The organism is Streptomyces sp. ST2-7A (assembly GCF_021390475.1).
In the GTDB taxonomy this organism is placed as follows: Bacteria; Actinomycetota; Actinomycetes; order Streptomycetales; family Streptomycetaceae; genus Streptomyces.
The window spans coordinates 1-57,671 of sequence record NZ_JAJUWS010000007.1 but is presented as its reverse complement, the minus strand read 5'-3'; the positions used below and the strand labels follow the sequence as shown (position 1 = coordinate 57,671).

Annotated in this window: 42 protein-coding genes (1 of these 42 running past the window's edge); 17 read left to right on the top strand and 25 right to left on the bottom strand. The window is 72.5% G+C overall.

What is annotated here, in order from left to right; translation table 11 throughout:
• From cas5 to LZF96_RS06310, 8 genes are all read right to left on the bottom strand, one after another.
• Positions 1–375: the start of a CRISPR-associated protein Cas5 gene (cas5, locus tag LZF96_RS06345; RefSeq protein ID WP_233866768.1), read on the bottom strand. It extends 375 nt beyond the left edge of the window; 375 of the gene's 750 nt are visible here — the first part of the coding sequence; the start codon lies at positions 373–375; its stop codon lies off the left edge, out of view.
• On the bottom strand, positions 372–1,397 hold the full coding sequence (gene cas7i, locus LZF96_RS06340; protein WP_233866765.1) for a type I-B CRISPR-associated protein Cas7/Cst2/DevR: 1,026 nt from the start codon (positions 1,395–1,397) through the stop codon (positions 372–374). The genes cas5 and cas7i overlap by 4 nt, the downstream gene beginning before the upstream one ends.
• The gene (locus LZF96_RS06335) at positions 1,394–2,884 is read right to left on the bottom strand and encodes a hypothetical protein (protein WP_233866762.1); all 1,491 of its coding nucleotides are present in this window, start codon (positions 2,882–2,884) and stop codon (positions 1,394–1,396) included. The genes cas7i and LZF96_RS06335 overlap by 4 nt, the downstream gene beginning before the upstream one ends.
• Positions 2,881–3,600, bottom strand: a complete 720-nt coding sequence (gene cas6, locus LZF96_RS06330) for a CRISPR-associated endoribonuclease Cas6 (protein WP_233867103.1) — start codon at positions 3,598–3,600, stop codon at positions 2,881–2,883. The genes LZF96_RS06335 and cas6 overlap by 4 nt, the downstream gene beginning before the upstream one ends.
• Positions 3,601–4,614: 1,014 nt before the next feature.
• Complete coding sequence (locus LZF96_RS06325; protein WP_374203119.1) at positions 4,615–6,897, bottom strand: glycosyl hydrolase; 2,283 nt, start codon at positions 6,895–6,897, stop codon at positions 4,615–4,617.
• A gap of 382 nt (positions 6,898–7,279) precedes the next feature.
• On the bottom strand, positions 7,280–8,818 hold the full coding sequence (locus tag LZF96_RS06320) for a S1 RNA-binding domain-containing protein (RefSeq protein ID WP_233866759.1): 1,539 nt from the start codon (positions 8,816–8,818) through the stop codon (positions 7,280–7,282).
• 31 nt (positions 8,819–8,849) lie between these two features.
• Complete coding sequence (locus LZF96_RS06315; RefSeq protein ID WP_233866756.1) at positions 8,850–9,239, bottom strand: hypothetical protein; 390 nt, start codon at positions 9,237–9,239, stop codon at positions 8,850–8,852.
• A 247-nt stretch (positions 9,240–9,486) separates the two neighbouring features.
• Entirely contained in the window at positions 9,487–10,191 is a 705-nt protein-coding gene (locus tag LZF96_RS06310; protein ID WP_308294160.1) for a response regulator transcription factor, read from the bottom strand.
• Positions 10,192–10,902: 711 nt separating this feature from the next.
• Between LZF96_RS06310 and LZF96_RS06305 the strand changes: the two genes are divergently transcribed.
• The 9 genes from LZF96_RS06305 (at position 10,903) to LZF96_RS06265 (ending at position 20,949) form a co-directional block, all read left to right on the top strand.
• Positions 10,903–11,955, top strand: coding sequence for a lysylphosphatidylglycerol synthase domain-containing protein (locus tag LZF96_RS06305; RefSeq protein ID WP_233866740.1), 1,053 nt, complete (start codon positions 10,903–10,905; stop codon positions 11,953–11,955).
• Positions 11,952–13,379 (top strand): aspartate aminotransferase family protein, encoded by a 1,428-nt coding sequence (locus tag LZF96_RS06300; protein WP_233866738.1) that lies wholly within the window; start codon positions 11,952–11,954, stop codon positions 13,377–13,379. The genes LZF96_RS06305 and LZF96_RS06300 overlap by 4 nt, the downstream gene beginning before the upstream one ends.
• Positions 13,373–14,416, top strand: coding sequence for an NAD(P)-dependent oxidoreductase (locus tag LZF96_RS06295; RefSeq protein WP_233866736.1), 1,044 nt, complete (start codon positions 13,373–13,375; stop codon positions 14,414–14,416). The genes LZF96_RS06300 and LZF96_RS06295 overlap by 7 nt, the downstream gene beginning before the upstream one ends.
• A gap of 14 nt (positions 14,417–14,430) precedes the next feature.
• On the top strand, positions 14,431–15,420 hold the full coding sequence (locus LZF96_RS06290; protein ID WP_233866733.1) for a UbiA prenyltransferase family protein: 990 nt from the start codon (positions 14,431–14,433) through the stop codon (positions 15,418–15,420).
• A 23-nt stretch (positions 15,421–15,443) separates the two neighbouring features.
• A complete protein-coding gene (locus tag LZF96_RS06285; protein ID WP_233866730.1) occupies positions 15,444–16,520 on the top strand; it encodes a glycosyltransferase family 2 protein in 1,077 nt (358 codons plus the stop codon).
• The gene (locus LZF96_RS06280; protein ID WP_233866728.1) at positions 16,517–17,701 is read left to right on the top strand and encodes an endonuclease/exonuclease/phosphatase family protein; all 1,185 of its coding nucleotides are present in this window, start codon (positions 16,517–16,519) and stop codon (positions 17,699–17,701) included. The genes LZF96_RS06285 and LZF96_RS06280 overlap by 4 nt, the downstream gene beginning before the upstream one ends.
• Before the next feature lie 217 nt (positions 17,702–17,918).
• A complete protein-coding gene (locus LZF96_RS06275) occupies positions 17,919–18,872 on the top strand; it encodes an aldo/keto reductase (protein ID WP_233866722.1) in 954 nt (317 codons plus the stop codon).
• 123 nt (positions 18,873–18,995) lie between these two features.
• Entirely contained in the window at positions 18,996–20,102 is a 1,107-nt protein-coding gene (locus LZF96_RS06270; RefSeq protein WP_233866706.1) for a glycosyltransferase family 2 protein, read from the top strand.
• Between the two features lie 136 nt (positions 20,103–20,238).
• The gene (locus LZF96_RS06265) at positions 20,239–20,949 is read left to right on the top strand and encodes a polysaccharide deacetylase family protein (RefSeq protein WP_233866703.1); all 711 of its coding nucleotides are present in this window, start codon (positions 20,239–20,241) and stop codon (positions 20,947–20,949) included.
• Between the two features lie 369 nt (positions 20,950–21,318).
• Here LZF96_RS06265 and LZF96_RS06260 read toward each other — a convergent pair whose 3' ends face one another.
• Both LZF96_RS06260 and LZF96_RS06255 read right to left on the bottom strand, forming a co-directional pair.
• Entirely contained in the window at positions 21,319–22,287 is a 969-nt protein-coding gene (locus tag LZF96_RS06260) for a pirin family protein (RefSeq protein WP_233867092.1), read from the bottom strand.
• A 501-nt stretch (positions 22,288–22,788) separates the two neighbouring features.
• Positions 22,789–23,385 (bottom strand): SseB family protein, encoded by a 597-nt coding sequence (locus LZF96_RS06255; protein ID WP_233866700.1) that lies wholly within the window; start codon positions 23,383–23,385, stop codon positions 22,789–22,791.
• Positions 23,386–23,546: 161 nt separating this feature from the next.
• Between LZF96_RS06255 and LZF96_RS06250 the strand changes: the two genes are divergently transcribed.
• The 3 genes from LZF96_RS06250 to LZF96_RS06240 all read left to right on the top strand — a co-directional run bounded on the left by LZF96_RS06250 (position 23,547) and on the right by LZF96_RS06240 (position 28,365).
• Positions 23,547–25,373 (top strand): acyl-CoA dehydrogenase, encoded by a 1,827-nt coding sequence (locus LZF96_RS06250; RefSeq protein WP_233866698.1) that lies wholly within the window; start codon positions 23,547–23,549, stop codon positions 25,371–25,373.
• A 412-nt stretch (positions 25,374–25,785) separates the two neighbouring features.
• On the top strand, positions 25,786–27,159 hold the full coding sequence (locus tag LZF96_RS06245) for a M18 family aminopeptidase (RefSeq protein WP_233866695.1): 1,374 nt from the start codon (positions 25,786–25,788) through the stop codon (positions 27,157–27,159).
• A gap of 381 nt (positions 27,160–27,540) precedes the next feature.
• On the top strand, positions 27,541–28,365 hold the full coding sequence (locus LZF96_RS06240; RefSeq protein ID WP_233866692.1) for a maleylpyruvate isomerase family mycothiol-dependent enzyme: 825 nt from the start codon (positions 27,541–27,543) through the stop codon (positions 28,363–28,365).
• 124 nt (positions 28,366–28,489) lie between these two features.
• Here LZF96_RS06240 and LZF96_RS06235 read toward each other — a convergent pair whose 3' ends face one another.
• Complete coding sequence (locus LZF96_RS06235; protein WP_233866689.1) at positions 28,490–30,250, bottom strand: protein kinase; 1,761 nt, start codon at positions 30,248–30,250, stop codon at positions 28,490–28,492.
• A 397-nt stretch (positions 30,251–30,647) separates the two neighbouring features.
• Between LZF96_RS06235 and LZF96_RS06230 the strand changes: the two genes are divergently transcribed.
• Positions 30,648–32,483, top strand: a complete 1,836-nt coding sequence (locus LZF96_RS06230; RefSeq protein ID WP_233866686.1) for a protein kinase — start codon at positions 30,648–30,650, stop codon at positions 32,481–32,483.
• 643 nt (positions 32,484–33,126) lie between these two features.
• A complete protein-coding gene (locus LZF96_RS06225; protein WP_233866683.1) occupies positions 33,127–34,212 on the top strand; it encodes a phosphotransferase in 1,086 nt (361 codons plus the stop codon).
• Here LZF96_RS06225 and LZF96_RS06220 read toward each other — a convergent pair.
• Together LZF96_RS06220 and LZF96_RS06215 are read right to left on the bottom strand one after the other, a co-directional pair.
• Complete coding sequence (locus tag LZF96_RS06220; protein ID WP_233866680.1) at positions 34,104–35,063, bottom strand: hypothetical protein; 960 nt, start codon at positions 35,061–35,063, stop codon at positions 34,104–34,106. The two genes, LZF96_RS06225 and LZF96_RS06220, sit on opposite strands and share 109 nt — an antisense overlap.
• A 557-nt stretch (positions 35,064–35,620) precedes the next feature.
• On the bottom strand, positions 35,621–36,325 hold the full coding sequence (locus tag LZF96_RS06215; RefSeq protein WP_267940553.1) for a response regulator transcription factor: 705 nt from the start codon (positions 36,323–36,325) through the stop codon (positions 35,621–35,623).
• A gap of 345 nt (positions 36,326–36,670) precedes the next feature.
• Here LZF96_RS06215 and pdhA point away from each other — a divergent pair, with 345 nt between their 5' ends.
• From pdhA to LZF96_RS06200, 3 genes are read left to right on the top strand one after another with little or no spacing between them, the layout of a single operon-like run.
• Positions 36,671–38,026, top strand: coding sequence for a pyruvate dehydrogenase (acetyl-transferring) E1 component subunit alpha (pdhA, locus tag LZF96_RS06210; protein ID WP_374203116.1), 1,356 nt, complete (start codon positions 36,671–36,673; stop codon positions 38,024–38,026).
• A 1-nt stretch (position 38,027) separates the two neighbouring features.
• Positions 38,028–39,017 (top strand): alpha-ketoacid dehydrogenase subunit beta, encoded by a 990-nt coding sequence (locus tag LZF96_RS06205; protein WP_233866676.1) that lies wholly within the window; start codon positions 38,028–38,030, stop codon positions 39,015–39,017.
• 55 nt (positions 39,018–39,072) lie between these two features.
• Positions 39,073–40,626, top strand: coding sequence for a dihydrolipoamide acetyltransferase family protein (locus LZF96_RS06200; RefSeq protein ID WP_233867075.1), 1,554 nt, complete (start codon positions 39,073–39,075; stop codon positions 40,624–40,626).
• A 590-nt stretch (positions 40,627–41,216) separates the two neighbouring features.
• On the opposite strand, the gene LZF96_RS06195 is transcribed toward LZF96_RS06200, so the two are convergent.
• From LZF96_RS06195 to LZF96_RS06140, 12 genes are all read right to left on the bottom strand, one after another.
• Entirely contained in the window at positions 41,217–41,780 is a 564-nt protein-coding gene (locus LZF96_RS06195) for a bacterial proteasome activator family protein (protein ID WP_308294155.1), read from the bottom strand.
• 20 nt (positions 41,781–41,800) lie between these two features.
• Positions 41,801–44,770, bottom strand: coding sequence for an FtsX-like permease family protein (locus tag LZF96_RS06190; protein ID WP_233866674.1), 2,970 nt, complete (start codon positions 44,768–44,770; stop codon positions 41,801–41,803).
• The gene (locus tag LZF96_RS06185; RefSeq protein ID WP_233866672.1) at positions 44,767–45,573 is read right to left on the bottom strand and encodes an ABC transporter ATP-binding protein; all 807 of its coding nucleotides are present in this window, start codon (positions 45,571–45,573) and stop codon (positions 44,767–44,769) included. Before LZF96_RS06185 ends, LZF96_RS06190 begins: the two co-directional genes overlap by 4 nt.
• Positions 45,574–45,880: 307 nt before the next feature.
• On the bottom strand, positions 45,881–46,510 hold the full coding sequence (locus tag LZF96_RS06180; protein ID WP_233866670.1) for a PadR family transcriptional regulator: 630 nt from the start codon (positions 46,508–46,510) through the stop codon (positions 45,881–45,883).
• Positions 46,511–47,177: 667 nt separating this feature from the next.
• The gene (locus tag LZF96_RS06175) at positions 47,178–47,990 is read right to left on the bottom strand and encodes a hypothetical protein (RefSeq protein WP_233867141.1); all 813 of its coding nucleotides are present in this window, start codon (positions 47,988–47,990) and stop codon (positions 47,178–47,180) included.
• Positions 47,991–48,329: 339 nt separating this feature from the next.
• Positions 48,330–49,307, bottom strand: a complete 978-nt coding sequence (locus LZF96_RS06170; RefSeq protein WP_233866668.1) for an NAD(P)H-quinone oxidoreductase — start codon at positions 49,305–49,307, stop codon at positions 48,330–48,332.
• 313 nt (positions 49,308–49,620) lie between these two features.
• Complete coding sequence (locus LZF96_RS06165) at positions 49,621–50,769, bottom strand: TrkA family potassium uptake protein (RefSeq protein WP_233866666.1); 1,149 nt, start codon at positions 50,767–50,769, stop codon at positions 49,621–49,623.
• Complete coding sequence (locus LZF96_RS06160) at positions 50,766–52,496, bottom strand: molybdopterin molybdotransferase MoeA (RefSeq protein WP_233866663.1); 1,731 nt, start codon at positions 52,494–52,496, stop codon at positions 50,766–50,768. The genes LZF96_RS06165 and LZF96_RS06160 overlap by 4 nt, the downstream gene beginning before the upstream one ends.
• A complete protein-coding gene (locus tag LZF96_RS06155) occupies positions 52,493–53,518 on the bottom strand; it encodes an NTP transferase domain-containing protein (RefSeq protein WP_233866661.1) in 1,026 nt (341 codons plus the stop codon). Before LZF96_RS06155 ends, LZF96_RS06160 begins: the two co-directional genes overlap by 4 nt.
• A gap of 498 nt (positions 53,519–54,016) precedes the next feature.
• A complete protein-coding gene (locus LZF96_RS06150) occupies positions 54,017–55,444 on the bottom strand; it encodes a dihydrolipoamide acetyltransferase family protein (RefSeq protein ID WP_233866658.1) in 1,428 nt (475 codons plus the stop codon).
• On the bottom strand, positions 55,437–56,540 hold the full coding sequence (locus LZF96_RS06145; protein ID WP_233866655.1) for an alpha-ketoacid dehydrogenase subunit beta: 1,104 nt from the start codon (positions 56,538–56,540) through the stop codon (positions 55,437–55,439). Before LZF96_RS06145 ends, LZF96_RS06150 begins: the two co-directional genes overlap by 8 nt.
• Positions 56,537–57,671, bottom strand: a 1,135-nt coding sequence (locus tag LZF96_RS06140; RefSeq protein WP_233866652.1) for a thiamine pyrophosphate-dependent dehydrogenase E1 component subunit alpha, incomplete at its 5' end; no start/stop codon positions are given. The genes LZF96_RS06145 and LZF96_RS06140, both read right to left, overlap by 4 nt.

Below are 57,671 nucleotides of genomic sequence, written 5' to 3'. Positions count from 1 at the left end.
GTCCCACAGCCACAGGCACAGGGTCACGTCCGCGAGGAACTCCCGGTTGCGCGGGGCGGGCTGCGCGGACCCGCGTCCGGGCTCCAGCGGGTGGTACGTCTCCAGGTCCACGCCCGTCCCGCCGGCCCGGAAGGTGAACGCGAACCCCAACTTCTCGTCCACCCGGTCCCAGCCGCCCGCCGCGGCGGCCAACATGCCGCCGACCGTCGCGGGCGACGGACAAGGCAGGGTGACCTGCACGCCCGAGTAGAGCGGGTCGCGGAAGGAGACCACGGGGGCCGTGACGGTGACCTCCAGGGCCCGGGCCGCGACGGTCGGCCGGGCGTCGCCGGCCGCCGTGGACACCACGGCGGCCGTGTCCGCGATCGGGCTCATGCGGGCCGATCCTCGAACCAGCCGTCCAGCTCACCCTCCTCGAAGCGGCGGGCCAGGTCGCCGAGGACCGTCCGGGGATGGTCCACGACCAACCTCCCCGCCTCCATCAGGTCCTTCAACTCCCGCTTCACCCGGTCCCGCTGGTCGCCCAGGAAGCCGGGGGCCCAGCCGATGGAGACGGGACCGTCGATCTCGTCCGCCCAGGCCGTCATCTCCTCCCGCAACACGTCGGTGTCGAAGAAGGGGGCGGACTCGCGGTTGACCACGATGCGGGTGAACGGGTTGACACCGCCCTTCATCGGGGCGAGCAACACCAGGGCGGGGGTGCGGTCACCGTAGTGCAGGGACCGCTTGGCGCCGCCGCGCAGCGAGGCCAGCGCCCGCAGCAGCACCGCGACCCGGCGGCGGCGCTCCTCCAGCGACAGCCGCACCGAGGCGTTCCCCCGGAAGGTCGTGGTCTGCGCCCCGGCCTTCACCGCCTCCTCGGCGGCGGCCTTCGGCATGGCCACGCGCAGGCCGCTGCCGTCCGTCTCGAAGACCCCGACCCGGGGCAGGTCCAGCAGCAGATCCCCGGCCAGCACGGCGCTGTACAGCTGGTGCTGGTGGATCACGGGGTGCTCGCCGGCGGCGAACCCCCGGCTCATGGTGCCGAAGTCCTTGGTGATGGACTGCGGAACGACGGAGACCAGCGTGCCGGTGGCCAGCACGGTGTCCCGCTGGAAGTTCTCCTTCTTGACGGCGACCATGTAACCGAAGAGATCGTCGTCCAGGAAGTGGTCCGGGCGGCCCCGGGTGTACGCCTGCTGGTTCTTGCCGGTGCCGCTGCGCGTCACCTCCGAACGCGGCTCGGCGGCCGGGAGCGAATCCCGAAGCCAGCGGCGGAACGCCTGCGCGGAGACGTACGGGTGGGTGTCCCGGCCCACCCGCAGGCTCTTGACCACGCCGATGTTGTCCTCGCCCTCGCCGTTGTTCGGCGCGCCGGCGTTGATGTCCTCGACGATCTTGCCCACCAGGAACGTCATCGCTCCCCCTCCTCATCCGACAGCAGCTCGTTGTCCTCGTCGTTCGTGTCCCGGTGGAGTTCCTTCATGGCCTCCTGCGCCCGGTCCCCCTTCAGGTGCCAACCGAGCCGGTCCAACTCCTCCAGCACGCCGACCAGGAGCAGGTCCCGGTGCAGCCAGGCCCGGGAGTTCGGCGACGGGTCGAGCAGCAGGAGGTAGGCCCGCTCGCTCACCAGAGGGCCTTCGAGTTCCTTCTTGACGCCGTTCTCGGGAAGCCCGGGGTCGAGACAGGCCCACTTGATGCCCTGGTTGGTCAGCCAACGCCGCAGACCGGCGGGCTCCCGCGAATACCTGCGCAGTTGTTTCAGCCCCGACCAGCTCTCCTCCTTGCCCAGCTGGTACGCGAGCTTGCGGGCGACCGCCCGGATCTCGTCCAGGTCCTTCTCCTGCACCTGCATCACCTTTTCAGCGAACGTTCTCAACAGCGCCGACAGCAGCCGGCGGTCCTCGCGCAGCTCCGGCACGGCGGCGGCGCGCAACAGCCAACGGGCGGAGGCGCCGAGGATGCGTTCCGGGGCACGGAAGGCGTTGCGGCCGAGCACGACGTAACCGGAGGTACGGGCGGTGGCGTGGGCGCGCACCAGGACGCGGAAACCCGGGCCCGCCGCGTGCCGACCGCTCAACCACTCCGCCAGCGGCTGGTCCAGGTGGTGGCGCTCCAGCACCTGGCCACGGTTGTTGTTGTTGAAGACCAGCAGATCCACCCCGGCCCGCAGCGGCTCGGCGTAACCGCGCAGGGCCCTCAGCGCCACGACCTCGCGCGTGTGCTCCTTCCCCGGGGCGGCCCCGGTCGCCGCGACGCCCGTGTTGAGGGCGGCACGCCGGCCGACCGTGTACGCGGTGAACCTCTCGTCCCAGCTGTGCAGCGCGGTGGAGGTGCCGCCGGTCAGCTGACTGCCGTACGGCAGGGCGTGGAAACTGCACAGGCAGGGGTGGCACAACGCGGTGCCCTCGTGCCCGCGCGGCGTGGTGTTGCGGTACGCCTGGCTCTCCGCCAACGGCATGTCCTGCTTGCCGTACCACCCGATGGCCCGACGCCCGCAGAGCGCGCAGTCGGCGCCCGGCCAGGTCGCCGGGTCCGGCAGGGAGAGCCAGCGACGGGTGGCCTCCTGTACGTCCCGGGCGGTCTTCGGTTCGCCCTCCTCGTTCTTCCCCTTGTACCGACCGGGGTGATTCATCGGGGCGTTGGGGAAGAACGAGAGGCTGGCCTTCTGCCAGAACCCGTCCGGCGCCTTGCTCTCCCGGACGGAGGCGCGGACGGCGTCACCGGTCATCCGCTCCACGGCGGCACGGAAGTCGTCGGGGGTGAGTTCGGCGGGGGTGGACTCCACCAGCGCCGCCAGCGCGTACGCGCCGATCCGCTGGAGCGGATGCGGGGTGAGCGTCAGGCGGTACTGCTCGGCCGCGTCCGGGGCAACCTCCGTGGTGTGCGATTCGGTGTGGCTCATGCGGCGATCCATCCGAAACCGGCGGAGTTCCCCTGGCCCAGCCCCCAACTCCACAGAGCCGCCAGCAGCTCCGGATCACCGGAGAGCGTGACCTCCACCGCGCAGCCGGGCTTCATGCCCTTCCCCACGGAGAACGACCGCTTGGGGCCGATCCGGCCCACCGAGTCCAACTGGATGTCCGGCTTGAGCCCCAACGTCTCCGCCTTGCGCTCCAGGTTCCGCTGCAGGTACTCCGGCCAGCCCGGATCACCCGGCAGCAGCCAGTCCTGCCGGGTGACGCGCTCGCCGCTGTCGTCCCGCCCCGAGCCCTTCATCAGCACGGGCGTGGCGGTACGGAAGACGGCCCGGCCGGAGTCGAACGACGGCGGCTCCACCGCCTTCAGGCCGGTGACGCGCAGCGCGACCCCGCCCCAGTCGAGCAGTTCGCGACCCGCCAGCCCGCGCGCCAGCGGCTCCAGGACCTCCGGCAGCGGACTGCCGATCTCGATCGTGCCGGGGCCACCGGCCGTGTAACTGCCGCGACGGCGGGGCGCACGGGGGAACACGGGGGCCGAGTACCCGAAGGGGACCATCCGGTGAGGGCCCCAGCCGGTGTCGTGCAGGCGTGCACCAAGGTCGGCAGCCTGTCGACCGAGCACGTCGTAGACGAGCGAGCGGCCCGGAGCCAGCACCTCGGACCAGGGAATCTCCCCCGCCGTCGTAGTCACGGACAGCATCAATCGCACCGCGGATCACCCCCCAAAGGTCGAGGGACGCTGACACGGCCCCCTTGCGGCTATACATTCAAGCACCTGTCATCACGGAACGTACCCAGAACCGAGAAACAGCAGATCAGAGGAGCGGAGCTCCCCATGCTCCATGATCACCCTCGCATCTTCTTCGTTGTGCGTGCTGTGTCCCACTCGGGAATCTTGATCCTACGAAGCCTCGTGAGGTGCTAGCCTCGCTCCGTACTCGACTCCCAACCGGAGGCTCGTGGTGATGGATTGGCTCCCGACAAGCGAAGAGGCCAGAGAAGCCCTCAGGGGGGTGAGATGGTCCGAAGCCTTACGACAGCTAATCGGACAAATAGGGCGTCGCCCTTCGGTGAGCGAAAGAAGCGACCCCAGCGAAGGTGAAGCATCAAGCGAGGGGGCAACCGAGGGAGCTCAATTGGTGGTTCAGATCACCCACTTGACTGTGTACGTGACCCCCGCCGCAGCGCCACCTCCCTAGGAGAACAGCAAGCGGGGATGACATAGGGTGGCTCTCCCGAGGCATCCACTCATTCATGCCCCTTGCGACGGGACCACTGTTCATGCGCAATCGAGGGGTAGCAACTTGTGAGTGCCGTGGCCGACTCCTCCACCCACACAGCTACAAGTCTTCATTCTCCCTTCGAGGGATTGTGGGTGCCTCGGTCTCCCTCCATGGAGGGAGCGTCTGGCGGCGTTGGGACCCCTCACAGCCGGCCCCTGGCCGCCCGTCCACCCCACCCGACTCACAGTGTCTGGCGGCGTTGGTATCGGTAGCGCGTGAAACCCCGGCGTGTCGCTGAAATCCGGGGCGCCATCGTACGTCGGGCAGCGAGGGGTTCGTACCCGACCGGAGACCCGCCCCCGCACACCCCGGTGCCCGCCACCTGTGGGGGAGGTGGCGGGCACCGGGGTGTGGGGGGACGGGCCGGGGCCGTCGTGGTGCGTGTGGGGGGACGGCCCCGGCGGGCCGGGTCGGGTTCCGACCGGGGTTCGTCAGCCGGTGGAGGTGGCGGACGAGCGGGCCGGGACGGTGAGCGTGGTGCCGTCGGAGAAGGTCACCGTGCGCTCGGCGTCGGCGTGGTTGTGCGCGGTGTAGGTGCGCGTGCCGTCCTTCTCGAAGACCGCCGCGGTCGGGATGTCGGCGGTCACGTCCAGGTTGGGCGTGCCGACGACGGCGAGGGTGTTGATCCAGTGGTAGGTGTGCGCGCGGGTGGCGCCGGCCTCCGGCTCGTAGGCGTCACCGTCGGCGTCGTAGGAGGCCTTGGCGGTCTCCGGGTCCACGAGCGCCTGGAACTGCCACAGCAGGTCGCGCCACTCCTCGAAGGGCCCGCCGTTCTGCTCGACGAGGTGGTCGAGGTTGCGGTTGACGGCCTCCGGGTGGGCGGCCAGGTGCAGCGAACCGCCGGTCAGGGGCAGCACGTTGATGCCGTGGATCTCCTCCGGGTTGGCGGTCCACCAGGTGGCGTAGGCGCCGCCGGAGCCCCAGACCATGCCGACGATCGGGTGCTCGTAGTCCGCCGGGTAGACCTCCTGGTCGGCGTCGAACCAGTACTGGCGGATCGACTCGGCCTCGGTGGTCAACAGGTAGACGCCCAGGTCACGCAGTTCGTCGTCACCGGTGGCCGAGCCCCACAGGATGAGGCCGGCGCTGAGGTTGATCGACTCGGAGGAGGACTCCTGGTTGTTGCCGGCGGCGAAGCCCTGGTGACCGGCGGCCCAGCTGTGACCGGCGTAGATGTCGAAGCCGCGCAGGAACGGGTAGCGGTCGTCATCTCGCGCCGGGTTGGCGGTGTCGCGGATCAGCTCGTGGACCATGCCGCCCCACGCGGACTCCTCGGCCCACTCGGGGTCGAACTGCGCGACGATCGCGGCGGCGATCACGAAGTAGCCGTAGTGGAAGTGGTGGTCGTTCAGCTCGGTGTCGCTGCCGTAGGACGCCGGGTACCCGGTGAGGGTGGACCAGTCGGCGTCGTAGGAGAACTCGGCCGCGCCGCCGACCGTGAACCACTCCTGGAGCCGGTCCTTGACCAGGGTCAGCAGTTGGTCGCGGGAGGCGTCGTCACCGGCCTGGTCGGCGATGGTGGCGAGCTGGGCGAGCTTGCCGAGCTGCTTGCCGGTCCAGTAGGTGTCGGTGGCGCCCTCGAAGGGGTCGGCGGAGCCGAGGACATCGGCGATGTGGCCGCCGAGGCGACCCTCGTCGACGCCGTCGCTCTCCGGCAGCACGGGCAGGACGCCGGGGACGGTCTGGGTGGTGGTGAAGGAGTTGCCCTCGCGGAGCTTCATGGCGCCGCGCGGCGAGACGTACTCGTGGTCCAGCAGCGCGTCGTCGGTGTGCATCCACTGGTGGCGGTACAGCGCTTGAAGCGCGCCGGTCTCGGAGCCCTCGCGGGCCTCGGTCCGAAGCGTGTAGGTGGCGGCGACCTCGCCGGCGGCGGGATCGTAGTCCCAGGAGACCTCGGAGCCGGTGACGAAGCTGAAGGCGTACCGCTCGAAGGTGCCCAGCGCGTCCCGGTCGGGCAGCAGGGCGACGGAGTAGTAGTCGTTGTCGCCGAGGGCGGCGGTCACCGAGGTGCCGGAGACGTTCCAGTCGCTGCCGGTGGGGGCGAACAGCGCGTAGTCGTTGCCGGCGACGGTCACGCCGAGGACGTTGCCCTCGTCGGCGAAGACCTCGGGGGTGCCGTTGGTGATGATCTCGGCGTCGCCGCCGTTGGCCTCCGCGTACACGTACGGCAGGCCGTGGCCGATGGTGGCGCGCAGTTCGCGGTCGCCGTCGCCCCAGTAGGGGGTGACGGTCCAGTCGGACCAGCCGTCGGCCTTGACGTCGGGCGAGTCGAGGCCGGCGACGCTCAGGGTGAGGTCGGCGGTGTGGACGAACTCGTACTGCCGGCCCTCGCCCACGATGGCGTGGTTGGTGGGGTGGCCGACCTGGAGGCCCTCGGCGACGGCCTGGTAGGTGAGGGGGTGCCCGTACATCGGCTGGGAGTACGGGTTGTCCGCGTAACGCTTGAAGACCAGCGAGGACCACCAGTCGTTGGTGGGGACCGGCTCCCCGGCGACCGCGTCGGTGACCTGCGGCAGGACCGGGGTACCCATGTTGTCGGTGGGGCCCTGCGTGCCGGCCGGGCGGGTGTCGGAGTAACCGCCCTCCCCGACCGGTATCTCCGCGGCCCCGGCGGAGGGGATCAGCACGACTCCGGTGACGGCCGCCGCCGTCGCCGCGGCCATGGTGCTCAGGGCGATCCGGCGCCGTCGCCGGTTCACACGATGCTGACTCATCTGCTACCTCGGGGTGGGGGGTGTGGGGGGACGGGCTCCACCGGAAGCGGTTCCGGTGAACGCCGGAAGCGGTTCCGGGTTTGCGAAGTTAGGAGCGGCGGGACGACCTGTCAACGCGGCTCGCACGGTTCCGGAACCGCGTCATTTTCGGGGGTGTTTCATGCCAAAGCGCAGGTGGGAAGCGGTGCGAGGGGGGCTCCCGGGGGCCTGTCGGGAATCGGATTCCCGGTAGGGATCAGCGACGGCTCAGCCGCGCTTAAGGTGCGTTTAAGATGCGGCGCCCCACCGGGGGGAAGCCTCGGGGACTGGGCGTCGCCGTGGTGCGACGATTGCGGAGAGTTACCTCCCTCGCGCACGGGACGTCCAAGGGTCCGGGGTAGGGTCATCCGTCGGGTGTCGCTCCTCGCCACGAGAGCGTGATGCGACGCCGCTTTGGATCCACGTCGACGATCGTGACCCGGACGGTGTCGCCCCGCCGGAGGGGGTGTCGGGACGGATCGGGGTACTCCTCGCCCGACTCGGCGAGGGGCAGCAGCCCTTCGACGCCTTTCCTCCCGTCCCCGACGCGCACGAGTACCCCCATCGGAACGGACTTGGTGACGCGGCCGGTGACGGTCCGACCGACCCATTCGGTGAGCTTCCGAACGGGGTCCTCGCACAGACTCCGGGGGGAGAGCGACACCCGCTCGCGCATCGGATCGACATCGAGGATCTCGGCCATGACCTCCTGTCCCGGCGAGACGATCTCGGAGGGGTGGTCGAAGGGGCGCCGCGAGAGTTCGGGAATGTTGATCATCGCCTCGAACCCTCCGATGTCCACGAAGGTGACGCCGAAGTCGGCGATCCGGGTGACCGTTCCCCCGACGACCTGTCCCCGGCGCAGGGTGGTGAGGAGGAGAGGGGTGTGGTTGCCCCGGGACGGCTCGGTGCCCCACCGGGCGCGCAGTACCCCGTCGGGGTCGGGGAGCACTCCTGTGAACAGTGGTTCGGCCCCGCCCTCCCGGCGGGGCAGGAGCAGGGCGGCGCGGGCGCGGGAGAGCAGCACGGTCAGGTGCGGAAAGTCCTCGTCATGGGCGATGACTCCGTGGAGCCGCCCGTCCTCCTCCAGAACGCATTCCACCTCCTCCTCGCCGGTGAGGGCGTCGAGGACGGCCGGAATGTCGGTGGACAGCGGCGGCCACACGGCCAACGGGGCGCGCGGGGTGAGGTCGGCGCGGACGGTGTCGAGGGTGTCGGGCGTGAGGCGGTGCCACCGGGACATGTTCAGAACGGGGCGTTCCTCCAGTACGCCCGCGCGGTTCGCGGTCACCGCCCGCCGCAGACGGTCCCAGAAGGCGTCGTCGGCGGGGTACCGCTGCTCGTCGGCCCCGAGCTCCATGTCGTAGGGGGAGGCGGGCAGGGGCTCCGGGAACAGACCGAGGGCGCGCACGCGGTCGGCCAACCCCTCATCGCACGGTCGCCGGGTGCCGATGTACAGGTACTGGTCCCACCCGACGTGCACGGTGAGCACGTCCTCCACCTCCAGTCGGCACCACAGGCCGTGATCACGGAGCATGGCGCGGACGAGTCCCTGGCCGGTGGCCAGGGGTACTTTCGCCCCGTCGTGGAAACCGCGGTGGAAGCCGTCCGGGTCCGCCGGGAAGAACGCGCCCAACCCGGACTCCGGCAAAGAGGGTTCGAGGCCGAAGCGCACGGTGGGGGACACCGACGGCTCGCGCACGACCAGGTGATCGACCCCGGCGTGCGCCGCGAACAGCCCGACCGCGCGGAGGTACGCCGCCTCGACCGGCCCGTGGTCGGAGACGGTGTCCTCCGGACCGATCCAGTGACCGTGTTCGTCCCGGTCGGCGGGGTCGTACCTGGTGACGCGGTGGACGTGGAGCGGCACCCCCTCATTCTCCGGCACGGTGTCGGCGGTCATCCGACGCCTCCGGGGGCGTCGAGGTCCACGGTCACCCGCACACCGGAGCTCGACTCAAGGTCGCCTCGTCGGCGGTCACGGAGGTCGCGACGAAGGGGTTCGACTCCTCGAGGTACAGGATCCACACCGGGTTCCCGTCCGGAGCGACCCGGGCGGCGAATCCCTCGGAGCCGTGGGAGCCCTCTCCCCACCGGAGTGTTCCGCCGTCGGGCAGAGGGTGGGTGCTGGTGATGTCGATCGAGGTGAACCATTCCGGGTGCGCCGTCGCTTCGGCGTCGAGGTCGAACGTGTCGCCGAGCCGCAGTCCGCCGGGGGCCCCGGGGTCCACCGCGACGGCGAACGACGTGCCGGTGGACACCAGGTGGAGGGCGTCCCGGATGAACAGGCGCCCCTCCCGCCACATCCCCACCATGCGGTTCATACAGCTCACCCCTGCGTCGGGTGCCTCCATCGGGCCCGCGAGGGCCGCCCCGCTCCCGCCCGAACCGCCCGCGTACGGTCGTCTTCCCCGGCGGAGACCTCCGCCGGGGAAGACGATCCCGCCGCCCGAACCGTCCCGGTTCCGGCGGGGCCGCCCGACGGGAGCGGGCCTCGTCACCACCCCGCCGGGCACGACCGGGCGGGGCGGTGACGCGTCACCGGGAGGCGGATGGCCTCAGCGGATGGCCTCAGCGGCCGGGTCGGACGACGGCGGCGTCGGCGACCGGGAGGGAGGGATAACGCTGTGGACGACCGCCGTTCCGCCCGGCGTCGAGCAGACCGACGGCACGGGCCTTGCGCAGGGCGTCCACCCGCGACACCGCGTTGAGTTTGGCGTAGATGTTCGTGAGGTGCCGTTTGACGGTGGCCTCGGTGATGAACAGCCGGGACGCTATCTGGGCGTTGCTCATGGCTTCGGCGACCAACCCCAGAAGCACCGCCTCCCGTTCCGTCAGAAGAGGTTCCACCGGGTGCGTCGGCCGACTTTTCAATCGTGCCGCCGTCTGCCGGGAGACGATGAGCACGACGGTGTTCGGGGGCCGGCTGGTGACCGACCGGATGACGGCGATCAACTCCTCCCGAAGGATGGACTTCAGCAGGTATCCGGTCGCGCCCGCTTCGAGCAGGTCGTGCACCATCTCCGGCTCGTCGTTCATGGTCAGGACGAGCACATGCGTCTCCGGCGCGACGCGGGTGATCTGCCGGATCGTCTCGGAGGCCCGGGGGCCGGGCATCCCGATGTCCAACAGGAGGACGTCGGGGCGTAACCGGGCCGCGAGCATCACGGCCTCGGTGCCGGTCGACGCCTCCCCCACCACGGCGAACTCCGGAACGGCGCGGAGAACCTCCTTGAGGCCGTCCCGCATGAGGGAGTGGTCGTCGGCGAGGCAGATACGGACGACGCGTTCGGCCGCGCCCCGGACCCGGGCGTCGGCCCCATCGCCGTGCCGGCCCGGTTCGCGAAGTGCCGGAACGTCGATTTCCCCGCGGATGCGGGAGTGAACGCCGGAAGTGGATGGATGTGAATCGGTAGGTGCGCTACGAGCCTTCAACAGTGGGTCCCCCTTGGCTCCACACCGATTTGGGAGCGCTCCCAAATCGGCCTACAGAACAGTTCTTCCCAGTTGCGGAAGCGTGATCCACCCCGCGGATTTCTCCCGGATCAACGCATGGTCATTGATTGTCACAGTAAGCCCTCCCTCCGACCTTTCGCCAGAGCGCCCCGAGCAACGCGGTGCGAACACTCGTGGTGGGAAAGTCACCGGCACGCCGCGCCCGCCGGGGGACACGGTGGCCGTGCGCGGGAGACGAACCGTCGGGAGCGGGTCGGGGGACGGGCGCGGTCCCCGGGCCCGCCCGGGGACCGCGGAAACGGGGTCCCCTCCGCCGACGCCACGGATTACGACCTTCCGTCCCGCGGTCGTAGCGGAGGCCGTACCCCGGTGCGCTCATGGTCGTACCCCCTCCTGCACTTTCGCCCACGATGCCGGTGAATCGGTTCCCCCGGCGGCCGGCGGCCACGAGTGTGTCCGTGGCCCGCCCGTTCCCTCGCGTCCGCCGACCCGCCCCCACCGAAACGGACCAGTCATGACCACGGATCGCCCATGACCACCGAACACCCCGACGCGGCACTCCCGCCCGCCGGCCCCGCCCCGGGGAGCGACGACGCCGGCACCGTGGGCCGCGAAACCGCCCCCGCGCGACCGCGACACGGCGCGGCTGTCGCGTGGCGCCGCGCCCTGACGGTGATCTTCGCGGTGGCCGTGGTGGCCGGTGTCCTCGTCGCCCTGCGGGGACAGGACTGGTCCGTGCTCGCCGAGCTGCTCCACGGTGGTTCGGCCGCCGCGCTGCTGGGTGCCTGCCTGGTCACCGCGGTCGGCCTGCTCTGCGGCACCAGGGCCTGGTTGCTGACGTTGTCGGCGATCGCGGCGCCGGTGCCCGCCCGCACCGGGATCCGCATGTTCTTCGTCGGCTTCCTGGGCAAATTCGTACCGGGGCGCGTGTGGGGCCTCATCGCACAGATGCGGATGGCCGAGCAGGCCGGGGTCACCAAGACCCAGATGGCCGGAACGTACCTGGTCAACCTCGTGATCGTGCTGCTCACGGGTGGTGTGGTCGGTCTGCTTGTCGCGCGGACCCTGCCGGCGGACGGCGCCGTGTGGCTGCTGCTTCCCCCGGCTCTGCTGCTCGTCCTGGTGGTGCGGCCCGACCTCATCCACGTGCTCGCGGGCCTGGCGGCCCGGGTCGCCGGGCGGCAGCCGCCCCCGCCACCCGGGCGGTCGGGGAATCTGCGCCTGGCCATCGTGTTCCAGACCGCCGCCTGGGTGCTCTCGGGCCTGCACGTCTGGGTGATCGCGGTGCTGCTGGGTGCCGAGCCGCTGCCCGCGCTACCCGCGGCGATCGGTGGTTTCGCCCTCGCCGTGGTGGTCGGGTCCCTCGCCGTGTTCGCCCCCGACGGCATCGGCGTCCGCGAGCTGCTGTTGGTGCCCGCCCTCGCCCCGGTCCTGCCGTTGCACGCCGCCGTCGCCGCGGCTCTCGGCAGCCGGGTCCTGACCCTGATCGCCGAACTCGCCACCTCCGGCGTCGCCCTGGGCGTTGTCGCCCTCCGGGACCGCCCCGCTGTTCCCACACCCTTCCGAGAGGAGAGCACCACATGACAGAGCTCATGGGCATCGAGGACGCCGAAAGACTCACCGTCGACCAAGTGCACGATCTGTACCGTCGGTACGTCAACAAGAGCCAGGTCTCCCTGATGACCTCGTTCGGATTCGGTCGGGAGCTCGTGGACCGGGCCGAGGGCGTCTACGTCTACACGCGGGACGGCCGCCGGATCCTCGACTTCACGGGTGGTGTCGGGGTCCTCAACCACGGCCACAACCACCCGCGGATCCTCGAGGCACGCAGGAAGTTCGCCGAGCGCGGGCGGATGGAGGTCCACAAGACCTACTTCTCGCCGTACCTGGCCGCGCTGTCGCACAACCTGGCCGCCGTGCTTCCGGGGGACCTCGACATGTCCTTCCTGCCCAACTCGGGCGCGGAGGCCGTCGAGGGCGCGGTCAAGCTCGCGTACAAGTACCACGGTGGTCGGCGGAACACCATCCTGCGCAGCGATATCAGCTTCCACGGCAAGCTCCTCGGCTCCGGCAGCCTCACCGGTGGCTCGCAGAACCACTTCGCCTTCCCCGGGATCCCCGGCGTGGTCGGCTTCACCTACGACGACCTGGAATCCGTCAGGGCCGCCGTCGAAGCGAGCCGCGACGCCAAGGGCAGGTCGGACGTCTACGCCCTGCTCATCGAGCCGTTCAGCGCCTCCACCATCCGATGGTGCTCCGAGGAGTTCCTGCGCGGCCTGCGGGACCTGTGCACCCGGGAGGACATCATCCTCATCTTCGACGAGATCTACAGCGGCTGGGGCAAGACGGGAACGATGTTCCACTTCATGCGCCACCCCGGTCTCGTCCCCGACGTGGTGACGACGTCCAAGTCCTTCGGCGGCGGCAAGTCCTCCATCTCCGCGTATGTCGCCCGCCGGCCCGTCTTCCGAAAGGCCTACGACAACCTCCAGGACGCCCTGCTGCAGAGCACCAGCACCACCTACTACGGCTTCGGCGAGGAGTGCGCCACCGCCGTCGAGGCGATCAACATCGCCGTCGAGGAGGACTTCCCGGCCCGTGCCCGGGCCATCGAGGGGGTGCTCGGCCCCGGCCTCGAACGCATCGCCAAGGAACACTCCGACATCGTCACCGACGTCCGCGGCGCCGGAGCCCTATGGGGCTGCTTCCTGGGCAGTCCCGGCATCCTCGACCTCGTCTCGAAGGTCGCCCCGGGCGGACTGGCGAAGGACCCGCAGTTCGGCACCAAACTGGTCACCTGCGCCGTGATCAACGCGCTCTACCACGACCACGACACCTACGCCTACTACACCCTCAACGGCAAGAACCCGCTCGTCGTCGGCCCACCGCTGGTCGCCACCACGTCCGAGGTCGAGATCTTCCTGGAGCGGCTCGACCAAACCCTCGCGTCCGGGCTGTCCCGCCTGGTCACCCGTTTCGTCCGACAGAAGGTGTCGTCGCTGTGGTGAGAACAGTGGTGGTAACGGGTGGCAGCGGCATGCTCGGCGGAAACCTGGTCCGCTCGTTGGCCGCGACGGGGACGCGGGTGCGGAGCGTCGACCTGCGCCCGCCGGTGGAACGGGTACCGGATGTGGAGCACCTGACGGCCGACGTGCGGGACACGGACCGGATGCGGGCCGCTCTGACCGGCGCCGACGCCGTGGTGCACACCGCGGCGGCGCTGCCCAGCTATCCGGAGGACGAGATCCGCTCGATCATCGTCGACGGCACCCGGAGCGTTCTGCGGGCCGCGCGGGACGCCGGGCTGGAACGCGCGGTGCACATCTCCTCCACCGCGGTCTACGGACTGCCGGAAACCGTGCCCACCACGGAGGACCATCCCCGCCGACCGGTCGACGCCTACAGCCGGGCCAAGGCGGGTGCCGAGGAGGTCGCCGAGGAATTCCGGGCCGGCGGACTGTGCGTCCCCATCCTGCGGCCCAAGACGTTCGTCGGTCCCGGCCGCATGGGCCTGTTCGCCATGCTCTTCGAGTGGGCCGAGGAGGGTCGCAACTTCCCGGTCCTGGGCCGGGGGGACGTCCGCATCCAGATGTTCGCGGTCGAGGACCTGGTCGACGCGGTCGCGGCCACGCTCGCCGCGCCGGCGGAGATCGCCGACGACACCTTCAACCTGGCGGCCGCCCGGTTCGGCACCCTGCGAGAGGACTTCCAGGCCGTGTTGGACGCCGCGGGTCACGGCAAACGCGTGGTGTCCATCCCGGCCGCGCCAGCGGTCCTGGCCCTGGACGCGCTGAGCCGGCTGCGGCTGTCACCGGTCTACGGGAGGCTGATCCACAAACTGCGCGCGGACTCCTACGTCAGCATCGACAAGGTGCGCGAGGTGCTGGGCTGGTCGCCCCGCCACTCCAACCGTGACGCCATCCTCGGCACCTACCAGTGGTGGCGCGACAACAGGGCCACCTCCCACGCGCCGGGATCCACGGGTCGGACCAGCCGGGAACCATGGAAACAGGGTGCCCTGGGACTGGCCAAAGCCTTCTTCTGACCGAGGAGACCATCGTGACGACCAGTGCCGACCAGCCCCTCGACACCACACTTCCCGTGAAACCGGCACGGCTCCGAGTACCGGAACGGCCGGTGGCCGACGTCCCGCCCCCGGGACCGATATACCGGCGCCGCAGCCTGCCGCGCGACCTCCTGGCCCTCGTACGCCCCGGTCAGTTACCGAAGAACCTGCTGGTGGTGCCCCTCGCCCTGTTGGACGCGGAGGCGGCGCCGGAGGGACTGCCGGTGCGCATCGCCTGGGCCATCCTGCTGTTCACCCTCGCGTCGTCCCTGGTGTACGTCTGGAACGACCTTCGTGACCGCGACCGCGACCGCATGCACCCCACCAAGTGCGACCGGCCGATCGCCTCGGGGCGGGTCGGCGTGCCGACCGCCATCGCCTTCGGGGGCGTCCTCGCGCTCCTGCTGGCGGCCGCGGCGCTCCTCGGTCCCGTCACGGCGTGGTGGCCGATCGTCGCCTATCTCTGCATCAACGCCGCCTACAGTTCCGGCCTGAAGCACGTCCCCCTGCTGGACGTCTTCCTGGTGGCCTCGGGGTTCGCCCTGCGCGTGGTCCAGGGGCACCTGGCCGCCGGCACCGGGATCCGCAGTTGGATGCTGGTCTCGGTGTTCTCGCTCTGCCTGATCTTCGTCCTGGGGAAACGCAGGCACGAGATGGAGAGGGGCGGGGTCTCCCACCGACCGGCGCTGCGCGGCTATTCCGTCCAGTACCTCGACCACCTGATCGTGCTGTGCGCCGCCGTGTCCGTGACCACCTTCCTGATCCACCTCCAGCAGGCGGTCGACACCCGGTCCGCCGACCTGGCCGTCTACGGCTCCGCGCCCTTCGCGCTCTTCGCCATGGCCAGGTACCTGCAACTGCTCCAAGTCCACGGCGACCGGGGCGGTGAGCCCACCCGCATCCTGCTGCGTGATCGCGCCATGCTCATCAATTCGCTGCTGTGGGCGCTGCTTCTCGGTGGCACGCTCCTCGCCCACCACTAGTCATCTCCCCAAGGAGGCACGTCGTGTCCCGACCCCTCGTGTCGGTCGTCATCCCCAACTACAACTACCGCAACTCCATAGGGCTCTGTATCGACGCGGCCCTGCAGCAGACGTACGAGCCGCTCGAGGTCATCGTGGTCGATGACCACAGCACCGACGACTCCCTGGAGATCGCCCGGCGTCGCGATGTGACGGTTCTGCGGACCCCGCGCAACAGCGGCGTGGCCGTGGCCCGCAACACAGGTGCGGAGGCGGCCGACGGCGAGATCCTGTTCTTCGTCGACTCGGACGTGGCGCTGCGACCCGACGCGGTGGAGAAAGCCGTCGAGGAGTTGCTCGCCCACCCGGAGTACGGCGCGGTCTGCGGCATCTACGAGGACCAGCCGCTGATCCGGGACAGCGTGGTCGAGGAGTGCCGGGTGCTGCAGGCCTACTGCTGGCGGATGGAGTCGCTCGGCACCGTCAGCTTCCTGTTCTCCTCGCTCACCGCGATCCCGCGTCGGGTCTTCCGGGAAGTCGGTCCGTTCAACCCGCGGCTGCGGCAGACCGAGGAGGTCGAGTACGGCGAACGAATGTCGGAGCGGTACCGGATCATGGTGAGCCCGCATGTGCTCGGACGGCACGACGACGACGAGAAGCTGTGGTCCCTGCTGCACAAGCTGTTCCGCCGCGCCCGGCTGAGGGTGCCGCTGTTCGCCCGTCGCCGGCGCTTCGCCAAGGGCTTCGAGACCGCCTCCCGGTCCATGGCCGCGGTGGCCGCCCTCGGCGCGGTCCTCACCCTGCCGCTCGTGCTGCTCGGTCCCGCCTGGTCGGTGGTGCCGACGGTACTCGTGGGGCTCTCGATCGCCGGTGACCCCTCCATGTACCGCTACGTGCTGAAGCGGCGTGGGGCACGCTTCCTCCTGGTCTTCACCGCGGTGGCCTTCGCCACGAACGTCGCCATCTCGGCGGGCATCGTGGCGGGCGCCCTGCAGTGGCTGGTCTCCGGTCGGTTCCGCCGGCTCTACGACTTCCCCTGGTCGTCCGCCGAGGAGCACACCCGCGAGGCGCACGTGGCGAGGTCGGAGCAGAGGCCCGGGATGCCCGGGATGACGGCGTGAGCGGGCGTGTCGGGGAGGTCGGGGCAACCGTGGAGGCCGGGACGGTCGGGGGGAGCGCGGTGGGGCGGGAGACCCCCGAACCGGAGCCCTCCCCACCGCGACCGCGGGTACGGGCGGCCCGGTTGCTCGGCACGGCGATCCTGTCCTGGACCCTGTTCGTCTCGGTGTTCTGGATCCTCACCGGTCGGCACTGGTGGTGGAGGCCGATGGAGTTGATGCCTCCCCCGGTCTTCCTGGTGGTACCGCTGCTCCTGCTGCTCCTCACCCCGCTGGCGCGCACCGCCCGGCTCCGCCTGGCGGCGGCCACGCTGTGCTGCGGGCTGCTCGGGCTGCCACTGGTGGGGCTGAACGTCCACGCGCTGCCGGGTGTCGGTGGCGTGCCGGACGCACCACCGGAAGCGGTCCGGGTGTTCTCCTGGAACACCGAGTACTGGACCGACGGCGACGACCCGGACGAGTTCTACGCGTACCTGCGCGCGCAACGGGCCGATGTCTACCTGTTGCAGGAGCACGTCTCCTGGGACCTCGACGCGCACCGCCCGATCCCCGCGGACCACGTGGGCGAACTCCGCGAACACTTTCCCGGTTTCCACGTGGTGGCCGTCGGTGAGTTGCTGACCCTCTCCCGGTACCCGATCGACGACTGGCGAGGGCTGGACAGCTGGCCACACCTCTCCGACCCCGCCATCGGTATGCCACCCGACGGCAGGTTCCCGGACTACTACCGGTACAAGGTGCTGCGCACCGATCTGCGGATCGACGGGCGGGTGACGACGTTCTACAACGTTCACATCCCGGTCCAGCTCGACATCTCGATGAACCCCTTCTCCTCACGATTCGTCACCTTCATGAGGGCCCAGGAGGTCCGCCGGCAGGCCACCTACCGCGCGCTGGAGGAGGACCTGGACGACAACCGGCTGCCCGTGGTGGTGGCGGGGGACCTGAACGGCACCTCGGCCATGGGTGAGGTGCGACGGTTGGGCGAGCGGTTGCGGGACGCGCTGCACGCCTCCGACGAGCTCTATCCCGTCTCCTGGCCCACCGCCCTCCCGGGGATGTGGCGGCTCGACCGGGCGTTCACCGGCGAGTCGGTAACGGTCCACGACTACCGGATGGTGGACAGCGGGGGCATGTCCGACCATCGGGCGCAGGCGCTCACCCTGTCCTTCGACACCGAATGACCCCACCGCGCCGACCGCCCCCATCGGGAGGGGTCGTAGCCGGTGGCCGGATACGTACGACGTAGGTCGTAGGACGAGCGCGCCGAAGCGCCCGAATCCCCCCGGAAGGGCCCCGGCGTCCCACCGGTCCTCCTACGGTGTCCCCAACCATCAGTCCGCGGCGGTGTCGACGGATTCCACCACCGCCGTCCCGTACACGAGAACTCCCGGAGAAACGATGCAGCAGCGAATCCTGGACGAGGCCACCGGCACACGGGTCAGCGCGCTCTGTCTGGGCGCCATGCCGTTCGGCACCACCGTGGACGAGGAGACGTCCTTCGCCATCCTGGACCGCTTCGTGGAGGCGGGCGGCACCACCATCGACACCGCGAACTGCTACTCGTTCTGGGTTCCCGGCGGCGAGGGCGGCGAGAGCGAGCGCGTGCTCGGCCACTGGTTGAAGGACCGCGGCGGCCGTGACCGGCTCACCATCGCCTCCAAGGTGGGTTCCGGCCCCGGCCCGGACGGTGGGGCGGAGGGGCTCGCGCCGACGGTCATCCGGACCCAGCTCGAGGGGAGCCTGAGCAGGTTGGGGACGGACCACCTGGACCTCTACTACGCGCACCGCGAGGACCGCGTCACCCCCGACGAGGAGACGCTCTCCGCGTTCCACGAGGCCGTGGCCGACGGCAGGACCCGGACGCTGGGCGCCAGCAATCACGCCGCCTGGCGGTTGGCGGAAACCCGCTCCCTGGCCGAGCGGCACGGCTGGACCCCGTACGCCGCCGTGCAGCAGCGTTACTCCTACCTCCGGCCCCGCCCGAACACCACCCTGCCCGAGGGCGGCCACGTGCACGCCGGTGACGAACTGCTGGACTACGTGCACAGCCACCGTCTCACCATGTTCGCCTACACCACGCTGCTCTGGGGCGCCTACAGCCGCCCGGGACAGCCGCTCCCGGAGCACTACGACCACCCCGGCACCGAGCGTCGGCTGCGGGCGCTCACCAAGGTGTCCGAGGAACTGGGGGTGACACCGATCCAGGTCGTCCTGGCCTGGCTGATCGGTGGCGAGCCCCCCGTGGTGCCGATCATCGGTGTCAGTTCGGTCGCCCAGCTCGACGAATGCCTCTCGGCCGCCGACCTGGAACTGCCCCGGGAACTGCGTCGGACCCTCGACGAGGCCGTCTGACGCCGACGTCCCACCAGTCCGCCGGTCGCGCCGGCGAGCGGCGCCCGGCCGGTCGTGCGATCGGATCGGCGCGCCCCGCCGGCGTGCGCCGATCCGATCGCATCCCGCCCTGGAGGTGTCCCCGTGACCGCGCACTCCCCGCCCGCCGCGGACGGTTCCCTTTCCCTGCCCCGGGTCTCCGTCGTGATTCCCAACTACAACTACGCGGGTCCCCTGGAGCTGTGCCTCGCGTCCCTCGACGCGCAGACCCTCCGGCCGTACGAGGTGATCGTCTCGGATGACGCGAGCACCGACGACTCCGTGGAGGTGGCCCGCCGCTTCGGGTGCCGCGTCCTGCGGGCCGAGCGCAACGCGGGCGTCTCCGCCGCGCGCAACAGGGGCGCCGCCGCCGCACGGGGCGACATCCTGTTCTTCCTCGACTCGGACCAGGCGTTGTCCCCCGACTCCCTGGAGAACGCCGTCCGGTTGCTCTCCGCGGACCCGGGGCTGGGCTGTGTCCACGGCATCATCGCCGCCGAACCACTCGTGGACGACGGCCCGGTGGAGTGGTACCGGACACTGCACGCGCACCACTGGCGGCTCAAGGGGGTCGGTCCCACCCCCACGGCGTACTTCGCCGCGGCGGCTCTGCCCCGCCGGGTGTTCGAGGAAGTGGGGCCGTTCGAACCGACGTTGCGCGACAGCGAGGACGTGGAGTACAGCGAACGCCTCTCCGCCCGATACTCCATTCGACTCACCGACCGGATCGTGGCGGCCCACGACGAGGAGCACCGGCTCGGCCGAATGCTGGGCGAACAGTTCCGGCGGGCCCAGTACCTGCTTCCGTTCGCCGCCGCGCATCGTCGGCGTCCCGGCGCGCTACGGGCCAACAGCGGGTTCGGGATGCTGGCGGCGCTCTTCACGGTGGCCGTCACGCCCCTGGCCGTACTCCACGCCGGACTGTTGGCGCTCCCGGTGCTCGGCGTGGCGGCCTTCGCCATGGCGGACCCCGCCCTGCTCGGGTTCGTCCGTCGCAAGCGGGGCGTCGGATTCCTCCCCCTGTTCGTCGGCCTTCACCTCCTGGTCAACGTCCAGATAGCCCTGGGAGCCGCGACCGGATGGGTGCGCGGCCGTTTCGACCGCGACTTCGGTGCCCGCGCGGGGCGCGTGTCCCGCCCCACCGTCGCGGCCGACCTCGCTCCCCTGTCGGATTCGAGCACCGCCGACCTGCCGGGAACGAGGACGGGATGAGGTACACGACGGGTACCGACCGCGTCGGAACCGCGGCCGGGTCGCGGAGGGCGGTGACGGGGAGCGCGGTGACGCGGAGGACCGGGCCGCACCGATCGAGTGCCCCGGGGGCGCGGGGCGAGGGGGTGGGGCGCCGGTGACCGATCCCCTGAGCGCCCATGTCGCGCAAGCGGCCTGGAGCCTCGTGCGCCGCGCGGAGACCTGGCGGGCCGGTGCCACGGGTGGCCGGCGCCCGCTGTTCGCCCGGGGGCCGTTGTTCCACGTTCCGGCCGGGGGGCCGGGGCCGGGGGTGACCCGGCCGGTGGCGCTGACCGTCGACGACGGGCCGGACCCCCGATGGACACCGCGACTGCTGGACGTGCTGGACGCCCACGGCGTGCGGGCGACCTTCTTCGTCATCGGCGAACGGGCGGCCCGGCATCCGGAACTTCTGCGGCGGCTCCTCGCGGCGGGGCACACGATCGGCAACCACACTTACGGACACCCGCAACCTTTCGCGGCCCTGCCCACGGCGCTGCTCCGGGAGGAGATCCGACGCACCCAGCACGTCGTCTCGGAGGAAACCGGCTTCACACCGACCTTCTTCCGCGCCCCCGCCGGTGGTTGGTCACGGACCGTGCTCGGGGCCGTGCGCGACCAGGGGTTGGTGCCCGTCGATTGGAGTGTGGATCCCAAGGACTGGCGTCCCCCGCCGGCGGCCCGTATCGCACGGATCGTGGCAAGCGCCCGGCACGGTGACATCGTGCTCTGCCACGACGGTGGTGGCGACCGGTCGGGAACCATCGCCGCACTCGACACGGCACTCGGGCGGCTCCTGCGTCGTGGAACGGTTTTCGCCCCGCTGTGACCGGCGGCACCCGGTACGCCACGGCATCTCGTCGCAAGCGGCGACCGGGAGCCCGGGCGGGAGACCCGACCCGGGGAACACGCCGCGCTCCCGGGGCCCCGGGGGGCGTGCCCCACCGCGTCACCGGGTCCCGACCCCCTCCCCGCGGAGGAGAGCGGTCGGGGAAGGACGCTCCCGGGGCCGGGAGGGCCCGGTGCTCCCCGACGTCCGTGCCCGGGGGAAGGCGCCGGGGAAGCCGGGGTCCGCGTCCGCCCGGTGCCGTCGGAATCGGTTCGGTGGAACCACCCGACCACCGAGCCCCCTCACGCGCGTCCGCCCGGTGCCGTCGGGGACGGGACCGGGCGGACGGGTGACGGCGGAGGGTCGGGATCAGCGCTCGGAGACGGTGCGCTCGGCGGGTATGCGGCCCAGCCGGCCGGCCTGGAAGTCCTCGAACGCCTGCTGGAGCTCGGCGTGGCTGTTCATGACGAACGGGCCGTAGTGGGCCATCGGCTCGCGGATGGGCCGACCGCCGAGCAGGATGACCTCCAGGTTGGGGATGTGGCCGTCCTGCTTCTCGTCGGCGCGGACGGTGAGGCTGCCGCCGGCGCCGAAGACGGCGGTCTGTCCCAGCTCGAGCGGGCGACGGTCGGTGCCGACCGTGCCGCGTCCGGCGAGGACGTAGGCCAGGGCGTTGAAGTCCTGCCGCCACGGCAGGGTGATCTCGGCGCCCGGGGTGAGAGTGGCGTGGACGAGGGTGATGGGGGTGTGGGTGGCACCGGGGCCGTTGTGCCCGTCGAGGTCACCGGCGATCAGGCGGATCACGGCGCCGCCGTCGGGGGAGGTGAGCAGCTTGACGTTGCCGCCGCCGATGTCCTGGTAGCGGGGGGTGCTCATCTTGTCCTTGGCGGGGAGATTCACCCACAGCTGGATGCCGTGGAAAAGCCCGCCCTTCACGACCATCTCCTCCGGCGGGGCCTCGATGTGCAGGAGGCCGGAGCCGGCGGTCATCCACTGGGTGTCGCCGTCGTTGATGACGCCACCGCCGCCCTCGGAGTCCTGGTGGATGAAGGTGCCGTCGAGGAGGTAGGTGACGGTCTCGAAGCCGCGGTGGGGGTGCCACGGGGTGCCCTTCGGCTCACCGGCGGCGTACTCCACCTCTCCCATCTGGTCCATCATGATGAACGGGTCCAGGTGCCGGTAGTGGATGCCGGCGAAGGCGCGGCGGACGGGGAAGCCCTCGCCCTCGAAGCCGCCGGGGGCGGTGGTGACGCCCAGGACCGGCCGGGCGGGGGTCTCGGCGGTGGGCTCCGCGACGCGGGGCAGCGTCAGGGGGTTCTCCACGGTGATGGCGGGCACGGTCGGCCTCCTCGTTGGCTGGGTGTTCGACTCATTCATTTAGTTGAATGGTAAACATCATGCCCGAGCCCGGGTATTCCCGAAAGGGGGCGGAGAGGGCGGCCGGCCGCGCGCTCGGCCGACTCGGGGGGCGCCGGGGGCGTGCCGACCCCGCCCCGGCGCCGGGGTACGGGCGGCGCCCGGGGGAGCGGTGGCGCCCGGGGGAGCGAGGGAGCGCGCCGGGACCGCCCCGAACCGACGCGGCCCGGACGGCGGAGGAGTGACGCGGCCGGGCAGCCGGGGGGCGTGCCGGGGCCCGGTCGGAGCGGGCGCGGAACCGGGCACCTGTAGCCGGAACCGGGCCGACCCCCGGCGCGGACACCGCCACCCGGCGGGGAATCCACCCCCGGTTGATCGGGACCGAACCGGGCACCCGGCGCGGACTCCCGCGCCGGCCAACCGGCCGGATCACTCCCCCGACACGACGCCGATCCCCGGCCCGGGGCCGGGCCCCGGCGTCGGTCAGCCGTAGACGCGGCGCATGGCGTAGTCGGTCATGTCGACGACCGCCTTGGCGTCGAAGACGATGCGGTGCTCGCCCTCCATGTCCATGGCGAAGCCGTATCCGGCGGGCAGCAGGTCGAGCACCTCGCCGCCGGTGACGGTGAAGTACCGCGACTCCTTGCCCGCGTAGCGGCGCAGCTCGCGCAGCGAGGTGAACAGCGGGATCACCGGCTCCTGCGTGGTCTGGACGGCGAGGAAGCCGGGCGTCTCACCACGCGGGCAGTAGACCTTCGCGCCCCAGAAGATGTCCTGGAACTCCTCGGTGGACATACCCCCGGAGACGTAGGCGCGCAGGGCGTCGGCGAGCGAGGGCGCCGCCGGGGCGGCACCGCCCGCGTCGGACTGCCGGCTCTGCTCCCGGGTCTCGGGGGCGCCGTAGCCGTGGTGCGCCTGTTGGGGGTAGCCACCGTGGTCGCCGTAGCCGGAGGGCTGCTGTCCCCCGTAGGGGGGCTGTTCCTGCGGCCCCGACACCCCGCCCTGTCCGTGCTGGTGGTGGCCCGGCCGACCGGGCTGGCCGTGCGGGGAGCCGTACGCGGTCTGGTCATAGCCGTACATGGACGAAAGCGTAACGACTCACATCCGCCCGGGAATCGCTTGCGTCTTATTACCGGTGGGTAGCATGATGGTGGTTACCTACCGGTACTGCCGGCGCCCACCACCGCCCCCGGCAGCCGCACCGACGAGCACACACCCCCGACACCAACGGAGTCGCTGCCATGGGGCACTACAAGTCGAATCTTCGGGACATCGAGTTCAACCTGTTCGAGGTCCTCGGCCGTGACGAGGTGTACGGCACGGGTCCCTTCGCCGAGATGGACGTGGACACGGCGAAGAACGTGCTGAGCGAGATCGCCCGCATGGCGGAGAACGAGCTGGCCGCCTCCTACACCGAGGGCGACCGCAACCCGCCGGTCTACGACCCGGAGACCCGCACCGCACCGGTACCGGAGGCGTTCCGCAAGAGCTACCAGGCCTACATGGACGCCGAGTGGTGGCGGCTGGGCCTGTCCGAGGAGCTCGGCGGCACCGTCGCCCCCCGCTCCCTCCTGTGGGCCTTCGCCGAGACCATCCTGGGCTCCAACCCCGCCGTGTGGATGTACGCCTGCGGCCCGGCCTTCGCCAGCGTCATCCAGGACGAGGGCACCGACGAGCAGCGGCACATCGCACAGCTGATGGTGGACCGCCAGTGGGGCGCCACCATGGTGCTCACCGAGCCGGACGCCGGTTCCGACGTGGGCGCCGGTCGCACCAAGGCCGTCGAGCAGGCGGACGGCACCTGGCACATCGAGGGCGTCAAGCGCTTCATCACCTCCGGCGAGCACGACATGTCGGAGAACATCATGCACTTCGTACTCGCCCGCCCCGAGGGGCACGGGCCGGGCACCAAGGGCCTGTCCCTCTTCCTGGTGCCGAAGTTCCGCTTCGACACCGAGAACGGTGAGCTCGGCGAGCGCAACGGCGCGTACGCCACCAACGTCGAGCACAAGATGGGCCTGAAGGTCTCCAACACCTGCGAGATGACCTTCGGCGCCAACGAGCCCGCCGTGGGGTGGCTGCTCGGCGGCAGGCACGACGGCATCCGCCAGATGTTCAAGATCATCGAGTTCGCGCGGATGATGGTCGGCACGAAGGCCATCGCCACCCTCTCCACCGGCTACCTCAACGCGCTGGAGTACGCCAAGGAGCGCGTCCAGGGCGCGGACCTGACCCGGTCCACCGACAAGACCGCCCCTCGTGTCACCATCACCCACCACCCGGACGTGCGCCGCTCCCTGCTCACCCAGAAGGCGTACGCCGAGGGGATGCGCTCGCTGGTGCTCTACACCGCGACCGTGCAGGACGAGGTGATGATCAAGGAGGCCGCCGGCGAGGACGCGACCGCCGCCGAGGCGCTGAACGACCTGCTGCTGCCGATCGTCAAGGGCTACGGCTCGGAGCGCTCCTACGAGCAGCTCGCGCAGTCGCTGCAGACCCTGGGTGGCTCCGGCTACCTGCAGGAGTACCCGATCGAGCAGTACATCCGGGACGCCAAGATCGACACCCTCTACGAGGGCACCACCGCCATCCAGGGCCAGGACTTCTTCTTCCGGAAGATCGTCCGCAACCAGGGCCAGGCCCTGACCGCCCTGTCCGACCGGATCAAGGGCTTCCTGGCCGAGGCCGCGGGCGGCGAGGAGCTGGCCGGGGCGCGCGACGCGCTGGCCCGCGCCGCCGGTGACCTGGAGGGCCTGGTCGGCATCCTGCTGACCGACCTGGCCGCCACCGAGAAGGACGTGAAGTCCCTCTACAAGGTGGGCCTGAACACCACCCGCTTCCTGATGGCGGCGGGCGACGTGGTGGTCGGCTACCTGCTGCTGCGCGGCGCCGCCGTGGCCGCGCAGAAGCTGCCGTCGGCGAGCGGGAAGGACAAGGCGTTCTACGCCGGCAAGATCGCCGCCGCCCAGCACTTCACCCGCGAGGTGCTGCCGCAGGTGGCCGTGGCCCGGGCGATCGCCGAGGGCACCGACCTGTCGATCATGGAGCTGGACGAGGCGGCCTTCTGATCGGTCGGTCCGGCCCGCCCGCCCGGGTCGTCCCGCTCGTTCCCCCACGGACACCCCGTGGCCGGCCCGCCCGGGCGGCGGGCCGGCCGGGCGGCGGGCCGGCCTTGCGGCGGGCTCCGGCACCTCCCCGCGGACCCGGGTTCCAACGGTCCTCGCAACACCCGCGATCCGTGGGAGTCGCGGGGACCGTTGGCGTCGGACGCGGTGACCTTCCGGGGTCACGGGAGCGTTTCCCCGCACGACCGGATGTCGTGGGGAACGTGATCGCGGTGGCGCGTGAGCCGGGGGTGAACCCGCATACGGCCTTCGGCCGGACCCGGAGGACCGGACGGCGTTCGGCGCCCCCACCGCGCCTTCGGGCGCCCGAAGGCGCGGTGGGGGCGCCGGGGGCGCTTTCCGTATGCTGAGACGCATGGCGCACACCCCCCACACCGGTGATTCCGAACAGGCCCTCTCCACCCTTGACGCGGCGGCCCGGGCGCACGCCGAGGACCTGGCCGCCTGGCTGGCCGTCTCCACCTCGCCGTACCACGCGGTGGCCAACGCCGCCGCGCGGTTGGAGAAGGCCGGGTTCCGCCGACTGCTGGAGACCGACGCCTGGGACGGCGCCGCCGCCGAGGCCGGCGGCCGGTACGTCATCCGCGGTGGCGCGTTGATCGCCTGGTGGGTGCCGGAGGGCGCGGGGCCCGCCACCCCGTTCAGGATCGTCGGTGCCCACACCGACTCCCCCAACCTGCGGGTCAAGCCCCTGCCCGACACCGGGCGGGCCGGCTGGAAGCAGGTCGCCGTGGAGATCTACGGCGGCACACTGCTCAACACCTGGCTCGACCGCGACCTGGGCCTGTCCGGGCGGCTGGTGCTGCGCGACGGCACCCCCGTGAACGTGCTGGTGGACCGGCCGCTGCTGCGCGTGCCGCAGCTCGCCATCCACCTGGACCGGCAGGTCAACGACGGTCTGAAGCTGGACCGCCAGCAGCACCTGATGCCGATCTGGGGCCTGGGCCGGCCCGTGGAGGGCGAGCTGATCGCCTTCGTCGCCGGCGAGGCGGGGGTCGCCGCCGACGAGGTGGCGGGCTGGGACCTGATGGTGCACAGCGTCGAGCCTCCCGCCTTCCTGGGCCGGGACCGTGAACTGCTGGCCGCGCCGCGCCTGGACAACCTGCTGTCCGTGCACGCCGGCACCACCGCCCTGGTGAACGCCACGACCACCGGTGGTGCCGGGGAGGACGGCCCGGTGATCCCGGTGCTGGCCGCCTTCGACCACGAGGAGAACGGCAGCCAGGCCGACACCGGCGCCGAGGGACCCCTGCTCGGCGGCGTGTTGGATCGGATGATCGCGGCTCGCGGCGGCTCCCCCGAGGACCGCGCCCGGGCGTTCGCGGGGAGCGTGTGCCTCTCCTCCGACACCGGCCACGCCGTGCACCCCAACTACCCGGAGCGGCACGACCCGGACCACCGTCCGGTCGCGGGCGGCGGCCCCATCCTCAAGGTGAACGTGAACCAGCGGTACGCCACCGACGGCGTCGGCCGGGCGGTCTTCGCCGACGCCTGCGAACGGGCCGGCGTGCCGTGGCAGAGCTTCGTCTCGAGCAACGCCATGCCGTGCGGGACGACGATCGGGCCGATCACCGCCGCCCGGCACGGCATCGCCACCGTGGACATCGGGGTGGCGATCCTGTCGATGCACTCCGCCCGGGAGCTGTGCGGGACGGCCGATCCGTACCTGCTCACCCGGGCACTGGAGGCGTTCGTCTCCGCGCCGGGGCCGGCGGGCGGGGTGCGCTGAGCGCCCCGGCGTCCGTGCCCCGTCCGCCCTCCGGTCGCACCCGCCCCGGCGCGCGCCCGCGCGCTGTCGGGGCGCGCGGTGTGCCCGGGGCGCCCGGGGCGCCCGACCTCTCCCCCGCCGGATCCCGGACCGCCGGCGCCGGGCCCCGCGCACCGCACCGCACCGCACCGCACCGCACCGCACCGGCGGGAACGGTCGGGACACGATCCGGTCCGGACATCCCCGCGCGAAGCCGCCGAAAGGCACGCGATCACGGGAAGCCCCCTCGAAGCGGGGGCGTTCCGCGCCCTAGGATCTGAAGCCGGTAAACCGTTCACCCGACGCCATGGCGCGGCGTACCGTGTGAGCACCCATCCAGCGAACGATCCGCCGAGGGGTCCCGTGTCTGTGCACTCCAGCATGCAGCCGTACATCGACGCCTGGACGCAGTCCATCGAGGCGATATCCGAACTGGTCACGCCGCTGGTCGATGGGGAGTGGAACCGCCGCACCCCGTGCCCCGGCTGGTCGGTGCGGGACGTCGTCTCCCACGTCATCGGTGGCGAGTGCGAGGCGTTGGGCGACCCCCGCCCCATCCACACCCTGCCGCGCGACCTCTACCACGTGACCGATGAGCCCAGCCGCTACACCGAGGTCCAGGTGGACGTGCGCCGCCACCACACCGGCCCGGAGATGACCTCCGAGCTGGAGTACACGATCATCCGCCGCGCGCGCCAGCTGCGGAACGAACGCCGCGCCCCCGACCACGTGATCAGCCACCCCCTCCTCGGCAGGATGACGCTGGAGCAGTACCTGCGGACGCGGGTCTTCGACATCTGGGCGCACGAACAGGACCTGCGACAGTCCCTCGACCGGCCGGGCAACATCGACTCCCCGGCCGCGCACATCGCCCGCGACATCATGCTGGAGCGGCTGCCGAAGGTGGTGGCGAAGGACGCGGGCGCCCCGCCGAAGTCCGCCGTGGTCTTCGACGTGAGCGGTCCGCTGGAATTCCTGCGCACGGTCCGGGTGGACGAGGAGGGACGCGGCACCCTCACCTCCAGCCCCTCGCTGGGCCCGCTGGTCACCCTCACCACCGACTGGGAGAGCTACTCCCGGCTGGCGTGCGGGCGCGTCCGGCCCCGGCGGGTGGCCGAGCTGGTCAAGGTGGACGGCGACGCGGACCTCGCCGGGCGCATCCTGGCGAACTTCTCCGTCACGCCCTGAGGGGCCGGATCCCGGTCGGGGCCCGGTCCTCCGGCGCGGCGGGCCCGTGCCGAACGAAGCCGGCTCGCCGCCCGCGACCCCCGCACGGTCGCGGGCGGCGCGTTTCGACGACCCGGACGGCGGCTCAGCCCTCGTAGCCGGTGGAGATGTAAAGGGTGATCTTGTCGGTCTCCGGGTTGAAGGCCTGGTGGGCCTTGGGCGACTGGTTCACGACCATGCCGTCGCCCTTGAGGACCTCGTTCACCTTCTCGTCGGGGTCGTAGTCCCACCCGGCGGCCTGGATGCACTCCTTCACCGACTCGAAGTGCTTGTCGTAGAAGTCGGGCATGGTGACCGTGCCCTCGTTCTCGCCCTCCTGGTCCCAGTACTCGCGAGCGGCGGTGCACTGGTTGCTGTCGACGGTCTTGCCCGGGTCGCCCTCCTTGTAGCGCGGCTCGCGCTCGGTGGGCTCGTCCTCGGTACCGGCGTCGCCCTCGGTACCGGCGTCGCCGGCGACCGCGGGGGCGTCGTCGCCGCCGTACCCGCCGCCGGTGTCGCCCGTGTCGTCACCGCCGGAGGAACCCGGCTCGGTACCGGCGTCGGTGCCCTCGCCACCGCTCGCGCCGGCGGTGTCGGTCCGCTCGGTCCCCCCGCCGGCGGTCTCCCCGTCGTCCCCACCGCCGACCAGGAAGAAGCCGGCGATCAGACCACCGGCCAGGAGCACCCCCAGGACGCCGAGGACCGCGGGCAGTACCCGGCTCCCGCCGGAGCGGGCCGCCCGCCGGGAGCCGGCCGCGGCCCCGTGCGCGGCGGGCGCCATGTGGTACGGCGGCGGGGTGGACAGGCCCACCGGCGGAGCGGTGGGGGCGCCGTGCCCGGTGTGCGGGTAGCCGTAGGCACCGGCCGGGGGCGGCGTGCCGTAGGGCGAGGGCGCCGCCGAGCCGTATTCGGGGAAGACGGCCTGCGAGACCGCCGCGCCGCTGGGCGGCGGGGCGGCCCCGGTGATCCGGGGGGCCGCGCCGGTCAGCCCCGAACGCACCTCCTCGCAGGCGCGGCGGAACTCCTCGGCCGACCGGAACCGCTCGTTGGGGTTCTTGCGCAGCACCCGGGCCACCAGGGCGTCCAGCGCCGGCGGCACCGAGGCGTTGATCGAGGAAGGGGTCGGCGGCTCCTCCTGCACGTGCGCGTAGGCGATCGCCAACGGGGAGTCCGCGTCGAACGGCAACCGGCCGGTGAGCAGCTCGAAGAGCATGATGCCGAGCGAGTACAGGTCGGAGCGGGCGTCCACGGCCCGCCCCAGCGCCTGCTCCGGCGACAGGTACTGCGGGGTTCCCACGACCATGCCGGTCTGGGTCATCGCGGTCACGCCGGACTGCATCGCGCGGGCGATGCCGAAGTCCATCACCTTCACGCCGCCGCGTCGGGTCAGCATGACGTTGCCCGGCTTGATGTCCCGGTGGACCAGGCCCATCTCGTGCGAGACGTCCAGCGCCGCGCAGACCTCCATGGTGACGTGCAGGGCCTTGTCGGCGGGCATCGCGCCGTGACGGGCGATGTCCTCGTCCAGTTCGTTGCGCAGCGGGCGGCCGTCGACGTACTCCATGACGATGTACGGCACCGGCTGCCCGTCGATGACGTCCTCACCGGTGTCGTAGACCGACACGATGGTGGTGTGGGTCAGCTTCGCCACGGACTGCGCCTCGCGCTTGAAGCGCTCGCGGAAGGAGTCCTCCCGGCCCAGATCCCCGTGCATCGTCTTGACGGCTACCTGCCGGTCCAGGATCGAGTCGTGCGCCAGGTGCACCGAGGCCATGCCGCCGGTGCCGAGCAGCTGCTGCAGCCGGTAACGACCGGCGCCCACCGCGCGGCCCGTGCGGTCGGCCGGCGGCTGCGCGTGCTCTGTCATGGCTCTCCCCCGTGGGCGGTGGTAACAGGCCAAGTCTGCCTCAGGGGTATGACGCGTCAAGCCCGTTGTCCGTTCCGTGACTGCTTGGGTGGCGGGGGTGTGACGGGTCGGACATTCGGGATTCGGGGCCCCGGGTGGGGAACCCGGGACGGGGCGGAGGACGTTGACCCCGGTGGGAGCCGTCACCCGGCCCGTGGCGCGGGTGCGGACCGACGACCCCGGGACCTCCCGGGCCGTCCCCCCACCCCTCCGCGGCCCGTCACCGGACGCCCGGAGCCCCGACGGCACGGCCCCGGAACGGGGCGGGGCGGCGGGGGTTCGCTTCCGGCGACTTTGCGGTGCGGGACGGAAACCGGTTTGATTGCTGCTCTCAACAGGGCGACGCAGGCGAGGACCGATGGCTGAGGAACGGGACGCCGCGGGCGGCGCCGGCGGGGCGGACGCTACCGGCGGCGGGACGCCCCCCGGCCCCTCGGGCCCCCCGGCATCCGGCGGTGCGCGGAACGATCGCGGGGCCCCGGACGGCTCGGATTCGTGGGGGCACCGGGGGCTGGTCGGCGACGGCCGCTACCGCATCCTGCGCCGGCTCGGCCGCGGCGGTATGGCCGAGGTGTTCGCCGCCGAGGACGTGCGCCTGGGCCGGGTGGTCGCGGTCAAGCTGCTGCGCTCCGACCTCGCCGAGGACCCCATCGCCAAGGCGCGCTTCACGCGCGAGGCGCAGTCCGTCGCCGGGTTGAACCACCACGCGGTGGTCGCCGTTTTCGACTCCGGCGAGGAGCGGATGGGCGGCCAGGTCGTGCCGTACATGGTGATGGAGTTGGTCAACGGCCGCACCATCCGCGAGATGCTCAACGACGACGCGGACGCGGCGGAGGAGGGCCGGGGGCCCGACGGCCCGGCGCGCACCGACCGGGCGCTGGACATCGTCTCCGGAGTGCTGGAGGCATTGGCCTACAGCCACCAGCACGGCATCGTGCACCGTGACATCAAGCCCGCCAACGTGATCATCAACGAGACCGGCTCGGTCAAGGTGATGGACTTCGGCATCGCCCGCGCTCTGCACGGCGCGCAGTCCACCATGACGCAGACCGGCATGGTGATGGGCACCCCGCAGTACCTGTCGCCGGAGCAGGCCCTCGGCAAGGCCGTGGACACCCGCTCCGACCTGTACGCCGTGGGCTGTCTGCTGTACGAGTTGCTGACACTGCGCCCGCCGTTCACCGGGGAGACCCCGTTGTCGGTGGTCTACCAGCACGTGCAGGACATCCCGCAGCCGCCGTCGACGGTGTCGCCGGAGGTTCCGCCGGAGCTGGACGGTCTGGCGCTGCGGGCGCTGGCGAAGAACCCGGACGACCGTTTCCAGTCCTCCGAGGAGATGCGGGCGCTGGTGCAGCACGCGCAGCGGATGCTGCGCGAGCACGGCAGCCACACCGGTGGGCTGTGGAACACCGGTTCGCTGACCGCCGACACCCCGGCGATGGGCACGGCCGCCACGGGCTCGGCCGCCGCCACGGCGGCGATGCCCGCCGCGACCTCCGCCCACCGCGTCGCGGAGACCAGCCGGCTGGGCCCACCACTGCTGCTCGGCACCCCGCCGCACGGGGAGAGCCGGGTCGGCGGCCCGGGTGACGGCCGGGCCGGCCGGCGACAGGTCCCGCGCTGGGCGCTGCCCGCCGTGCTGGCGGTGGCGGCGGTGGGCCTGGGCGTGCTGGTGGCGTTCAACGCCGCCGGCGGCGAGGAGTCCCCGGTCGCCCCGGATCCGACCCCCACGGCCCCGGTGGAGACCGAGGAGCCGGAGGAGACCGAGGAGCCGGAGGAGCCGGAGGAGACCGAGGAGCCGGAGGAGGAGAACACCGGACCGTTCTCGCCCGCCCCCGGGGGAAGCCAGTCCGGCGGCGGATCGTCCTCCGGCGGCCAGGGGTCGAACGGCTGGCAGAACGGCGGGGGGAGCACCGGCGGCGACGAGGGTGTCGACGAGGGCGCGACCACCGAGGGCACCGCCGAGGGCACCGACGGCGGGGACACCGGCGGTGAGGACACCGGCGGCGTCGAGCCGCCCGGCAATCCCGGCGACCCGGGGACCACCACCGGAGAGCCGGGGAACCCCGGCGGCGACGGGGGCGCGCCCGGCAACCCGGCGACCGGTGGCGGCGACCAGGGCGCCACCGGTGGTGACGCCGGTGCGGCGGCGGGCGGCGGCGGCGACGTTCCCCCGGATGGCAGCGGGGGCTGACACGGAGCACGGCTTTCGCCGGGGCCCCGGGGGCGGAGAACCGCACCCGGGGCCCCGGCGTTCCCACGCCGGGAGGGTGGCGGGTCGGGGCGCGGGGAGCCCCGTTCGGCGCGGACCGGGCGCTGCGCCGGGGGGACCGGGGCCCGGTGATGCGGGGTGGGGCGCGACGCCGGCACGAGGCCATGGCCGGTGCGGGGCGTGGAGCGCGGTCCGGGCCGGTGCGGGGCACGGAGCGGGGTGGGGCGCACCATCCGGCACGGGGCACGGGGCACGGGGCACGGGGCGGTCCGGGGCCGTTCCCGGCGGCCGGGCTCACGGCACCGTCCGGCACGGTGCCATGAGCCCGGGCGCCGGGAACGGGCGGATGACGGCGGATCGGGGCGGATGACGGCGACCGGAGACAGGGACGCCCATTCGAACACTCTGTGTCACAATTTTCGGTTCCCGGCCGGCTGTCCGAGGGCCTCCGACCGGGGTGTCCACCGGCGGAAAGGGCCCCGCGGAACAACCCGTCCGAGCTTCCCACCACCAGGGATCAGGAGTTCGAGGGGTGACGTCGATCTCCCGAAGTGCCGAGCCACTGTGCTGGTAATATTAGCTGCACACGTCACGAGTGTTGCCGAGAGTGATCTACGATGCCGGCGTGCCGCTCACCCTCGCGCCGCCCCAGAGGCGGGATCTCCGCTCCATCCTGCGCCGATTCGACATCGGTGACCCCCACACGTGTACCCGCCTCACCCGAGGGTTGCTCAATCGCGGATACCACCTCGTCACCACCCGTGGTCGTTTCTTCCTCAAACATCATCTGGGGGGCGACGACCAATCCGTTCTCCCCGTGGAGACCGCCCATCGCGTCGTCACCGCCCTCGACGGGGCCGACCTCCCCGTCTGCCCCCCACTCACCGACCGTGACGGGAAGACCGTCGTCCTCCTCGGTGACCGCTCCTACGCCGTCCACCCCTGGGTCCCGGGTCACCACCTCGAGGGCGCCGCGCTCACCCTCCACGAGGCGCACCGCCTCGGCGACCTCCTCGGCCGCCTCCACCTCGCCCTGGACCGACTGCTCCCCCGCCCGATCGGCCCGCTCCCCGGCCTCGGCCTGGAGGCCGCCGACCCCGAACGGACCCGACGCACCGCCGAAAGACTCATCGCCCGCACCCGGCAGGCGCGGCACCGCACCGACTTCGACCTCCTCGCCGAACGCCGCCTGCGCGAACGCCTGGTACTCCTCGACCACCACGCCGGTGACCGCCCCGACCGGTCGGTCATCCCACCCACCGGCTGGGTGCACGGCGACTTCCACCCCCTGAACGTCCTCTACTCCCCGGAACCCCGGGTCCCGCGCGGCCTCCCCCCCACCGGTCGAGGAGGCCCTCCCGGGCGCGAGGCGCTCGCCGTCATCGACTGGGACCGGCTGGGCACCGGACCGCGCGCCGAGGAGGTGGTCCGGGCCGCCGCGATCTTCTTCCTGCTCCCCGACGGCACACTCGACCTGCCCCGCGTCCGCGCCTACGCGCGCGGCTACCGCGCCGCCGCCGACGTGGACGCCGACGAACTGGCCGCCGGCGCGCACCGGGTGTGGTGGGAGCGGCTGAACGACTTCTGGATCCTGCGCTGGCACTACGAGCGGGAGGACCCCCGGGTGGACCCGCAACTCCCCGCCACCTCCGCGCTGGTGCCCTGGTGGAGTCGGAACGCGGCGGCGGTCCGGGACGCGTTCCGCGCCTGAACCGGCGGGACGGTTCGGGCCCCGGCCGGGTGCCGTGCCGGAACTCCGCCGCCCCGCACCTCGGCCAGGTGCGGGAACAACCGCAGGTAGACGGCGGTGTCGGGCTCGGCAGCGGGTCCCACGGGCGTGTCGGACGGAGCGGACGGGCCGCGCCGGGCGGATTCGTCGAACGCCCCGGGCGATCCGGGAGCACCCGGAGCATCCGGCGCGGCGAACCCGGTGGGGACGGCGACGCCGGATTCGATCGGGGTCGAGCGAACACCCCGCGTACCGAGGGCGTCGGACGGGACGGACCCGGCCGGCGCGGCGGGCTCGCGCCCCGGGGGCGCGCCATGCGTTCGTCCCGCCCCCGGAGGCGGAACGAAGGCAGCCCGTTCGGCGGGCTCCGGCACCACCCGGCGGGCCGTCCCGATCACCTGCACGCTGCGGAGTCCGCCGGTGGCGGGCCCCTCGCCGGTCGCCGCCCGGTAGGCCAGCACCCCGCCGTCCGCGCCGTGCGGCACCTCCCCGCCGTCGATCACCCGCAGCAGCACACCCCCACCGGTCACCAGGTGCTCGGCGGGGAGCAGGAAGGGCAGGGCCCGCCGGGTCACCGCCGCCTGACCGGCCGGCAGGGAGGGCAGCAGGCGCAGCGCCTCCGCCACGTCCGTGGAGAGGACCGCGCGGCCACCGGGCGCGGCGGGCCTCCCCGCACCGGGGCCGGTGGGACGGGCAGTGACATCGGTACCGTCCTCGTCGGGGATGTCGACGATCGCCTCCGCCGCCGCCCCCCGGGCCGGGAGGGTCGGCGCGGACGACGACGGGGGCCGGTGCCCGGGCACGCCGGGGCCGGACCGGGAAGGGACGGGCATGGGCCCAGCCTGCCCGGCCGGCGGTACGGCCCGGAAGCGGGAAAGGTCCCCGACACGCGGCCACAGGTCCCCGCGAAACGGGTCCCCGACCGGGACCCCCGGCCCGGAACCACCGGCCCGAAAGCACCGATCGACGACAAACCGACGAACCCGCCGCATCCCGGATGGGCGGGAACACCCGAGGCATCGATCCGGGCCGTCCGAAGCCACCGGCGGACCGGGCCCGGGGAGCGCGCCGTGCCCATGGGGCGGAGGTGGTGGGCGGTGGCGGTGGGCCCTGCCCGGCCGCGCCCCCCGATGCCCCTGCCCGCCCCCCCTGGGGGGGCTCGCGCCGCGTCCGCATGCCGGGGAACACACGACGGGGCCCGCGCCGACCCCGGATGCCGGAGGTCGTCCTCCCCGTATCGGCCGGTACCCCGCACGCCGCCCGCCCCGCGCCCGCCAGGTGCCGTCGCCGCCCGCGCGGCGCCCGCCCCGGGACGTCGGGTACGTCCCGACTCCGCGTACCGGCAGGCGGGAGCGGCGGAACACCGTGGCTCCGGCCCCGGGACACCGATTCAGTCGTTGCCGTGCCGCTGACCCTGCTCCGCCTGTAGGCGGGCCACGTAGGCGGCGGCCTGCGAGCGCCGTTCCATGCCCAGCTTGGCGAGCAGGCTGGAGACATAGTTCTTGATGGTCTTCTCCGCCAGGTGCAGCCGCTCACCGATGGCGCGGTTGGTCAGCCCCTCACCGATGAGGTCGAGGATGCGGCGCTCCTGCTCGGTGAGTCGGCCCAACCGTTCGTCGCCGCGCGCCGCGCCGCCGTCCCGCAGCCGCTCCAACACCCGCTGGGTGGCCACCGGGTCCAGCAGCGACTTGCCCGCCGCCACGTCCCGCACCGCCGACAACAGTTCGGAGCCGCGAATCGCCTTGAGGACGTATCCGGAGGCGCCGGCCATGATCGCGTCGAACAGCGCCTCGTCGTCGGCGTAGGAGGTCAGCATCAGGCAGCGGATGTCCTCGTCGCGGGAGCGGATCTCGCGGCAGACCTCCACCCCGCTGCCGTCGGGCAGCCGCACGTCCAGGACCGCGACGTCCGGACGGGTGGCGGGAATGCGGGCCACCGCGTCGGCCGCCGTCCCGGCCTCGCCGACCACCTCGATGTCCTCCTCCAACGACAACATCTCGTGCACGCCGCGTCGGACCACCTCATGGTCGTCGACGAGGAATACGGTGATTGCTCCGCTTTCGCCTTCTTTGCGCACGTTGACAGTGTCACACAGCGTCGCCCCCGATGCCGAGCCCCGGGCCGCCGGCCCCGTTGCTCTTCCCGTAACCCGGTCGAGCGCGTTACCGTGCGGGGAAAGTCCCTCCGCGACTCGCAAGGCTGTGACCAGTGTCGTTCCCGGCCCGGCGGAAGATACTTGGACATCCAGGTAAATCCGCAGGTCAGGGCGTTTAACGGTTCCCCGGAACACTGGGTACGGTGCTGTCAAGCGGGCCGTCGAACGGGACACCTGTCACGCTCGGGCCGTCCGCGCCGCACCCACCCCGTGCGCCGCACGGCACCGGGCGAGCCGCCCTGGTACCCGGTGGACCCCGGGGGCCGGACCGACGGAGGAGCACACGTGACCGTGGAGAGCACTGCCGCGCGCAGCCGGCCACGAGAGGGCGGTGGAGGAACCGACGGTTCCTCCGAGCACACCGCCGACGGTAAGAAGGCCGGCCCGGCGAAGCGGACGACCGGCGGGAAGACCGCCGCGAGCACCGGTGGGAGCCGCGCGAAGAGCACGGGCGGCGCACGGAAGGGCGCCGCGAAGAAGACCGCGTCCGGTCGCACCGGCACCGGCCGGACCGCCGCGAAGACGGGGAACACCGGGAACGCGGACCATCGCGACGAGTTCGGCGGCCCCGACATGGTGCAGCTGCTGACCCCCGAGGGGGAACGCGTCGAACACCCCGACTACGCCATCGACCTCGACGCCGACGAGCTGCGCGGCCTGTACCGCGACATGGTGCTCACCCGCCGCTTCGACGCCGAGGCCACCTCCCTCCAGCGCCAGGGCGAGCTGGGCCTGTGGCCCTCGCTGCTCGGCCAGGAGGCCGCTCAGATCGGCTCCGCCCGCGCGCTGCGGGACGACGACTACGTCTTCCCCACCTACCGCGAGCACGGCGTCGCCTGGTGCCGGGGCGTGGACCCCGCCCAGCTCCTCGGCATGTTCCGGGGCGTGAACAACGGCGGCTGGGACCCCAACGGCAACAACTTCCACCTGTACACCATCGTCATCGGCTCGCAGACCCTGCACGCCACCGGCTACGCCATGGGCATCGCCAAGGACGGCGCGGAGTCGGCGGTGGTCGCCTACTTCGGCGACGGCGCCTCCAGCCAGGGCGACGTGGCCGAGGCGTTCACCTACTCGGCGGTGTACAACGCGCCGGTGGTGTTCTTCTGCCAGAACAACCAGTGGGCCATCTCCGAGCCCACCGAACGGCAGACCCGCGTCCCGCTGTACCAGCGCGCCGCCGGCTACGGCTTCCCCGGCGTCCGCGTGGACGGCAACGACGTGCTGGCGGTCCTCGCCGTCACCCGCGCCGCCGTCGAACGCGCCCGCACCGGTGGCGGCCCCATGCTGGTCGAGGCCTTCACCTACCGCATGGGCGCCCACACCACCTCCGACGACCCCACCCGATACCGCTCCGACGACGAGCGTCGCGCCTGGGAGTCCCGGGACCCCATCCTGCGCCTGCGCACCCACCTCGAGAACGAGGGGCTGATGGATGCCGACGCCCTCGCCGGCATCGAGGAGGAGAGTGACGCGCTGGGCCGCCGCGTCCGGGACGCCATCCGGACCATGCCGAACCCGGATGTCATGGCCATCTTCGAGAACGCCTACGCCGACGGGCACGCACTGGTCGACGAGGAGCGGGCGCAGTTCGCCGCCTACCTGGCCTCCTTCGAGGACACCGATGGGGAGGGCAACTGACATGACGACCACCGACACCCGCACCATGCCGATGGCGAAGGCGCTGAACACCTCGCTGCGCCACGCCATGGAGACCGACCCCAAGGTCCTGATCATGGGGGAGGACGTCGGCCGACTCGGTGGCGTCTTCCGCATCACCGACGGGCTGCAGAAGGACTTCGGCGAGGAGCGGGTCATCGACACCCCGCTCGCCGAATCCGGCATCATCGGCACCGCCATCGGCCTCGCCCTGCGCGGCTACCGGCCGGTGTGCGAGATCCAGTTCGACGGCTTCGTCTTCCCGGCGTACGACCAGATCGTCACCCAGCTCGCGAAGATGCACGCCCGCGCCCTGGGAACCGTGAAGCTGCCGGTCGTCATCCGCATCCCCTACGCGGGCGGCATCGGCGCCGTGGAGCACCACAGCGAGTCGCCGGAGGCGCTTTTCGCGCACGTCGCCGGCCTGAAGGTCGTCACACCCTCCACCCCGCAGGACGCCTACTGGATGCTGCGGCAGTCCATCGAGTGCGACGACCCGGTGATCTTCTTCGAGCCCAAGTCCCGCTACTGGGACAAGGGCGAGGTGACCACCGCCGGCGTTCCGGGCCCCCTGCACCGCGCCCGGGTGCTGCGGGAGGGCACCGACCTCACCCTCGCCGTCTACGGCCCGACCGTGCGCACCGCGCTGCGCGCCGCCGAGGCGATGGCGGAGGAGGGCCGTTCGGTGGAGGTGGTGGACCTGCGGTCCATCTCCCCCATGGACTTCGACACCCTGCAGGCCTCGGTGGAGCGCACCGGCCGGCTGGTGGTCGTGCACGAGGCACCGGTCTTCTTCGGTGCGGGCGCGGAGATCGCCGCCCGCATCACGGAGCGCTGCTTCTACCATCTGGAGGCGCCGGTGCTGCGGGTCGGGGGCTTCCACGCCCCGTACCCGCCGGCGCGTCTGGAGGAGGAGTACCTGCCCGGACTCGACCGGGTCCTGGACGGCATCGACCGCGTGCTGGCGTTCTGAGAGGGTGAGGGAAGTCGTGACGACGAACGCCGCGGAGCGATTCCGCGAGTTCCGCATGCCCGACGTGGGCGAGGGACTGACCGAGGCCGAGATCCTCAGCTGGCTGGTGAAGCCGGGGGACACGGTCACCGACGGACAGGTCGTGGTGGAGGTCGAGACCGCCAAGGCCGCCGTGGAACTGCCCATCCCGTACGACGGGGTGGTGGCCGAATTGTTGTTCGGCGAGGGCGCCACGGTGGACGTGGGCACCGCCATCATCAGTGTGGACACCGACCCCTCGGCCGGGCCCGCCGCGCCGCCGGTGGCGACCGACCCGGGCGCGGTGGCCGGGGACGCCGATGCCGCGACCGCCGTGCCGGCGGACGCGAGCACCTCGCCCGGGGCGCCCGCCCCGGGCTCCGGGAGCGGCTCGGGGTCCGGTGCCAAGGAGACCCGCGAGCCCGTGCTGGTGGGCTACGGCGTCTCCGCCGGGGCCACCCGACGTCGCCCCCGCAAGGGGGTCGGTCGTGCCGGTGCCAACGGCACCGCTCCGGCGGTGGAGGCCGTGGCGGAACCGGCGGAACCGGTGGCCGAGACCCTCGCCGAACCCGTAACCGGAGTCGCGGCTACCGGCCGGCCCCTGGCCAAGCCGCCGGTGCGCAAGCTCGCCCGTGACCTGGGCATCGAGCTGACCGAGGTGACCCCGAGCGGCGGCGACGGGATCATCACCCGCGAGGACGTGCGTGCCCACGCCGAACGTGTCGCCGCGCCGGTGGGCACCGCCGGAACCGCCACCGGGACCACCGCCGCGTCGGTCGCCCCGGCCGGCCCGGAGACGGGTGCCGCCGGCATCGTCGGCGAGAGCGGCGAGAGCGGCGAGAGCGGTCGGACCGAGGCCCCGGCCGTGGAACCCCAGTCGATGGAGCTGATCCGCGAGCGCCGGGTGCCGATCAAGGGGGTGCGCAAGGCCACCGCCAAGGCAATGGTCACCAGCGCCTTCACCGCCCCGCACGTCACCGAGTTCGTGACCGTCGACGTGACGCGCACGATGAAGTTGGTGGACAAGCTGCGCAAGGACCCCTCGCTGGAGGGTCTGCGCATCAACCCGCTGCTCATGGTCGCGCGGGCGTTCCTGGTCGCGATTCGCCGTCACCCGGAGATCAACGCCTCCTGGGACGAGGAGCGCCAGGAGATCGTGTTCAAGGACTACGTCAACCTCGGGATCGCGGCGGCCACTCCGCGGGGGCTGCTGGTGCCCAACATCAAGGACGCCGGCAGCAAGACCCTTCCCGATCTGTCCCGGGCCCTGACCGATCTGGTGGCCACCGCCCGGGAGGGGCGTACCTCCCCCGCCGACATGCGGGGCGGCACGGTGACCATCACCAACATCGGGGTGTTCGGCGTGGACACCGGCACGCCGATCCTCAATCCGGGTGAGTCCGCGATCCTGGCGGTGGGCACGATCAAGCCGCAGCCCTGGGTCCACAAGGGCAAGGTCAAGCCTCGTCAGGTCACCACGTTGGCGATGTCCTTCGACCACCGCCTGGTGGACGGCGAACTCGGCTCGAAGGTTCTGGCGGACACCGCAGCGGTACTGGAGTACCCGCAGCGGCTGATCTCCTGGACCTGACCCCGACCCCGATCCACCCCCGTGCCCTCCGACCCCGGACGGCACGGGGACACCCGCGGGCCACGCGCCCCGCCGCCCGGTTTTCCCACCGGACGGCGGGGCGCCTCGCGTTCCGGGCCCACCACGCGGTGGGCACCGGGGCGGGCCGACGGAGACCGGGTGGCGAAAGCGGGAACCGGAGGCCGGACGACGGAAGCCGGACGGCAGAGCTGGAAGCCTGCGCCGAAAGGCGGATGCGGGGAGGACCGGGACCGGTTGTCCCGACCCCATCGGACCGGGCCCCGATGGGGGACCCGGTGACGGCCGGTCCCCCGTGCCGGCCGTCACCGGGAGTTCGAGCCGGAACGGGGCGACGGCATCAACCGCCCCGCCCGCCCCGGGACGCGTGATCGACCCGGGCCGATCACCGTGGAACAGGCACCCCGGCACGAGAGTGATACCCGGGAATGGCGCCGGCCGTTCCCGCTCATTCCCGGCCCCGGTCCCCGGGCCGTCCCCGGGGAGCCCGCCGGTCCCCGGGCCGAAGACCGAGGAACCCGGAGGGCCGGGGGATCGGACCGGTCGTCGGAGGGACCGGGCGCCCGGGACCGTCAGAGGTAGGGGCCGGAGCGGATATCCCCGCGTCCCTCGGCGCCCTGCTCCTCGGCACCGAGCCCCGCGGGCAACGCCCGACGCATCTGCTCCAACTGGGCCCGGGCCGCCATCTGCTGCGCGAACAACGCCGTCTGGATTCCGTGGAACAAACCCTCCAACCAGCCCACCAACTGGGCCTGCGCGATGCGCAGCTCCGCGTCCGTGGGCAACTGGTCGTCGGTGAACGGCAGGGACAGCCGCTCCAGCTCCGCCACCAGCTCCGGGGCCAAACCCTCCTCCAGCTCCTTGACCGAACTGGAGTGGATCTCCTTCAACCGCGCCCGACTGGCCTCATCCAGCGGTGCCGCCTTCACCTCCTCCAACAACTGCTTGATCATGCTGCCGATCCGCATCACCTTGGCCGGCTGCTCGACCATCTCCGTCACCGGGGTCTCGGCGTTCTCCCCGCGCTCGCCCTCGACGTTCGCCCGCGGACCGGCGCTGCCGAGCGCCATTCCGTCCGGCCCCACGATCAGGACCTGCGGGCTCTCCTTCGACGGTTCATTCCTCGGCTGCGTCATGGTTCCATCATGCACGCCGATCACTCCGCCCGACGGACGAGCCCGGTACCCGAACGCGTCAGCACGGCGGCCAACACCCCGGCCAGCAGCGGCAGGACGAGGATCATCAGCGCCAACAGACCGAAGGGCGGAACGACGACCAGCTCCGGGGCGTCCATATTCCAGCGGAAGCCGTTCTCCTCCCACATCGCGAACCTTTCGCGGTGCTCCGCCACGACCAGGGCGATACCGGGAATCAGCCCCGACATCGACCCCAGCACCACACCCATGCCCGCTATGACGGCGCACTGCATCCCCATCAGGGTGCGCCGCACCCCCGGCGGGGCCCCGACCGCGGCCAGGGTCGCCAGGTCGGCCTCCGAGTCGGCCCGGGCGAGCCCGGTCGCGATGCCCGCCGCCCCGACGGTCACCACGCCCGCGAACAGGGCGATGATCAGCAGCACGATCTCGGTCTCACCGAGATACCCGCGTTCGACGAAGGTCTCCGGCCCGTGGGGGATGCTCCGGAGCGCCTCCTCCACCGCCTGCCACTGGGCATCCGTAGGTGGTTCGCCCGTGCTCCAGAGGGTGGCGTAGTCGACCACGGGAAGCTCCGCCTCGTACACCATCGTCGGAGGCACGAGGACGGTGAGCCGGGAGAAGGTTTCGACCATGTCCTCCCCGGGGTCCACATATACGGCAGGGAGCGGCTCCATCCGCTCCGCGGGCAGCGTCGGCGCATTCGCCTCTCCGTCGCCCAGGGGCACCGACTCCCCCTTTCCGGGAACGGTTACCGTGTGTGCTGCGGGAGTGTCGGCAGAGGATGTTTCGGTGTCCATCGCCTCCCAATGGGCGTGCCGCATCTCCGTCTCGGCCCGGATGGTCTCGGCAGAGCTGAGCGCCACAACCACCTCGCCCCCGATGCCGTCCACTGGCTCGTTTCCCGGAGTGTCGGTCCACAGGGCCTTCGGGTGGAAGACGACCGCTTTCCCCTTCCCCACGGCGTCCAGCGCCCGGCGATCGTCCATGCCGAGGGCACGGAGCACCTCCGGTCCACCGACCAGCACCTGATCCGAGAAAGCGGAGTGATAGCCGTTCTCCCTCTCGCATAGCCACGGGATCGATTCCCCGGCCCGTCGCATCATCTCCTCATCGCATCGGTTCTCCACCGGGATCATGAGGCGGACCAGACCACAGCCGGCCTGGCCCCTCTCCCACTCCTCGCAGAACTTCTCATCCGCCACCAGACGGCCCAGGTCCGCGCGCATGGTCGTCTCGACGTGTGCCTCCACCGTCTCCCTGGCCCTCGACAGGGCAGGCAGGGCCCGCTCGTCCCCGGCCGACAGGATCACCGTCCCGTACGGCACCAGGAATTTGTAACCCGCCTCCCGCTGCGCCTCGTCGGAGCCGTAGTAGGTGGCCAGGGTGACGGACCCGGCGACCGCCGCGAGGACCGCCGCCACCGCCGGGGCGGTACGCGACCGATTGCGGACCGCGTCCCGCAGCGCCAGGCGTCCGCCGAGCGGCAGGAAGCGGCCCAGCCGACCGAACATCCCGACCAGCACCGGCGTCATGGCCACCAGACCCAACTGGGCCACTATCGCCCCCGCGCCGACGGCGACGGGGTCGTTGAGGGCAAAGCCACCGAGGAGGGCCAGCGCCGCGCCCAGCACGAAGGCGGCGGCGCCCACCAGGGGTAGCACCCGACCGGCCCGACGCACTCCCCGGCGTCCGGTGAGCGACTGCAGCACCGGCGTGCGGGCGGCCAGGAGGGCCGGTATCAGCGCGGCGATCAGACCGGTGAGCACGGCGAGGGCACCGATACCCGCCAGTTCCAGGGGCCGCAGGTCCAAGGAACCGAACCGGGTGCCCACCTGGCCCTCCAACCACGGCCGGGTGACGAGCATCAGCAGAATGCCGAGCACCACACCCACCACCGCGGCGACAAGACCCAGCACCAGACCACCGCCGAGCATGATCGCCCGGATGTGTCGACGGTCACCGCCGTTCGCGCCGACCAGACCGAGCATGCGTCGCGATCGACGTGCCCCGACCGCGAAGGCGGGCCCGGCGAGCAGGCAGATCTCCATGATGACCAGCGCCACGACGACGCCCACCACGGCGAATGCCTCGGTCCCGAGGCCCGGACCCTGCCAACGGCCCTGGGAGTAAGCGGGAACCTGGTCGTCCGGCGGGGGGTCGTGGTGCACCAGGCGAGAGGTCACCAACCAGCCCGCCTCGTTGGCCTTCAGCACCTCGTCCCACGGCACGCCGCCCGGCACCGACACCAGGAACCGGAAGTCGATTTCTTCGAGCAGCTCGTGCTCGGACAGTTCGGGGATCAGGGTTCCGGGAGGGGTCAGCAGCTGAACCCGGTTCAGTTCCGAGGGCATCTCGTAGACACCGGTGATGCGGTGGGCCCCGTCTCCCAAATCGGGGAATCGGATTGTGGAGTCGAGCTTCAAACCACCGTGCTTCAGGAACGCCTCGGTGACGGCCACCTCACCGGCGGCCGAGGGGAAACGGCCGTCCAGCAGCGTGAGCATTCCCTTGGTCAGCGGATCTTCCGCGGGCAGTTCGCGTACCTCGACCGTGGTGACGCCGGTGGCGGTGGTGACCACCACGGGGGCGGCGGAGGCATCGGTGACGACCCGTTCCGGGGGGTCGGTCAGGGCGCCGGCGAGCGCGATGTCCAGCTCGCGTCGCGCGTCCTCCTCGGTGGTCGCCTCCCGATCGCTGGAAATCCCATGGACGCTCACCCGGTCCAGGGGTTCCTGCTCGATGGGCTCACCGAAACCGAGGTTGAGAAGATGGGCGTCGGCCGTACCCATCTCACGGGCGAGCCGCTCCCCCGTGTCCAACTCGGCGGACCGCAGAGCGACGTCCAGGCCCGTGGCACCGATGATCGGCAAGGCGATCATCGCGACCACCAGCGCGCTGCGCCCCTTGGCCCGCCATGCGTCGCGACGCGCGATGCGCAGGGTCGCCCGCCACATGTGGAGCCGTTTCATCGGAGGGCTCCCGGCGAGAGGAGGGACTCCGGGCCGTTTCCGGCGGCTTCGTCGACCATCATGCCGTCGCGCAGGAAGACCACCCGGTCCGCCCAGGCGGCGAAGCGGGGCTCGTGGGTGACCATCACCCCGCCGGCTCCGGCGTCGCAACGGCTTCTCAGCAGTGCGAGGACGCTCTCGCCGGTCTCGGAGTCCAGGGCCCCGGTGGGTTCGTCGGCCAGGACCAGACGGCGGTCCCCGACCAACGCCCGGGCGATCGCCACCCGCTGCTGCTGGCCGCCCGACATCTCGTCGGGGAAGCGGTCGGCCACCTCCGGCAGGCCGATCTCCTCCAGGGCCGCCAGTGCTTCACGGCGCGCGGTACGGGTGGAGGCGCCGTCCAACTCGCGGGGCAGGGAGACGTTCTCCGCGGCGGTCAGGGCCGGGATGAGGTTGTAGTCCTGGAAGACGTAACCCACCCGGTTGCGACGTACCCGGGCCAGGGCCGAGCGGGAGAGGGAACCCAGGTCGACGCCCTCGACCAGGACCTGGCCGGAGGTGGCGGTGTCCAGGCCACCGGCGAGGGTCAGCAGGGTGGACTTCCCCGAGCCGGAGGGACCCATGACGGCGACCAGCTCACCGGCCCGGACGGTGAGGTTGATCTCGCGCAGGGCGTTCACGGTCGCGACGCCGCTGCCGTGGACGCGGGTGAGGGACCGCAGCTCCAGGATCGGCACGAGGTCGGGCTTCCCCGCCTCGGAGGGGGTGTCCTCCGTGGTGGGCGACGCGGGGGCGTCGGTGTGTTGGCGGCCGGTGTCGGCCATGTGTTCTCCCCCTGTGAGCGGTTCGGGTGTCGCTCCACCTCGCCGATGGGGCGGGTGGGCACCCGGGTCTCGGGCACGAAAAGTCGGATGATGATGGTGGGAATCGGATGGACACGGTGGCGGCGAGCCCGCCGGTCCCCGGGGTGCGGGTTCCGGGATTCGAGCGCCGGGGACCGAGCTCCGAGAGCCACACGCGATATCGGCGCCGCCCTCGACCGATGGGCTGTGGCGCGGACTACGGATGGGGCCTTCCCGCGTGGCCGAACCGTCTCCGGTCCGGAACCACCCCGCCCGGGGTCGTGACGTGTCAGTGGGGGCGACCGGGGACAACCCTGTCGGGCTCCTTCTCGACCTCGGTCGGGAACTCCTCCCCGACGGAGGTCGGGCGACGACCGGCGATCCGCAGCAGGCGGGACTCGCAGTGGTCCAGCCAGCGGGCCTCCGCCTCGGCCTGGAAGATCAGCTGCTCCAGTACGAGCAGCCAGGCGGTGTCGGCCGGGCTCCCTTCCCGCCCATCCCGATCGCCCGCCAGCGCACGAGCCTTGAGGCGGGTGTAGTCCTGCATGGCACGCAGGGTGTGACGACGCTGTGCCTGGACGATGGCCGCCACGTCCACCCCCGGGGCGGTGACGGCCATGGCGAGCTTGATGGCCAGCTCATCGCGGGCGGGCTGGGTACGGTCCACGGGTCGCTCGTACCACTCGGCGAGGCGGCACTTCCCCTCTTCCGTTATGGCGTAGGGCTGCTGGCGGGTCTCGATGTCCTCCTCCACCGCGATGATCAACCCGTCCCGCTCCAGACGACCGAGGGTGGTGTAGACCTGACCGATGTTCAGCGGCCAGGTGGAGCCGGTGCGGGACTCGAACTCGGTGCGCAACTGGGAGCCGTAGCGCGGACCGTGCTCGAGGAGGGCGAGGAGCCCGTAACGGATCGACATACCCAGTATGTATACCGAGTATTGTCGGTAGTCGCAAGAAGCGATCGGGGCACTCACTCGAATGGGTGGTCGATGCCGGGGAAAGGGTTGGCGACTCTCCCCGGGTGGGATCACCGGATCGACGGGTCGGAAGGCCCGTCCGGGCCCCGGGGGAGAGCCCACGGGGATTGGCGAGGGGGAAGGAGGCCGCGAGGCAGGAGTCGGGGGTCGGCACCCCGGAGCCGACGGCGGTGCTCGGCGCGGGAATCCCAAGTGGCCCGGTCGGCGTGGAGCGGGAGACGGGATCCCGCGGAGAAGCCCATCGAAGGCCTGGCGGAAGACGCCGGAACGAAACAGACCCCGAGCGGGGCCGGGAGGAAACAGCCCGCGGGGGGAGCGTCCGGGAGAGGCGTGGCCTCCGGGGTCGGCCCGGTCGGGAGACCGATGCCACGGACTCCGCCGAGGGTGGCGAAGAGGCGCGGGACGGGGCGAAAGAAATCGGGACCGTCGATCCCCGGCGGCAAGGACACCCGAAAGGTGCCCGGGGGTGTCCGGAAGGCTCGACCGACAGCGGGCCACTGACCGAAGGTGTGAGGCGACACCGCGGGGAAGGGGAGCGGAGCCGGCGGGAGAGGAGGGGGCTGTCGGCCCCGCCGAGAGGAGGCGCTGCCCGGGGAGAACGAGGTCCTCAGAGCCGGGCGGCCCTGCGCAGATGCCAGGCGAGGATGGCCAGTCCGAGCCCCAGGCAGGTCAAGCCGGTCCCCAGGGGCAGCACCGGCAGAACCGCCCCGCCGCCGGACGGGGGCCGGAATGCCTCGGAGGCCACATCCGTTCCATCCTCCTGCCCGGCGGTACCGGGGGCGGCCGAGCCGGTGGGTTCGGAGCCCCGGGTGGCGGTGGAGTCGGCGACGACCCCGTCCCCGCCCGCCACGGCCGGTTCCATGTGGTCGCCCGCCCCGGGCCCCCCGCCGGGGAATTGCCCCGAAAGGGTGATGGCTTCGCCATCGGCGGGTCCACCGGCGATGGTTCCTCCGCCGGCGGACCAGAGGACCTGCCGCTCGGCCGCGACACCCGACCCGCCCCCTCCCGGGGAACCGGGGGCATCGGGGCCGTGGGCGGCCACCCCGGGCGAGTTGGCGGAGCCCATGGGCACCATGCCGGTGCCGACACCTCCGGGGCGCTCCTCCGCGTCCGGGACGGGGGAGGCTCCGGGCCCGGTCATGGGATCGTCGACCGGCTGCCCCGACTCGGTGCCCCCCGGGAGGTCGCCGGGCGGTCGCCTCGGGGGGATGCCCACCGCGCCGGCGGGCAGTTCGGCGAGAAGTGCGCTGATGACCTCGGCCCCCGTGGTGGGCGGCCCACCACCGGTCGCCTGGTTGGCCGGGGGGGCCAGCGGAGGAAGGGGGTCACCGGTCACCGCCTCGGCCGACTGGATGACCCCCACCGGCAGCAGCACCGCCAGTGCGGTTCCGCACATCGTGACGCCCACCCGTATCCGCACGATTCCCACCCTCCGCATGGAGTTCAACACGCTCCGGCACCGACCGGCAGGGCTATCAGATTCACATAGTGGTGCGAATCCGGCATCTTCAGGCACCCGAAAGCCGTGGCCTTCATCGGGGCCCCGCATCCGCACCACGTTCTCTCCGCGCGTCCCGGTCGCCCGGGGGTCGCCCGGGGGTACCGAGGAATTTCGGAAAGGAGTCCGCGCCCTGCCAACCTTCGCCTGCCCCACTCCATGCGAATCACACGAAAAGGACGGTTCGCCCTTTCACCGCCCGAACGAACCGAAGGTCACACGACCATACGTCCTTTGGTGAGCCGTCAGATGAACACCCTCTCAGGTGGTGAGGACGATCTTTCCCACATGCTCCCCCGCCTCCATCGCCCGGTGTGCGTCGGCCACCTCCTCCAGTGGCATCACGCGGTCGATCACCGGCCGGACCCGACCGTCGGCGAGCATCGGCCACACGTGCTCGCGCACCGCCGCCACGATCACGGACTTCTCCTCGACCGGGCGGGCCCGCAGCGAGGTCGCGATGATCGTTCCCCGCTTCGCCAGGAGCCGTCCCAGTTCCAGTTCCCCTCGCACACCCCCTTGGAGGCCGATCACCACCAAACGACCACCCGTGGCCAGGGTTCGGACGTTCCGTCGCAGGTAGGAGGCACCCATGATGTCGAGGATGACGTCCGCTCCCCGCCCGTCGGTGGCCTTGCGCATCTCCTCCTCGAAGTCCTGCTCCCGGTAGTCGATGAGGATCTCGGCCCCCAATTCCCGGCACCGCTCCAGCTTCGCGGCGCTGCCTGCGGTGACCGCCGGCCGGGCCCCCACAGCACGGGCGAGTTGGACCGCCATCGTGCCGATACCACTGGCCCCACCATGCACCAGCAGGGTCTCCCCCGGACGCAGACCGGCCGCCATGAAGACGTTCGACCACACCGTGCACGCCACCTCGGGGACGGCGGCAGCCGTTACCGAATCGATCCCGGCGGGAAGCGGCAGCACCTGACCGGTCGGCACCACGACCCTCTCCGCGTACCCCCCGCCGGCCAGCAGCGCGCACACCTTCTCCCCCGGCTTCGGGCCCGCCGTACCGGGGCCGAGGGCGGCGACCGTCCCCGAGCACTCCAGCCCCGGATACGGGCTCGCGCCGGGCGGCGGGTCGTAGTGTCCCTGCCGTTGCAGAACATCCGCGCGGTTGACGGCGCAGGCGGTGACATCGATCAGTACCTCGCCGGGGCCGGGTTCGGGGTCGGGAACCTCCTCCATCCGCAGGACCTCGGGACCGCCGGGCTCGGAAACAGTGATGGCTCGCATGGGCGCGAGGGTAAGCGGCGGCGGGCGCCGGACGACGGCGGCCCCGTTCGGCCGGGCGCGTCGGCCCGACGACCGTCACCCCACCGTCCTCTACCCACCCGCCATCGAACCGATCCGGTGCCCGGCGTGCCACGATCCGGCCGGGCGGGGCCGGGCGGGACCGGGCGCCCCTCGACCGGCCGCTCCCGGTGTCGCGATCCGGACACCTGGCCGGACGGGGCGAAGCCGGGCGACGGCCGGGACCGACAGGATGGCCCGGTCGGAGGGAACGGTCGGACCAGCCGTATGGGCGACGCCCGCGACGGCGGATGGATCAGCGGCGTGGGATGCGCCAGGACCCCGGGCCGTGCTCCGGCCGCCCTTCCTTCTGCTTCGTCGGGTTCGTCTTGTCCTCGTCACCGCTGGTGCGGCGGATCACCACCACCCGGTCCTGCAACTGCAAAGTCGTGGCGTCGGGATCGTCGAAGGGCAGCAGGCGGTGCCCCCGTATGACCGAGACGACCAGGTCGTCGCACTCGCGCGGCGATTTCCCGGCCTCCGCCCGGGTGACCGGCCGCTCCTTCAGGGAGAGCCCCGACCCCTGCTGGATCAGGTCCTCCATCACCGACCCCGAACTGGGGCTGACCATCGACAGGCCCAGCAGTCGACCGACGGCGGAGGCACTGGTGATCACCGAGTCCGCGCCGGACTGCCGCAGCAGCGGCACGTTCTCCTCCTCCCGGACCGAGGCCACGATCCGGACGGACTTGCTCAGCTGCCGGGCGGTGAGCGTGACCAGCACGGCGGTGTCGTCCCGCTGGGTGGAGATCACCACCTGCCGGGCCCGGTCCGTCCGGGCCCGCAGGAGCACGTTGCTGCGGGTGGCGTCGCCGACAACGCCCGCGTAGCCCTCCGCGTTGGCCTGCTCCACGACCTCGGTACTGGGATCGACCACCACGATGCGGTCCTGGGTGACACCGGTGCGCATGAGGGTTTCGGCGGCGGAACGGCCCTTCGTGCCGAAGCCGACGATGACGGTGTGGTCGCGCAAGGTCTTCCTCCAGTGCCCGACCCGCCACTGTTCGCGGGTGCGCTCGGTCAGCACCTCGAGCGTGGTGCCGACCAGGATGATCAGGAACGCCACCCGCAGGGGCGTGATGATGAACGTCGTGAGCAGCCGGGCGAGGTCCGTGTAAGGGGCGATGTCGCCGTAGCCGGTGGTGGAGAGCGACACCGTGACGTAGTAGAGGGCGTCGAGCGCCCCGACCTCCCCGTCCTTGCTGTCGGTGTAACCCTCCCGGTCCAGGTAGACCACGAGGAAGGCGGTGAACAGGACCAGGTTGGCCAGGGCCAGCCGCTTGAGCACCTGGATGAGCGGCCCGGCGATGTGCCGGGGCAGGGAGACCCCCAGTGCCTGCCGGTCCCGTTCGAGGCCGTTCGGGGAGGCCCCGGAACCGGGGTTGAGAGCGGGGGGAATCCTCATGGTCGGGGCAGCTCCAGCAGACGGACCCGACCGGCTGCCGATGCCGGCCCGGGGGGAATGACCGCCACGGCATCGGCGACGGCGATCCCGCGCAGCATAGCCGGACCCGCCCAGCCCACCGGCTCGGCCTCCCCGGGGGCTGGGAGCCGCACCGGCACCAGCCGGGTGTCCCGGGGGTGCCGGGAGACCGGCGCGATCAGCCGGGCACGGGCGGGATCGGACTCCGGTTCGGGGCGGCCGGTGAGGCCGCGCAGCACCGGCGCCACCAGGAGCAGCACGGCGGAGACGGCTGCCAACGGGTTGCCCGGCAGCCCCACCAGGGGGACCCCGCCCGGCAACTCGGCGAGCAGCATCGGGTGGCCCGGGCGCACGGCGACACCGTCCACGACGACCCGGGCACCGAGCGCCCGCAGCGCGGGGTGCACGCGATCCACGGGGCCCGCGCCGGTGCCACCGCTGGTGAGGACGAGGTCGGCGCCGTCGGCGGCCGCGTTCAGCGCCTCCACCAGGGTGTCGGCGGGTTCCCCGGAAGTCTCGGCGGAGTTCTCCCGCATCCCGCCGGAGTCCGGGGACACGGCCCCGTCGGTCCCGTCGGTTCCCGGCCCGGCGGGCAGGTCGCCGAGGAGGCGGACGGAGATCGGGTCGGCGCCGAGCGCGGTCAGCCAGGGGCCGATCATGGGTCCTATGGCGTCACGGATCCGCCCGCCGGTGGGCAGACCCCGGTGCAGCAACTCGTCACCGAGCACCAGCACCGCCACCCGGGGGCGGGGCCGCACGGTCAGTCGGTCATAACCGGCGGCGGCGGCCAGGCCGAGCACGGCGGGGGTGACCGATGTGCCGACCGGTAGCAGTGCGGCCCCGGTGCGGCACTCCTGTCCGCGCGGTCGGATGTCGGCGCCCGGGGCGGGGTTGGGGCCGCGCAGGCGGTCGGCGACGGTGCGACCGCGTTCCCGCCGCAGAACGGCGGTGGTGCCCGGCGGGACGCGGGCGCCGGTCGCGATGGGCACGGCGAGGCCGTCGGCGAGAGGGGCGGGCCGGTCGTGACCGGCGAGGACGGCACCACCGGACTCCAGGCCCCACGGTCCGGGACCGGAGACGGCCCAGCCGTCCATGGCGGCGGTGTCGAAGGCCGGGAGGTCGGTGAGGGCGGTGAGCGGTTCGGCGAGAGTGTGACCGATCGCCTCTCCCAGGGGCACGGCGCGGGTGCGCAGTTCCCGACCGGCGCGGCGTGCCGCCCGGTGAGCGGACTCCCAGTCGGTGCCGTGGTCACCGACGGGGATGTGGTCGCCCCGATCGGTGTGCCCGGTACACCGATCGCCGTCCCCCCCGCCATCGTCCCCCCGGCGGGCGTCCGGCCGGGGGGACGCGCGGTCGGCGGCGGGCTCGTCGGGGTCCGGCGCACCGCGGACGGTCCCGGCCCTCCCCCCGCCCCGGGCACCGGAGTCGCCGCGGGTCCGCGCCGTGGCTCCGTCATCCCCCGCCGGCCCGTGGCCCGTGACGGACACGGACGGCCGGGGCCCGGAGCTGTTGGCCAGCGCCAGCGCGTCGGCGAAGTCGTCCTCGGGCCCGTCCTCCGCGTGACGGGGACCGCCGCGGGCGGGCCCGGTGGCGTACTCGGCGGCCACCGCCACCGGGTCGGAAGGCGTACCGGCGGGAGCGGCGGCTTCGGCGGCGTGGTCCCGGCCGGGGGCCCCTTCCGACCGGGCGGAACCGGGGCGGACCGTCACGGCCGCCCCGGTTCGGGGGTTCCCCGACCGGGATCGCCGGGGACGCCGGGGGTGCCCGGTCCCGCCCAGGTCTCCGGGGGCGCGCCCCCGGGGGCGCGCTCGCTCTCCCAGCGTGCGGCCAGGGCCCCGACCCGGCGGGCGGCCTCCTCGATGTCCAGGCCGTGGCGCCCGGCGGCCCAGCCGATGAGAAAGGTGGTCAGGGGCGCGGCGGGTCGGGTGACGCCGTGGGCGGCGTCCCGGGCGGCGTCCAACAACAGGCCGGTATCCATGCCGGGTTCGTCCTCGGCGAGGCCGAGCTCCACCCGGACCGCGGCGATCCATTCGTCCATCACCCTGCCATGCTCCCTGATCCGCTCCCGGGCGGCGGCGAGATCCCCCCGGGTGTCGCAGTCGGGGCAGGGCGGGCCGGGCAGGCGGCGGACCCGGAAGGTGTCCAGAAGGGTGCGCAACGGACGGTCGCGCAGGCTGCCGGCGGGCGTGCCGTGCGGACCGGGTGAGGCGGCTATCACGGCGAGTGCCTGGCGCACGGACTCGGTGCGGTAGGCCCCGACGAGCGGCTGGTCGCGCCCGTCGGGGTCGGTGAGGATCAGGGCACGGGGCGCGTCGGGGCCGTCGTCGACGGGGAAGTCGAGCAGCGGGTGCAGGTCCTTCCTGGTGAGGAAGGGGAGGTCGGCGGCGAGCAGCAGCAACCGGGGAGTGCGCACCTCGCGCAGGCCCGCCTCGAGGGCGGGCAACGGCCCGCCGCCGGGCGGTTCCTCACGGGTCCAGCGCACGGGTCGACAGGTGGGTCGGGGCGGTCCGACGACGACGGTGTCCACGGCGTCGGGGCAGGCGGCGAGCACCCGGTCCAGGAGGGTGCGTCCCCCGATGGTGAGCGAGGGCTTGTCGACGCCACCGAGCCGGCGGGCGGCTCCGCCGGCGAGGATCACTGCGGTGTACGGCTGGGTCCGTCCCCCGGAGGGGGGTGACGGGGTGTGCCGCGCGGTCGGGAGGGGGTCTTCGCGACGGGACTGGGCGGCCATGCTCCCGAGTATCGCCCCCGGGGGCGTCCGGCGCGTCGGTGTGTCGGCTTTCGGCGCGTTCCGAAAGCGCGCCCCCGCTCACGTCGCCGGGCCGGGGTCCGGAACGGTCGCCGATCTGGTCCGGCGGGACGGCTGGACGGGCACGGGGCACCGGGCCGAAGCCTCCGGCGTCCCGACGCGGAACCGCGCCGTCGGCGGGCCCGACCCCGTTCGGGAACGGCGAGGGCCCCGGGAATCGGCTGAAGGCCGTCCGGGGGCCGGCCGACCCGGGAAAGCCCGGGGGTACCCGGATCGGCGTCACCACCCGGCGTCGATCGGTGCGTGAACGGTCGAACCGCCTCCCGTCGGCGCGCCGGATACGCCGGATACGCCGGATACGCCGAGCGGGACGGTTCGGGGCGGGAACGATCGCCACGACGCCCGTCGACGTGGTGCCCACCGCCCCACCCCCGGTCTCCGACCGGCGCCACACGGGCCCCGGCCCCGGTCGGAGACCGGTCACAGATCGCGGAGCAGCAACCCCGGCCGTTCGACCCGGTCGGCGACGTCCCGCAGGAAGCCGCCGGCGGCGGCACCGTCGCAGACCCGGTGGTCGAAGGTCAGGGACAGTTGCACCACGTGGCGCAGGGCGAGTTCGCCGTTGTGCGCCCAGGGCTTCTCCACGATCCGCCCGACCCCGAGCATGGCGGCCTGGGGGTGGTTGATGATCGGGGTGGAGCCGTCGACGCCGAAGACGCCGTAGTTGTTGAGCGTGAAGGTGCCTCCGGTGAGTTGGGCCGGCGGGAGGGTCCCGGCGCGCGCGGCTTCGGTGAGTCGGGCGATCTCGGTCGCGAGCCCACCGGTGGTGAGGGTGTGCGCGTCGCGGACGACCGGGACCACCAGGCCGCGCGGGGTCTGCGCGGCGAGACCGAGGTGGACGGACGACAGCCGCACGATCTCGCGGCGTTCGGTGTCCACGGTCGCGTTCAGCTCCGGTCGGCGGGCGAGCACGGCGGTGCAGATGCGGGCCAGGAGGGCGAGCAGCGGAACACGCGGCTCACCCAGCTCACGTCGCAGCTCCACCAGGGCGGTGGCGTCGGCGTCCACCCAGCAGGTCGCGTCGGGGATCTCGGCGCGGCTGCGGGTGAGGTGGTCGGCCATGGTGCCGAGGAGGCCGCGCAGCGGGATGCGGGTCTCACCCGCCCGTTCGATCGCCGGGGCGGCCGGCAGACGGGTGGCGTCCGGAGCGGGTGGCGTCCGCGATCGGGTGGAGGCACGTTCGACATCGGCCCGCAGGATGAGCCCGTCGGGGCCGGTGCCGCGCAGGCGGGTGAGGTCGACGCCGCGTTCCCGGGCGAGGCGGCGGACCAGGGGCGAGATGACCGCCGGTCCGGCGCCCCCGCGCGGGGGCGGGGTGTCGGCGGTGCGGGTCGGGGGGTCGAAGGGGCGTGTGTCGACGGGGTGTGCGGGGGCGGGGCGCGAGCCGTTCGCGCCTACGGCCGGACCCGTACCGTCCCCCGTGGCCGCCCCGACGAGGGCGAACGCCCGGGAGCGGCGGGCCCGACGTCCGCCGGAGCCGTCGCGGGAGGCGGGGTCGGCGGTGCCGTACCCGACCAGCACCCGTCCCGAGCCGCCCCGCGAGGCGTCGGTGTCGGCGCCGGGCCCCTCGGTCGGGTCGGTGGCGGGGGCCGCCCCGGGAGCGACTTCCACCGCCACGGCCACCAGTGGGGCGCCCACCGGCACCTCCTCGCCCTCCGCGCCGTGCCGTGCGGTGATCACCCCGGCCCACGGACAGGGCACCTCGACCTGCGCCTTCGCGGTCTCGACCTCCACCACCGGCTGGTCGACGACGACCTCGTCGCCGACCTCGACCAGCCAGCGCACGATCTCGGCTCCGGGCAGGCCCTCACCGAGGTCGGGTAGCAGGAATTCACGCACCTCAGCCACGGCCGCCACCCCCGTCCCGGCGACCCGCCGGACGCCCGGGGACGATGCCGTCGCCGGACTCGCGGTATTCCGCCTCCCACTGCAGGCGGGCCATCGCGTCCAGGATCCGCTCCGTGTCGGGCAGGTGGTGGTGTTCCCGCATCGGTGGCGGATAGGGGGTGTCGAAGCCGGTGACCCGCAGCACGGGGGCGTGCAGGTGGTGGAAGCAGCGCTCGGTGATCCGGGCGGCGATCTCCGCGCCGGGGCCGGCGAAGCCGGACGCCTCGTGGACGACGATGGCGCGTCCGGTGCGGCGCACGGAGGCGCAGACCGTCCCGTCGTCGAAGGGCACCAGGGTGCGCAGGTCGACGACCTCGACGTCCCAGCCCTCGCCACGGGCGGCCTCGGCGGCCTCCAGACAGACCGGCAGGCCGGTCCCGTAGGTGATGAGGGTGAGGGAGGTGCCGGGGCGGCGCACCACCGCGCGACCGAAGGGTTCCACGGCCGACGGGGCGTCGGGGTCGAAGGTGTCCTTGGACCAGTACATCCGCTTGGGTTCCAGGAACACCACCGGGTCGTCGGAGGCGATGGCCCGGCGCAGCAGACCGTAGGAGTCGGCGACGGTGGCCGGGGCGACGACGTGCAGACCGGGGGTCGCCATCCAGTAGATCTCGGAGGAGTCGCTGTGGTGCTCGACCCCGCCGATGCCACCGCCGTAGGGGATGCGGATGGTCAACGGCAGGTTGAGGGCGCCGGAGGTGCGGTTGCGCATCTTGGCGACGTGCGAGACGAGTTGTTCGAAGGCGGGATAGGCGAAGGCGTCGAACTGCATCTCGACCACCGGCCGCAGCCCGTACATGGCCATGCCGACGGCGGTGCCGAGGATGCCCGCCTCGGCGAGGGGCGTATCGGAGCAGCGGTCCTCGCCGAACTCGGCGGCGAGACCGTCGGTGATGCGGAAGACGCCGCCCAGGGTGCCGACGTCCTCGCCCATCACCAGGACATCGGGGTCCTCGGCGAGGGCGTCGCGCAGGGCGCGGTTGAGGGCGGCGGCCATGGTGACGGGGCGCGGGCCGGTGGGGGCGGGCGCGGCGGCGGATTCGGCGCGGGTGGTCATGCGGCACGCTCCGATGGGGCGTCGGCGGTCGCGTTCCGGCCCGCGGTGTTCCCGGCGCCGGGGGCCGGATCCGGGGTGCCGGCGGCCAGTTCGGCGCGCAGCAGTTCGCGCTGTTCGAGAAGTTGGGGGGTGGGCTCGGCGAAGACGTGGGCGAAGAGGTCGTCGGGGTCCAGGGCGGGTTCGCCGCCGAGTTGTTCGCGCATCCGGCCGATCAGGACCTCCGCCTCCTCCTCGGCGCGGCGCAGGTGGTCCTCGCCGAGTTCACCGCGGGCGCGCAACTCGTCCTCCAGCAGGCGCAGCGGGTCGCGCTCGCGCCAGACCTCGACCTCGGCGTCGTCGCGGTAGCGGCCGGCGTCGTCGGCGTTGGTGTGGGCGTCGATGCGGTAGGTGAGGGCCTCGACGAGGGTCGGGCCGCCGCCGGCGCGGGCGCGTTCGACGGCCTCGACCAGCACCTCGTGGACGGCGGGGGCGTCGTTGCCGTCGACCAGGCGGCCGGGCATGCCGTAACCGACGGCCTTGTGGGCGAGGGTGGGGGCGGCGGTCTGCTTGGCGAGCGGCACGGAGATCGCGAAGCGGTTGTTCTGCACGAGGAAGACCACGGGGGCGCGCCAGACGGCGGCGAAGTTCAGCGCCTCGTGGAAGTCGCCCTCGGAGGTGCCACCGTCGCCGACCATGGCCAGGGCGACGATGTCGTCGCCGCGCAGCCGGGCGGCCCGGGCGAGGCCGACGGCGTGCGGGAGCTGGGTGGCCAGCGGGGTGGAGAGGGGGGCGACGCGCCGTCGGCGGGGGTCCCATCCGCTGTGGCGGTCGCCGCGCAGCAGGGTCAGCGTCTCGACCGGATCGACGCCCCGGCTGACGACGGCGAGGGTGTCGCGGTAGCTGGGGAAGAGCCAGTCGCGGTCGGCGAGGGCGAGTGCGGAGGCGACCTGGCAGGCCTCCTGGCCTGTGGAGGAGGGGTAGACGGCGAGTCGGCCCTGGCGGGTGAGGGCGGTGGCGGCGGTGTTGTACCGGCGGCCGACGACCAGACGGCGGTGGAGCAGGCGCCACAGGTCGGCGTCGATCTTCCCGGTGGGCTCGGTGTCGCCGGAGAGGACGCGGTGGGGTGCGGCCTCCGGCAGCAGGGTCGCAGGG

Bases quoted from the DNA above. Each gene is read 5' to 3' on its own strand.
- LZF96_RS06200 (WP_233867075.1), top strand. From the start codon at position 39,073: ATGCCCGACGTGGGCGAGGGACTGACCGAGGCCGAGATCCTCAGCTGG.
- LZF96_RS06245 (WP_233866695.1), top strand. From the start codon at position 25,786: ATGGCGCACACCCCCCACACCGGTGATTCCGAACAGGCCCTCTCCACC.
- LZF96_RS06255 (WP_233866700.1), bottom strand. From the start codon at position 23,385: ATGTACGGCTATGACCAGACCGCGTACGGCTCCCCGCACGGCCAGCCC.
- LZF96_RS06190 (WP_233866674.1), bottom strand. From the start codon at position 44,770: ATGAAACGGCTCCACATGTGGCGGGCGACCCTGCGCATCGCGCGTCGC.
- LZF96_RS06250 (WP_233866698.1), top strand. From the start codon at position 23,547: ATGGGGCACTACAAGTCGAATCTTCGGGACATCGAGTTCAACCTGTTC.
- LZF96_RS06325 (WP_374203119.1), bottom strand. From the start codon at position 6,897: ATGAGTCAGCATCGTGTGAACCGGCGACGGCGCCGGATCGCCCTGAGC.
- LZF96_RS06205 (WP_233866676.1), top strand. From the start codon at position 38,028: ATGACGACCACCGACACCCGCACCATGCCGATGGCGAAGGCGCTGAAC.
- LZF96_RS06320 (WP_233866759.1), bottom strand. From the start codon at position 8,818: ATGACCGCCGACACCGTGCCGGAGAATGAGGGGGTGCCGCTCCACGTC.
- LZF96_RS06180 (WP_233866670.1), bottom strand. From the start codon at position 46,510: ATGTCGATCCGTTACGGGCTCCTCGCCCTCCTCGAGCACGGTCCGCGC.
- cas7i (WP_233866765.1), bottom strand. From the start codon at position 1,397: ATGACGTTCCTGGTGGGCAAGATCGTCGAGGACATCAACGCCGGCGCG.
- LZF96_RS06335 (WP_233866762.1), bottom strand. From the start codon at position 2,884: ATGAGCCACACCGAATCGCACACCACGGAGGTTGCCCCGGACGCGGCC.
- cas6 (WP_233867103.1), bottom strand. From the start codon at position 3,600: ATGCTGTCCGTGACTACGACGGCGGGGGAGATTCCCTGGTCCGAGGTG.
- LZF96_RS06315 (WP_233866756.1), bottom strand. From the start codon at position 9,239: ATGAACCGCATGGTGGGGATGTGGCGGGAGGGGCGCCTGTTCATCCGG.
- LZF96_RS06155 (WP_233866661.1), bottom strand. From the start codon at position 53,518: ATGGCCGCCCAGTCCCGTCGCGAAGACCCCCTCCCGACCGCGCGGCAC.
- LZF96_RS06235 (WP_233866689.1), bottom strand. From the start codon at position 30,250: ATGACAGAGCACGCGCAGCCGCCGGCCGACCGCACGGGCCGCGCGGTG.
- LZF96_RS06305 (WP_233866740.1), top strand. From the start codon at position 10,903: ATGACCACCGAACACCCCGACGCGGCACTCCCGCCCGCCGGCCCCGCC.
- LZF96_RS06185 (WP_233866672.1), bottom strand. From the start codon at position 45,573: ATGGCCGACACCGGCCGCCAACACACCGACGCCCCCGCGTCGCCCACC.
- LZF96_RS06300 (WP_233866738.1), top strand. From the start codon at position 11,952: ATGACAGAGCTCATGGGCATCGAGGACGCCGAAAGACTCACCGTCGAC.
- LZF96_RS06230 (WP_233866686.1), top strand. From the start codon at position 30,648: ATGGCTGAGGAACGGGACGCCGCGGGCGGCGCCGGCGGGGCGGACGCT.
- LZF96_RS06170 (WP_233866668.1), bottom strand. From the start codon at position 49,307: ATGCGAGCCATCACTGTTTCCGAGCCCGGCGGTCCCGAGGTCCTGCGG.
- LZF96_RS06220 (WP_233866680.1), bottom strand. From the start codon at position 35,063: ATGCCCGTCCCTTCCCGGTCCGGCCCCGGCGTGCCCGGGCACCGGCCC.
- LZF96_RS06145 (WP_233866655.1), bottom strand. From the start codon at position 56,540: ATGACCACCCGCGCCGAATCCGCCGCCGCGCCCGCCCCCACCGGCCCG.
- LZF96_RS06275 (WP_233866722.1), top strand. From the start codon at position 17,919: ATGCAGCAGCGAATCCTGGACGAGGCCACCGGCACACGGGTCAGCGCG.
- LZF96_RS06195 (WP_308294155.1), bottom strand. From the start codon at position 41,780: ATGACGCAGCCGAGGAATGAACCGTCGAAGGAGAGCCCGCAGGTCCTG.
- LZF96_RS06165 (WP_233866666.1), bottom strand. From the start codon at position 50,769: ATGAGGATTCCCCCCGCTCTCAACCCCGGTTCCGGGGCCTCCCCGAAC.